Raw genomic sequence first — 57,671 nt, 5'->3', positions numbered from 1 at the left:
ACTGTGGTAAGCACCATGAATATGTGGTGATGTTGAATGTCCAACTCCAAGCATTTAAGGTTTTCATCAATATTATTTGCGAACTGTGCTTTTTGAGCTAAATATTCAAGCATTAAAGATATGCTGAAATTTTTTGCGATCCATTTAAGTTATTTGTATAAAAAAATAAGCAACAAGATTATAGTTATTATGAATACGTTCAAAAATAAAATTATTCAAATACTTCAAAATAATATTTTACGAATTATTTATAAAAAATCAAAATAGTAAGATGGTACGCCCAGCGGACACAGTAAATAAGCAACATAGCATTGTTTTTATTAGGTTATATTTTAATAATTTTCTATTATACCCCCCAATATACCCTCAAAAATAAATGTGAGTATGACTCTATTCCTTGATATAGTAATTTTAACACAACTAACAATTAGAACACATGAAGAACGACTGGCTCTACTTCTATATAAAAATATCGGCAAAATGAAATGGAAAAGCCCCCAACCGAAGTAAAGTCGAGGTATGGATTTTGGATGGTAGTTTTATTTTACTTATCTTGAATAGAGGTTAAATAATTCTTTTTAAAAAAGAAGATTTTTCCATTCTGTTGACAAAAACTGCTCATTTTTCTGCTCGATAATACCTGACATAATTAAATTAATGTTTGTCGCAGATAGAACTAATTTAATTGTAGAATCATCAAAAGTGAAAATAAAATTAAATCTCCCATTTCCACAATCTACAAAGTCAATGCCTGTAATGAAGAATTGACCATAACTCAAGTCCTTTATTATACTAAAATTATCAATCAAAGCTTCTTCAAAAACAATTAAACCTTTTTCGAGAGTATATTTTTCACTCTCGAAAGTAGAGAAAATTTGAATATACAAAATTAGATTTAAGTCATACGTTAAAGGATTATTATCAAATAAAACCCCAAACACTCTTGCGTCATGCAATTGATTAATCAGGCTATTGAATTTATTAATCATGGTGTTACTCCACATCCGCCAAATACATGTTTCACTAAGAAACAACGACCATCAGGTCTTTGATTATTTACAGAATAATGCCAATGGATTGGGCTTCCTGTTAATGCCATGCACCCATGAGTGCCTTTTAATGGATCCCCACTATGGTCATAATGTGTCACTTTATTGAATTTAACACCAGCAGGAGGATTGCAGGTGTTGTTTTTATTTTCTTCTAATTCATCTTCAATAGGTTTGGCTTTAGCATCATCTTTTTCAGCTTCCGACAAAATATTATTCGCTGCTGCTAAAACTGCAAATTGGGCATCGAGATTATTATTTTGTGCATTTTCAACAACTTGTTGAACAACAGTTTCGAGAGAGAGGGTTTTTTCTTCAATTATATAAAAATATCGGCAAAAGGAAAGAACTGCAAAAGAAAATGGAAAAGCCCCAACCTAAGCAAGATCGGGGTATGGATTTTGGATTTTAGGTCTTTAATTGAGAGTATATTTCCATGACATCCAAAACGAGCTGTTAATATCTTTCACCAATATTTTAATTTCATTGGAAATCAATGGGTCATGATATATACAGAACAGGAAATATGAGATTACTCGCCCTTCAGTCGAACTAATATCAGTAAGTTTAGTAAACTTTTCATTATCTATACAATACTCTTCATTTAATGGAAATAAGGAATGAAACCATTGCTCTAGACCATTAATTTCTTTTATAAAAACATCTCTGTTTTTAATATAATTCCACATTAAAGATTGAATATAAAATTTATACGAAATAGGTGATAAATAATTAATCCCATATGAATATTTTATTAAATAAAAAATAGGTACAGTTTGCCATTCTGGATAAGGATCAATATATTCAGCTATATTATTAGAGTAAGTATCTAAAAAATCACATTCTAATAAGCTATTTCCATCTTCAAAACTGAAGTTTTTAAGATGTTTCTTTATTAAACTTTCTAATATATATATATATGTCATTTACTTAACTGCCATGTATTTAACACAAACTTCTTGAGCTTGTCGCCACGCCTCTTTAGCTTGATTAAGATGAGTTTGATGAGGAATATCATAACAAGCATTTAATTTATCTCTTGCCACAGCTTCTCTAACATAGTTGTTATATCGAGGTGTCAATTCTTCTATTGTGTGAGTTACTTTACAAGCGCCTAAACCTATATGTGCACTTTTAGCAATTTGAACATCATTTGCCATTTGCTGCTCTAAAGCAGAAGATCCACAAATAAAACATTGACCATATGCATTACGCGACTGACCGTTTGGACATTTCTTAGAATTCCTCTCTAACTCCTCCTCAATAGGTTTGGCTTTTGCCTCATCTTTTTCAGCTTCTAACAAAATATTTGTCGCCGTTGCTAAAACTGCAAATTGGGCATCTAAGTTGTTATTTTCAGCATTCTTAATGACTTTTTGAGCAACGGTTTCGAGAGAGAGGGTTTTTTCTTCCAGTTCAATAGGTTCATTTCTAAGAATTTTAAAACCAACAACATAGTTATTGTAAGTATTGCCCCCCTCACCAACCAGCACTTCAACAAGGCCATAATTCATAGGATGAATACGACAGCCAGTCAAAGTATAATAAGGAAAATAAAATTTATAATCGGCTTGGCAAAGTTGGTTGATGTGGTCATATACAATTCCCGTCTTGGAACTTCTGTAGACACTGATAAGGTCAATTTCATCAGGATTAACTTTATATCTTATCTGATTATTCGCAGGATCAAGAACCCAATCCACAGCACCTAATAATTGTTCGACAGCAAGTGTCAGAGCAAAATCCGCCCCTCCGCCCTTCAATACTTTGGCAACCTGTGAAGCATTCGGTGTGATTAAAACAGATGAAGTAATAGCTCCCTTTAAGCCATCGTATAAAATGGATGCTCCAACAGCAAAAGAGTTAGATAACCTCCACATCCCAAGTGTTGTAGCATTCATTAACGTCGAACTAAGTATTAACAATAAACTTGTCACAAAAAAAATTATTCTTTTAAGCATTAAAAACTTCACTCTTTATTTTGATGTGTCTATAAAATATTCAAAAATCTATTTTAAAAATAATAACATATTTATAACAAAAAATTAGAATCTTTAGTAGATTGTAAATCTTAAAAAATAATCAAACGTTATTTTAAATTCTGTGAGAAATCAAACCATATCCCTGACCTACTTTCAGATCATGAAACGAGAATACAGAATGAAAATTTAATGCAGGCTTATGAAGATATTCAGATGAAATTCGGAAAGGCTAAAATCTCTGTTGGACCTTGCTATTTCAAAGATCGTAAGTGGTCTATGAGTCGAGATATGTTGTCTAAGAATTATTTTACGAAGAATGGAGTGATTAAAGTTAAGTGATTTTTTAGTTGGGATGGGTTTTGTTGCACAAAGGTTTGAAAGGCAGAGCTACCTTATGGGTTAATTTTTACTTCATTATTTATAGCCAATTGTTCATTCAGATTCATTAGTTACTTGCTTCAACCATGGTAATATATACTCCCAAAAATCATCTTTAAAAACAGAATCTTGATCCAAACCCAAATACATTCCTAATTCTATTAATTTATTTGCATCTTTATCATTCAATTCAATATCCTCACTTTTCAACGAAAGTAAGAAGGACTCATAAGACATTTCTATCTCTGCCACATTAAAATAATGTATAACATGATTTTTAGATTCCAAAGATAATTTATCCAAGTACCTACTAATTATCTGAAAATAAATATCTTTATTTAGATTATATTCATTAATATTCATTAATATACCTATTTGTTGACTGGAGTATTTAAGGGATAAAAGGATTGTACTAACTTACCTGCAGTATGGCTCAAGCCTGAAAATATAGAATGTAGCCCTATCCTTCCCCGAAATGAACAAGAATTAGTAATTTGGGGTGTTGTCACCAAAGTTATTAAGAACTTCAAATGAAGCATGAAGAAAAGATATTTGCACTTATTGATATCAATAATTGCTATGTATCGTGTGAATGCTTCTTCAATCCTAAGCTCAATAATGTTCCAGTGATTGTGCTTTCTAATAACGTACTTGTATTTTATAATAAATGGACTCAAAAATTTTCTTTTACAAACAATAAATTCAATAGAAAATCTGAGTCCATTTTTTTTAGAAAAAAAGGACAAGAATCTTCCCTAAAGTCCTTAAAATTATAGATTAAAATAGATTACTAAGAATAATTCCTTCATTTCATTTTCCTTATTTTTCAATTAAAGTTAAATTATTTTCTCAAATGTATTCTTGTTAAAATTGGATATGAACCAATACAGCCATTTGTCCAATCGCTGATCATTATTTGCGCACAAAATCTAAATAATAATGGAACATAAAATTTTTTAAATATATGATGCATTGAGCTATACAGTATTTCATATTACACCATCTTATTTAACAACCATAAAAATCTAACATTTATTTCAGTGCGAATTTTTGTCTTTTACTTTTCTTATTCCATCAACACCTATAGAAATAAATAAAATCCCCAATATAGTTGTGATATTAAAAAATATTATGTAAAACCACAAACCATCCATACCTTTAGTATTTGAATACATATACCCTAAGCTTATTTTATTTTCATCAACATATATAGGAAACCATTGAATTAATATTGTCAAAAAAATAATTATAAAAAAAGAAAGCTTCATTCTTTTGGTATAAAAAAATATCATTAATATTAAAAAAATAATGATATAACAATATTTAAATATGGCATAAATAATGCAGTTAGAAAGCTAAAAACTAAAATAAACCAAAAACCAAAAACCAAAAACCAAAAACCAAAGATATTAATGATAATAATAAAATAATTTTAGCTTTCATATTTATACTCTTACTTAATCAATTTTATAATTACGTCCGGTGGCATAATTTAAAGCTTTTTGAGTTTCACCGAACCAAATATTATTTACCAATGCATTTGAAGCTGGCCCCCATGATTGTAAACCTCCTATTCCTTCACCATAATTATGTATTATGACTTTTCCACCACCTAAATCCTGAACTCCTCGAATAACAATACCAGGATAAAGTGAATGACCTGGTCTGGTAATATCAACTACCCATGGAAAGCCACTATCTCCTAACCTTAAAACAGAATATACATTATCAGGAATATGATGAATAAAAGTTTTTGTTTCAGCGAGATAAGATCTCCAAGTCGTAGCTGGATTTGCTAAATTAAACATTCCTGAGTATGTAGCAGGTTGCGCTAAAGGGCTTTCTCAAATAGCTTTTGTTCTATTGATCAAATCACAAACGTGAATAGTCACAAAGAAACCATGATAGCGCGCTGAACCCCATCATAGTTTCATTTAAAATATTGATGCTTATGGGGAAATTTCAAGTATCTCGCATAAGGTGTATTATGTTGATTTTAGAGAAAATAAATAATAGGTATTCAAAATGTCATTAATAATACCTGTATGGGTTGATTCAGGAGCAATTGAAGTTCTCTGGTACAGCGATTTTAACGATCTTGAAGATTTAATTTCATGGTGGAAAAATCAAAAAAGCATTGATATATATAAATATAAAATAGATTTAGATGCTGCTAAAGCTCTTCTATCTAATGGAATAAAATTTAAAGTTACAACTGATAAAGAATCTGATTTTTTCTATAAAATACAAGATGAAAAACGACTTATCCTGATGATTGATACCGATTACACATCGTACCTATCATTTGGAGGAAAGAAATATTTTCATAAAGGGAAGCTTAATTTTTTAGCTCCCCCCCCATTTAACATAATGGCGCTTATGCGAAATGCTTTCTAAAATTTTATTATTTTTGAATAACTTGTTTATTTTACATAATCCAAAAAAACCGCAAAAAGCCGATATAGAAACATATTGGCTTTTTTTAAGCAAAACTGGTAGCTTTTGCTAATAAAATTGATTGTTTTATATCCAGTTTTGTGAGAAAAAGTAAATTGTCGTTAATGAAAAAATGATTGAAAACATGATCAAAAAAATCAGTGAATATTTACCAATCGCATGTTTTCGATAGACATAGCTAATAGCCAATAAGACTGCTAAAACGATTTGTGTGATTGGCCAGAGTAAGATTGGGAAAAAGATCAAAGCTTCAAAAAAAGTAAAACGAATCATAAGTATGATTTCATAGAGTATTTCTATTGTTATAGCTGATTCCAATTCCAAGAAAAAGCCCAACAGGATGTTGGGCTTTTTTATTACCTATATCTTTTAAATCAGGCTTGGATGGGAATCCAGAATACGAATAAGCGTTGCTGCTGGGCCAGTCGGGTATCTGGGGGCCTTGTGCCCAGTTCTGTAGTGTTCTTGCACTGATATGCAAAGGTAAATCCAATACATTATTATCCATGAAGTTGCTTCTTCACTAACTGGCGTAGAATTGCAATTTCTTTAAAGGAAATCAACAAAGAATTATTAATCGAATAGTGAAAATGTATGGAAAATGGACTAAGAGAATATGAGTTTTCTGAATTTAAGTTGGTACTTTTTAGCAAATTGGATAAAACAGATATCTCTGAGCAAAATATTGATTTTAATATAGTTAAAGGTAATTCAGCATATGCTGGTACAGCAGTGACTTTAAAAAATATAGAGTTTCTGATGCATAAGTTTAAGAATTCTGGAGAATGTAATGGTGGAAAATATTATTGGCAACATAATATGATTATATTATCGGAAATGTCGCTTGATTGTTTATATGAGTCATTACTAGATATTGTAAATGACCCTTCACTTTCTCTTGATGAGATGTTTTATAAAATTACATAAGAAAAATTGAAATATATGATGAAGATAGACAAAGGGGTTCTGTGTTGAATGTTTACTTACTCAATCAAGGTCACCACAGCCGTTGCTTCGGGCTAATGGTCGCTTTATAAAAAATAAAGGCATTTAAAATGATTTTCGCATAACGACCATTATGTTAAATAAATGATCAGAAGACCTGATTCATGGGCCTTTTGCATAATGGCGACTATGTTAAATAGGCTCAAAAATCTTCTTAAATACCAATAACTGTAATTCCATCTTTTTGATTCTCATTATCTTTTAAAAAATTAATTATTTCACTGATCATATTTAAGACTTTAGGTTTAAAAATTAAAAAATTTTCCTCAAAAAACTCAGTCTCCTCTCTGAAGATAAGTTTCAATGTTTTGTCAAATTTATTACTTTTAGCTATAGAACTATGAAAATAGTATAAATCTTTAACAATATCTTCAATGGTTTCAAAACTAATATAGGTATTTCTCCAATGAAAATATTCTTCCTTATTTCTATTAAAAAAATGTTCAACTAAAGAAAATGCAACTTCATCAATTACGATCGAATTTAGACAACTTGCATTTCTATTTTCATCACTAGGAATAATTTGAATATTTAGATATCCAATTAAACCTGAAACAGATTTAACTTTGAAATCAATTTCCATATTAATTCCCTCCTATATTTTTAATTTTCTCTAAAATTAACATAATACACCTTATGCGAAACAGCCCCCTAAAGGGCTTTTTCAAACAATTTTCGTTCTTTAGCGCGACGATTCACTAAACCTTGCACAACCTTGCCTTTGACTTTATTCCATACATCAAACTGAGCAGCTGCACCTTTATAGTCTTGAGCATTCAGCTTTTTGAGCAATGTGGAATTTGCAAAGGCATTCACACCAATGTTGTAGGTTAAAGAAACGAGCGCATCATACTGGTTCTGATTAAGTGGTACTTTGACTTTATTCACAGCAGCTTCAAAGCTTTTCAGATCGGAAGCCATATATGCTTTGGCTTGTTCAATGGTACAAGTATCGCCTTTTTTGACTTTGACACAGTTACGAATAATTGTGCCGTAACCGATAGTCCAGATACTTGCGCTATCAAGGTATGCTTTGAGTTCTAAACCCTCATAACTACAAATCGCATCGATACCTGCCTTGCTTGTCACTTGGGGAAGTTTAGCAAAACTCTGGATATGAAATTCAGGCTGTGCTTTGAGTCGAGCCAAAACCGTTGCAACACCCACGAAACAACCGACAACCTCCTTCCAATTTTCAGGAATTAAATTCTTGGCATCTTGAGGAATCAAATTCCATACTGTTATAAAGTGCTCGGAGAATAAACTCAGGGCGAAAAAAATGGCGCTTAATGCGCCAACTTGTACTGTTTTAAGTTTGTATGACTGTTTCCAGTTATCTATTAATTTCATTTAAATATCACCTGCTTTGTTTTTAACGACTTTACGCAATTGCGCTTCAATAAACTGACTACCCAATGTTCCAAGGAAAGCTCCTAGTCCAAGCACACCGAGCATGCTTAAATCTGAAATCCAAATTAAAACGGCTCCTGCGCCAAGTGTTGCGAATCCATTTAAAATAGAACGACCAACAACCACACGCCACGTGAGTTTTTCTGTGCTTACAAGTACCTTAGCCATGGCAATTACAACCCCCATGAAGATTAATTGAAGTGCTACTTTTTCATGCTCTTGCATGTACCCCCCTATTTTTGGCAATAAAAAAGCACCCAAAGGTGCTTAACTTCAAGTAATAAATACTAATTTTTTTCAACCAACTCACCTTTCAAAATCAACCAATTCAATTGCGAAAGCTGGCGATCCACCTGTAATACATTCTGATTCTCATCAAAATGTATTGTTACTGCTAAGAATTCTGGGCACTCAACAATGTTGTGTATAGCACCTGTTTCCATATCGTAAACCGCAAAATATGCCATTATTTTCTCATTGTCATTGCGTGGATATAACGCTGTGAAACACTGATATCGCCACCTGAAGCTGCTCTAAGTTGAAGTTGAAATGTTCCTGAAATCAAAGTTGAATCATGTCTGGATAAATTAAGTGTTCCTGCACCTCGAGCACTTCCCTTGATATTTACGCTATGAGAATGGATTCCATCCAATCCCATTGTTGCAGAAGCTGAAACACTAACATTATGTGAATGTCCAGATACGGTACCTGATGATCCACTCAAGCTATGGTTATGATTACCTGCATTTTGCGTTGACCCTCCACCTGAAATGTTATGACTATGATTCCCATCACTTCCCGTATTGCCGCTAAGTGAATGACTATGCCCACCAGCATCACTTGTGCTGCCTGAGGCATTGATTAATATTGAATGCTGATGCTGCCCACTATTCGACGAAGTCACACCAACTGCAGCATAATCAGTAAAATAAATCTCTAAATCCTCAAAGACTACATTGCCATTTTTTAGTACACGACAAAGTATCTGTTGACTTGAAGTATAATTAAGAAAACTAAATACAGCACCAAACGTCAAAATTGTATGCCCCATGTCACTGGTCACATTTAATGTCTGAACAGTTGTGTAGGTAGAATTAACTGTCACTGCTGCTTCAGCAAATGCAGAAACAGGTACTGTCACAGCATTGTCTTTGATCTTCAGCGTATCTACTGCAAGGTTTGCAATTTTCCCCTCTGTCACTGCTAAATTATCAATTTTTGCTGTAGTCACGGCCAAAGAATCAATCTTGGCCGTCTTAACTGATAAATCAACAATATGAGATGTATTCACTGATTGGTAATCAATCATTGCCGCTTTCAGGTAAGCTGAAACAGGGAAAACCGTACCTGTGACTGGATCAGTAAATGGTGTTGAACGAAAAATAAAGGGGTAATAACCTGCGCTACCACCACTACCAATCGCAAGCGAATCAAAGTTAAAGATGAATTTCCCTTCAACACCATCATTCGCCCCACCCCAACCAACAACTTTTCCATTCACATCAAGTTTTGTGTATTTCTGAGCATACAAACCATTAACGGATTGTGTAACTTCTTGAACAGCTGCTTTATTACCATTCAGCCCTGTCTGCACTGTATCTGTTCGAATAGCTTGAGCGAAATCCGCTTCAATACGTGCTGATTGCTCAGACCAAACACCTGCATAACCGCCAGAATTACCAATCAAATCAGACACCGAACCAATTAAAGGTGGATTCACTTGAGCGTAAATGCCTTCAATTTTAATGGCCTGAACCTGTTGTGCATCCACCAGTAAATCTACATCTTCAACAACGGCTGCTACCTTCTGATCATTACTCAACTTATAAATCGTTAATTCATTTAAAACTTGATTATCACCCGCAATACGCTCATTGCGTTCTTGTGTAATTCCATTTTCAACGTTTTGAACGGATTGAATAATGTCTGCAATATCACCATCCATCTCACCGATGCGATCAATCTTGCCCTGTAAATCTTTGTGTATCAGCTGTAGTTTCAACAGCAGCTAAATGAGCAGAAACAATTGCTAAAGCAAAAGCCATAGCTTGTTGCATTAAAAATGCCGCTTTAAATGAAGCTGATTGCTCCCCATTAGAATCTTTTACAGCTTGAGTGATTTGAGACCAAGTGTTTTGCGCTTGCCCTAGTAAACTGCCCCATATCTGCAATTGCTCTTGATGCTGAGATTTTGCCAAATCCTGTTCAAGTAAAGTATATTTTTCATTCAAAGCTAACTTGCTTTGTCTAAAAGACTCTTCTGCTTGAAGCAATAACTGTTTACGAGTGGCATCATCAGTAATGGTTTTATCTTCATTGATGTTATTTACATTTTTATCGTAATCATCACCAAATGAATTAAGATCCCTCCCGTACTGATTTTGAAGCGCCCAAGTACCATAACCGCCGCCCATGCTAGCTTTGGCTTGCATATCCAATACTTCAGCTTGTAACTCTGTCAAAGGCTGACTGAAAGCCATCTGGTATTCAGCAATTTTAAGCTTTTGGGTTTTACGATACTCATCAATCTCATACTTTGATAAAGCATCAATTCCATTCATTACAAGTTGTTTTTGATCTTTACTGAACTCTTTAGAAGCATTGGTCGCAGCACGATTGATTTCAGCCTCTTTATTAATTCGCTCTTCACCAACCCATTTCCAACCATTAACTTGTTGATCAAGCTGAAGCTTTGCTAGATAAGATTCATCTGAATATCTAAGGTTGATTTGATCAATCAGTTGGGCTTGTCCAAGCCTTTCAGCTTCGGCAATCTCAGCCAAACGATCTTTATTGCGAATAACATCGGCATTAGAGTATTTTGCATTAAGCTGGTCAATTTCTTCCAAAGTTTTTTGCGCATATTTGGCTTGATCATCCATGCTTAAATCAAAGTCTTTAGATGATCCTGAATATCCATTAGCGCCTGCAATATAGCCTTTTACGTTTGCAACATATTGACGATTCACAGATCCTATATTATTTCCGGCTGCAACATTACCTTCACCCGCATGATATGCAGAAATAGCCTTATCCCAATCTCCAAATTTCTTATACAAAAGCTGTAGGTATTGTCCAGCCGCATCAGCAGATTTCCCAAGGTCAAAAACATCATTACCGAATAACTTGAATCTTTTGGCTGTAGAGTCTAAAAATTGGAATCCACCCTTGGTTGTACCGTATTTTGTTTGAGGCCCTACAGCATTTACATTTCCACGAGATTCTTGCATGTGAATACCAGAAAGAAGTCCTGATGGAATTCCATACTTACCTTCAATACCGTTAAAATTGTATTTAGAAGCATTTGCTTGAACTTTGGCATTCACCTGGAGTGCTTTTTGCTGCTTCTCTAACTCCTTTGTTTGATCTTTTTTAGACTGAGTAATATCGTTTTCAAGATTTTTTAGCTCCTGCTGTTTACTAAAATTCTTTTGAAATATACCCCACTGCTCAACTGATAATTTTTGAGTCTTTGATAGTTTATTTTCATCATAAAACTCTGCTAAGGCTTTACCCATCTCTAAACCATGATTTTTTATATTGATTCGTGAAAAATCAATATCTAGGTTTTTTTGAGCATAACTCTTATCAAGTGCACTAAGTTTTTCTTGTGCCAAGCGCTTAGCATCAATTGACTCAGCCTCATCCTTATTTGCTTTAACTGCTGAACTGGTTTGCTTTGTGAGCGCATCTTGTGCTGTTTTAACCTTTTCATATTCAGTTTTAGACTTTGCTTGTGCAGTTGTTAGATCATCAATTTTTTGTTTATGATTACCTTGAACTCCCGACAGCCCATTGATAGCAGTAGCAAAATCAGATGCACTTAAGCTACCTTTACGGTACTCCTTAAATAAAGCATTAACTTCTTTTGCGGTACTTTCAGATACAGAACCTGAATCTTCAAGCCAACCAATAAAAGCATTTAGATCAGAAAATGAAACCGTGTAGGCAGTGGATAAATCTCTAACTTGCTTTTCAAGCTCACGCATTGTCGTACGCTTTTGAAGATCATCAAGTTTGGAGTACTCAGCAACCAGTTCACTCACAGTACCTTTCTGTAAATCTAGTGTAGAGGTTGTATCTTTTGTACTATCCCTCAGTATTAGATAATACGCTGCAACACCCGCAACCGCTATATCTAAGCCTACAGGCCCAGTCAAAATTCCAAGCAGACCACGACCAACACCCATCCCTGCTGCCGCCGCCGCTGTCGATCTTGTCCTAGCAGCCGCCAAAGTAGTTTCTGCAATCGTTAATTCCGCAGTTACTTGAGTTTCTACTTGACGAAGACCTGCCATACGAGTTGTCGATTGAATTCGACCAATGTCACTAATCTGCCCTTTAATCCTCTGAATCTCTAATGCTTTTTCCGCAGATATTGCAGCAAGAGTGGTTTGTGTATGAATAACTTTCGCTTCTGCCGCTGCCAAGGCTGTTGCGGCTGCCGCTTTTTCGGAATTAATAGCTGCATACTGAATGATGGTTTGATCAACAAGCTGCTTTGCTTTTACATAACCTGCTGCAGTACTCATTGCTAACGCAGAAATATAAGTACCGACTAGATATGCGCCACTAATCATCAAGCCATTAACTACTACCTCAAGATTTTCAGCAAGTATGCTAATAGCTCCTGATAAGCCAGCTGCCGCACCACTTCCACTACCAGCCTCACCAACAAACTCAGTCACGGCGTTAGAAAGCTGAGTGAAAGACTGACCGATCGTGAAATTGGTTTTACCAAAATCATTTTCAATAGACCCTGACATTTTTTGAATTGCTTCAATCATTTTGTCGGTGGTTAACAAGCCTTGAGATGACATTTCTTTCAATTCAGCGCGAGTTACACCCAAACCTTTCGCAAAAACATCCAAAAGGTAGCCTGCATTTTCAGACATAGAGACAAATTCATCACCATTTAAAGATGACTTATCAAATGACTGCCCAAGCTGATACAAAGCAGCACTTGCGGCTTGAGCGCTTGATCCTGAGTTACTAATTGATTTGGAAATTGATTCGGTAACTTTCGCAACCTGAGTCTGACTTAATCCTAGTTTTTCGCTGTTATATTGGATTTTTTGATAAATTGCCGCTGTACCACCCCATGCTGAACCTGAGCGTTGAGCAATATCAAAGGTGCTTTTCATTGCTATGTTTAGCTCTTTTTGAGTATCAGTAACCAAGCGTAGACGGTTGTTAAGGTTAGTCCAATCATTCATCTTCGCAATGGCACCACCAACCGTAACAACCCCCATCATGTAGACTGCAAGGTTTCTTGCTGCTACAGACATTGAATTCATTGATGTGGTTGCGTGATTACCTGTCCGCTCAATACTTTGTAGTTCTCGATCTAAAGCACGTGCATTTCTAAGCGCTTGTTCTGAGCTAATCTCAATAATAAGCGTACTGCGTTGTTCTGCCATATCACTTTCCTACGGGCATAAAAAAAGCGCCTACAGGCGCGACAGATATAAAAAAACTGACCTCTATTGGGTCGGTTTTATTTAAGCACTTCTAAAATTTTGGCTATTGATTCAAGTATTGGAGCTAGTTGCCATGTCCCCACAACTAAAAACACTATGATGTATGTCCATATTCTTAGCGCCTTGCTTTCTGACAATTTATTCATCACTTTATCAACCTACATCTTTAGGTTAAAATTCATAAATGTTCTTTTACTTAAGTCTGTGTTTTGGATTGGAAAAAAAAAGCCAATGATTACGAGTCACGGGCTTTTTGCTTTATTCGGGTAATAAAAAAGCCAACAATGTAGTTAGCTTATGTTTAGTGGATTTAAAGTTCTATTCGTACCAATTGTATATAACTGATATACGTCTTTCTCTTATGCGTGTAGCTCTAAATCTCAGATTTAAAAAAACCATATGTATCTGGCGTTAAAAGAATCAAAATACCAATAACAGATTGTAATTAAATTTTTAGATAACGGTACCGCACATATCGGTTGTTCCAGTTGGATATGCTTGTGTATATTTAGAGTGATCAGTTATAAATTCTACTGAAAATTCCTTATTTAAATCAGCTGAATCAATATTTTGATAGATGGTACTGTTCAAAACACCTATGTTTTTTGCTTTACTTGGTAGTGTATATACATATCCTTGGTTTTGCCCATTGACAATTAAACCGATTTGATTCGAAGTCTGATTAAAGTAAAACCCAATTTTTTGCATTTGCGATGCGTTTACTACTTGAAATCCAGTAAGATTAACTTGAGGTGAACCAGAGCTTGCCAATATAAATTGATACCCATGAGTAGCTCCAGGACCACTATTTCCATATATAATTGAGAACGAAAATAGCCCACCATTATCAAGATCGCCAGTCACCCCTACTGGAAAAGTAGATAAAACTCCTTCATTACTTAACTGATTTGGTACTTTCATACTGAATTCAATTGCAACATTTCCACTTATAGGTAAAATTTTATCTCCAATAGGTAAACTCGTGACATTTTTTGTTGTAATTTGATTTTTTGTTCCAGTGTTTAAATTTAACATGCTTAAAATTTTATCATCCGTTTTTAATGACTTAGATGTGTTATTATTGTTATTAGCAAGCAATTGTGTTGCAAATTGGCTACTCATAGCAATATTCATCCTATAATCACCAGCTGAACCTGATGGCAATCCTACTAATAAATTCAAACCAACTTTTTGATTTGAGTTTTGCGGAAATAAGGTGATATTCGGTGCGTTATAACCAAGTGCCGCCTGTACTTGACTTAATGAGGCATCAAAATTATAAGTACAAGCACTCCAACCGCTCATACTCACTAATCCTGTTAATAATCCGATAGCTATTTTTTTCATTATCAACTTCCTTTTTTTATGAAGTTTTACTATAAGGTCTAAAACAGAAATAATAAAATTTTCCCGATAAAAAACCACCCTTTCGGATGGTCTTAATTACTTTCTATTAAGACAGATACCATTCAATGCTATGTGGTGTTTGATTCCCTACATGCTTAAGTGTAAGACCGTATCCAATAGCTTTACGATTCAATAAGTTTGCATGACATACAGCTTCCGATGCCAAGCCACTTAAATGCCCTGCATAGTTGCTCTGTACTACGCGTAATGCGGGATAAACTTCATCCTTAATATACTTTGCAAGAATTGGTACATACCACATTAAGAATTGAACATTCTGGTCATGAAGTACTGTGTGAATGTTTGACTCTGCATCACTCTTCTTTTCAGCATTACTATATAAAGCAATCAAATGATGAACATACTCCACGGCGACAGGGATAGCATCGTAAGGAATTTCTTCAATACTCTTAGTTCCAAAACGCTGATTAATTAATTTCCAAGCATCACTAGAGTTTAGGTGCTTAGTCTTAGCTACAAGCATGGCGTGAGCATCATGTAATGGTGTGCGTTCTGATTTGTGGGTTTTGGCTACTGGTGTGCCAACTTCTTTATCAAGAATGTCGAGTACCCATTTACGGAATTGCTTAGCAATTTCTGTTTTAGAAAACATGGCGATTAGATGGCAACCGCGAAGGGAGAAAATGCGGATCGTCTTAGTTAAATTTTTGCTTTTCTTCGAGACACTCAAATTGAGGGTCAAGGTCATTGATGAATTAAACTCATCCTGATTACGCTCATAAACCTGAGTCACTGCATCCGATTTTGCATAACCAAGAGCCTTAGCCTATTCGGTTGCAGTCAACCAAATTTGACCTTTCTGCTGAACAGGTGTGAAATTTACTTCATTGAAACTTAATGCTAAACTACTCATGTTGTTTACTTCCTTAGTGATGACATTTAAAGCCCCTTGATCCGCCAAGATTGTTAGGGGTTTTTTATTGTCTGTAATAATCATGCTTTCGCACTCTCTTGGTTTAATAAAAGTTCAACTGCCTTATTGATTAAATAATTCATTGAGCGCTCATCTTTTGCAGCCTTATCTTTTAATTGCTTATGCAATTCAGGAGGAATACGAATTGCGACTTGAGTGTCTGTTCTTGCCATTTTCAGCTCCATATAAAGCACGGTGATCATATTAAAGCACAGTGCTTTATTGATGTAAAGCACTGTGATGCAATACTATCTAATATATATTGGTTATAAGGATTCATCATGGCTCGCAATGACCCCCAAATGAACCTACGCGTTCCGATGGAACTAAAAGAAAAAATTGAAAAGGCAGCTTTAGATAATGGTAGAACCATAACAGCAGAAGCTGTTTACCGTCTTGAAGAAAGTTTTAAAGGTCAATGTTTTTCAGATCTAGATCAAATTCCTTTAGAGGAATTTTTAGTTCATATTGCTAAAAAGTTTAATAATTCTGGTTTTCACTTAACTATTGAAGAAATTAATAAAAATAACAATTGAGATTTTTAATGACTACAGAACTTATTATTGGTGCAAATACAGTATTACCCCTAACAACAATTACACTTAATATTCAAGTATTTGGTGCTGAGTTGTCAGATTTAGATTTTAGTGCTTACATCCTATCAAACCAAACTCAAAAAGTACGTGGTGATGATGATATGATTTTTTATGGACAACCTCATAATCAAGCACAAACTGTGGTTCTCTCCAATACAAATATAAATACAATGTCAATAACTCTAAAACTCCCACATATTTCATCAGATACTGGAAGGGTTGCAATTTGTGCAACTATGACAAATAAAGACCATAATTTTTCTAATATTAGACATTTACAATTAAAAATAGCTGATAGTTGTCAAACAGTAGCGACCGCTAAAATAACAGGTCAAAATCGAAATGAGGTTGCACTTATTCTTGCTGAAGTTTATCGACATCAGCAAGCATGGAAATTTCGCTTAGTAGCACAGGGTTTTAATGGTGGTCTAAAACCTCTGGCTGAGTACTTTGGTGTTGACATAGCTGATGAACCACCACCTCTTCCTGAAACACCAAATACAACTGAACATCAATCGAATAGCAGTGCTTTCGACTCACCTTCAATCATAAAAAATACACTTAGAGATCTTTTTTCATCTCCTTTAAAAATGATTGAAAAACATAAGAAACAAAAGGAATTCCTCTCTCAATTTAATCAACTCCTATTAAGAGGAAGATTAACAAATCAAAATATGCAATGGCTAGATGAATTTTGCAGAGAAAATGAACTTGATAAAATTCATTTATTTAGACAATCAGATACTTTAATTAATAATTTTCTTCACTACACACTGGCTAACATAATTGCTGATAGCTTTGTAAGTAAAGAGGAGTCTGACTACATAAATCATTTATGTGATTACCTAAAACCTAGTCACATAATTATTTCTGAAATCAATATAACAATTAAGCGTATTAATAATATTGCAAAAATTAAAAAAGGCTCTGTAACCCCAATTCAAACCAATGAAATAGTTATTAAAAATTCTGAATTAGTGTTTTTTCATCAAAGAGAAGTCTTGTTTACAATTGAGCGGAAAAATGCAAATAACAATGAACGCTATCGTGGTGACTTATTTATCACAAGTGAAAGAATTATTTATAAATCAGATAAACCTAAAAATATATTAATATCTAATATTATTTCATATGAAAGTAATAAAAATATGATTTTTATTACAGCTAAAACAGCGAGTAATTCAGGTGAATTTTATATTGGCAAAGATGTTGATCTTGTCGAGGCTCATATCGAGCAATCAGTAAAACGTTTCCATCGTCAACTTGATCTACGTCAATCTACAAATAATACCAGGCACATAACACAAGAAGTTCGCAATACTGTTTGGCAGCGTTGCAATGGGCAGTGTGTAGAATGTAAATCCACATCATACTTAGAGTTTGACCATATAATCCCATTTTCAAAGGGTGGCTCCAACTCTGAAGTTAATGTCCAACTTTTATGTAGAGCATGCAATCTAAGTAAAAGTAATAATATTTAAAAAAGCACCCTAGGGTGCTTTTATTTACTGTTTTATTAATCACTAATCCAATCGCTTTAAGGCGCTTTCACAGTATGGCGATGCATTTTTTAGCAACGGGTCGGGAGTAAAGTTAAAGGTCGCACCCATATAATAATTGGCTTTTAGTGTTAGCTTGTCATTTGTTTTAGATATTACTTTTAATTTGAGATTATTTTGGTTGTAAATAACATCACCTACTACCTTTATTTTATCCAATATGTCTTTACCATTGTAGCTTTGACACATAAGACCTGTTCCATCGCTATTAAATTTGATCGTCACTAACCAAGGACCGCCACTGCCTGACCAAGATCCCGATAAATCTGTAGACTTGGGCTTTATTGCGCTAAATTGACCGCTCAATAGATCATTATTCATAGCACATCCACTTAAAACCACCCCAAATCCTAAAGTCGCAGCAATTAACACATTTTTCATATTAAACCCCTCAATATTTGCTCATAAAATAACAAATAAATAAGGGGTAGTCTAAGAATTACGCTGACTTAAAAACTTCCCATCCAATGCAAATATGCATGAAACAAAAAGTTCTTTTTCAACATCACAACCATAAATATCAAAATATGACTGAATATCCCGAAGTGATAGCTCTTGATAAAAGCCCCACCATGAGGGAAGGCAATAAACTTTCTAGCTTTAGAAATGATATTAAAAGCTTTAATAAGATATGTAGCAGTAAAGCTTTTTTCTAATCGCTCTAGTGGTTTAATCCCTAATTTTTTATAGATGTCTTCTGCTTTTCTGCCGACCACTTGAGGTTTCTTTGCTCATAGTGCTTAAGGACTTTCCCACTTCATCTTCAACTGCTTTCATTGCTATACGCTTCAATTCGCTTGCTTTAGTGATGGCAAATACGACAATTTCATTTGAATATTTAGTGCTGGTACAAAGCAACTCAGCATTTTTAGGACTATATTCAAATGGATTATCTTTGGTTTCTATACCATTCCAACCAGTAATTAGATGTGAAACTGAACGATTAAATGCAAGACTAGATTTTACTGCCGAATCATCGGTAACTTGTTTCATCCCTTGCAGTTCTTGCTCTGCCTGAATATTGTTTAATTCAAGTGCACGGTTAAATGCTGGCTTTCTTGTATCAGCAATACGTAACTTCACACCATCTTTAAAATCAAACCATTCTTGTGAAAATTCTGCTACTTCTTGCTGTTGAATTTCAATTTTCATTTTACTATCCAAAAATAGACCGCCCGAAGGCGATTAAGATTAAGGTCCAACAACAGTAGGTATACGTGTCAAAGTAGGTGCGACATCAGCAACGGCAAAAGTAAACTGTGTAGATAAAATGTCGCTAATCGCCCCACTTGGTAATGGTGCTGAGATAGTGAGTTTAGGCAATATCAGTTTATATTTATTACCTACATTGTCTTTCAACGTGTATTCAAGCCCAATAGGTTCATTCAGGAATTGTTTTTCATAAAGCTCAGCAGTATTTTTAGACCAAGCTAAAGTAAATGTTCCTGTGCCTTTCATTACCGTTTCGAGGATTGCACCGATATTGTTTTCAAAGTCTAAGCACTTCTGCAGCTGCATCGCATTATCAATCGTCAGATCGATCTGAGTGGCACACATCCCTGCCTTTTTCTCACCATCAATTAATACATCACCCGCAGAAGTGGTAGTAAATTGAACCGTATCAGCAGTCGGTGTAACCGTACCAGTAGGATGGACTTCATAAGCTATGCGACCCATTCCCATAATAGAGAATACAGAAGTAACGATGCCATCTTCAGGGATAGTGAGCTTCCACTGATTAATATGACAACCTTTAAATACATGGTAATTATCGACATCGGTAAAACCACGAACAATTGAAAACGTTTTACGTGTTGTTCCACCAAAGGTTAAAACATTATTCACCCATTGATTGAATGCAATACCTTCAAGTAAGTCATCTTGAATACCTTAGGCAAACTCAGTCTCAATATCTCCTTGAAACTCTGCACTTGTGACCAATGCACCTGCGGCTATACGAGTATCTTTAATCGTTTGGGATTCTGTGGTTTTAGGTGAAGCATCCATCCCATTTTTTGAGAATGCTAATGTCTGCCATGTTGTGGCTACGACTCCAGGTGTTGCCTCAATACCGTAGCTTGAACCTTGTTTTGCACCGGAACTCATGGTGTTCTCCTGAATCATGCTCAAAAAGAAACACTAGCAGGCAAGCTGAACATGAAACTTGCTTTTTGGGGATCAGCCTAGCCAGTGATAAAACAAAAAAAGGCATAAAAAAAACTGATATGTGTTGATAAAAACGGAGGCTTTCGCTTGGGAGGATTCTAGACAGCCAACCTGTAAAAGTCCTCTGCCATTTGATTTGGTGTCTTAAAATCCAATCCCTTTTGGATTCTTTGCTGATTATAAAATAGCTCTATGTATTTTGTAATATCTGCTTTCGCTTTTTCCCTCGTTTCATAAGTACGATGGTGTATAAGTTCATTCTTTAATATGCCCCAGAAGCTTTCAATTGGTGCATTATCAAAGCAGTCTCCACACTTACTCATTGAACCTTGAAAATCATATTTTTCAATCATATTTCGATATACATGACTGCAATATTGACTGCCTCTGTCTGAGTGAACAATTAAGCCTTGTGGCGGTTTTTGATTCCGAATAGCCATTTTAAGAGCATCACAGACCAACTGTGCTGTCATACGTTCATTTAGACTATAGCCAACAACCTGCTTTGTATAAAGATCTTTTGAAGCAGCCAGATATAGCCATCCTTCGTTTGTCTAAATGTAGGTAATGTCACTTACCCACGCGTGGTTTGGAGTGCTCATGTTAAATTTTTGCTCTAATAAGTTTTTGTAGACGGGACGGTTGTGATCACTGTTTGTTGTTCTTTTAAAGCGCTTATGGCGCTTGCAAAAGAGTTTATTGACCTTCTTTATTGTACGTACTGCATATTGGCTAATTTGAATACCTTGAGCGTGTAAATGCTTACTCAGGCGAATATAGCCATAGCTTTCATTGGTCTCCTGATGTGCTATTTTCACCATGATGGTCTGCTGATTTCTTCGAATTTGTTTTTGGCTTAAGCCACTTTTCAACCACTCATAAAATCTTGATACTGAAACTTTTAACAGCTTCGCCATCATGGTGATTGGGTATGTATCTTTATACTGTTTCATGCAGGCGTACCTCACTGACTTTCTTTGGCAAAGTACGCTGTTGCTTTTTTTAAGAATTCTCTTTCCAATTCCGCAGTTTTAAGTTGCTGTTTCAGCTTCTTATTTTCTTCGAGCAGAGCAGCAAGTTCAGGGGAATATTGTTGTGTTCCAACTAATGTTCCAGATTTAGCTTTGCTGTACCAATTGGAAAGCGTTTGCATGAATATGCCAAGCTGTCTTGCTGTTTCCGAAACATTGCCTTTATTTTCTTCAATCTGTTTTATAGCTTCAGCTTTGAATTCCGCTGTATAAAACTTTGGTTTTTTGCTCATGGTAAACTCCTGATGAGTACGTTTAGTTTACCAAGTGAAAGCTTCCGTTTTTATCAGCACACATCAGAGAATGTCTAGATGCTTTTAATATAAAGGGTTTTGAGACGAATTGAAACAAGGAGGAACAGCAAGATGGTACGCCCAGCGGGACTCGAACCCACTCCACAGGCTTCGGAAACCTGTACTCTATCCAGTTAAGCTATAGGCGCATAAAAGAAACTCGGCACATCATATCAAAAAAAAGTCCGAGGTAAAGCATTTATAAAACAACTGATTGAATTGATGCCTAGTCTTTGAACAACGTTCCGTATTTGCAACAGATAATTCCGTGTATTACGCTTGGTTTATTTATCTATATCGCTCACAATACACACTCTTCAAACCACGTGAGAATTTCATGACTGATGCTTTAGTGTTAAGAGATTTATCAAAAACTTATCAAAATGGGTTTCAAGCGCTCAAAGGAATTAATTTAACCGTTCCAGAAGGCGAGTTTTATGCACTTTTAGGTCCAAATGGTGCAGGAAAATCAACTACGATCAGTATTATCAGCTCTTTGACACGTAAAACATCTGGCACTGTTGAAATTTTTGGCCATGATCTAGATTCGCATCCATCCCATGCCAAGCAATGTTTGGGTGTCGTTCCGCAAGAGTTCAACTTTGGTCAATTCGAAAAAATCTTTGATATTCTGGTTACACAAGCTGGCTATTACGGTATTCCCAAAAAAATAGCCGAACAACGTGCAGAGCACTATTTAGAAAAATTAGGCTTATGGGAAAAACGAAATACTCAAGGGCGTATGCTTTCTGGTGGTATGAAACGTCGCTTGATGATCGCACGTGCCATGATGCATGAACCTAAGTTATTGATTTTAGATGAACCTACTGCAGGCGTAGATATCGAATTACGTCGTTCAATGTGGGATTTTTTAACTGAAATGAATGAAAATGGCACATCGATCATTTTAACGACACATTACCTCGAAGAAGCCGAAATGTTGTGCCGTCAAATTGCGATTATTGACCGTGGTGTGATTAAAGAAGATACCTCAATGAAGGCATTCTTGAATCAACTGAATGAAGAATCTTTTATTTTCGATTTAGAACAGCCTATTGAACCGATTCACATCGAAATTATTGGTGTGAAATTTAATTTGATCGATCCCGTCACCTTAGAAGTAACCATGGATAGAGCACATTCTTTAAATGATTTATTTCAACTCTTAGAAGCTCAAGGAATTCGCGCACGTAGTATGCGTAATAAATCGAATCGTCTCGAAGAACTGTTTGTGAAAATGGTTGAAAAAAACCTTGAGGAAAAAGCGCAATGAATTTTACCCAACTCAAAGTTGCGCTCTATACGCTCGTCCTTAAAGAAATCCGCCGTTTTATGCGAATTTGGCCTCAAACATTACTACCACCTGCAATTACAATGAGTTTGTATTTCGTGATTTTTGGCAACCTAGTGGGGTCACGTATTGGTCAAATGGGCGGCTTTAGCTATATGCAATACATCGTGCCTGGTCTTATCATGATGGCGGTGATTACCAATAGTTATGCCAACGTGTCTTCTAGTTTCTTTAGTGCTAAATTTCAGAAAAGTATTGAAGAACTCATTATGAGCCCTGTTCCATTACATATGGTGCTATGGGGTTATGTGATTGGGGGGATATGTCGCGGTGTCTTAGTGGGTATTATTGTGACGGCAATGAGTCTATTTTTTACAGATTTAGCTATTCATAATATTTTTGTTACTATATATACCGTAATTATTACCTCATTATTATTTTCATTGGGTGGATTTATTAATGCGGTTTATGCAAAATCATTTGATGATATTTCAATCATCCCCACTTTTGTTTTAACACCATTAACCTATTTAGGTGGTGTATTTTACTCAATTAGTGCTTTAAGCCCATTTTGGCAAAATCTCTCTTTAATTAACCCGATTGTATATATGGTCAATGCATTCCGTTTTGGAATTTTAGGTCATAGCGATGTTAATGTTTCACTATCATTGGTTGTGGTAACACTTTGCTGTGGTCTGCTGTATGTCATTGCCTACTATCTACTCTCTCGTGGTTCAGGAATGCGTGAATAATGTCTGTTGAACTCTCTTTATTAGGTAAAGAAACTGATTACCCAAGTACATATCAACCTGAAATTCTTTTCCCTATTTCACGTGCTCAAGCACGTGAACAATATGCCGACATAGAAGGCATCTATAAAGGAAAAGATTGGTGGCATGTTTTTGAAATTTCTTGGCTCAATGCGAAAGGTATTCCTCAGGTTGCAATTGGGCGAATCGCTATACCTGCGACATCTCCAAATTTACTTGAATCAAAATCATTAAAACTCTACTTTAATAGTATGAACTTTACCCAGTTTGATTCTCCGCAAGCATTTATCGATGTTGTAGAAAAAGACTTATCAAATGCGGCTCAAGCTGCTGTAACTTTGAGCTTATTCCAAGTTGATAATCTAGATATTTCCAAGCCACAAGGAATTTGTATCGATGATCAACAACCTGACCACTTAGTCAATCATCCTGATGCATCACTTTTAGCATTTGATACTGAGCATACTGATTCTGAAAAAAGTGATGAAATACAAATATATTCTCACTTATTAAGAAGTAATTGCCCCGTGACAGGTCAGCCCGATTGGGGAACAGTTTTTATTCGTTACCACGGTAAAAAACCTTGTTATCGCAGTGTTTTAGCTTATATTATCTCTTATCGTCAGCATAACGGTTTCCACGAACAATGTGTGGAGCAAATTTTTGCCGATATTTGGCAAAATTTAAAACCTGAAAAACTGATGGTTTACGCAACGTACACGCGTCGAGGGGGATTGGATATTAACCCTTGTCGTGTGTCGGATGAAACATGGATGCCAAGCCCGATTCGATTGGCGCGACAATAAAACATTGAGGTTTTTAGCATGCCCTTTTTTGGTTTTGTTCCTTCTGAAGAGTTATTAAAAAATATTCAGGCGGGAATTGAGAAAAAAAATTCCAACGAACCACTGTACCCTTTACGTGACCAAACTGCTTTACTCATTAATGATGAAATTATTAACTCATTATTAGTAGAACTGGTGCGTCGCTTCCCTGCAAGTGATAAACGAGATACTGCGGAAAAACTAGCAGGTTATGTAAAATCAACCGTTGCTGTTTTATTGAAACAGCTATTGAGTAAAGCTGAGAATGACGTTGTCCGTCAATCTGTCGATTTTTCTGAACACAGCCTATTCACAGACCCACAAGGTCAATTACGAGTAGGTACAACGCTTGATGCAGACTTAATTGCCCACTTAAAAGGTAGTTTTGATGCGATTGTGGCTGGTGAAATTGTCGATCGTAAGGTTTTATCGGGTTATTTCAAACAATTTGCAGATGCGACCATCAACCATTTTATGCGTGATTTTAATAAAACGCTTGATTTGGGTATGATTAAACGTAAAGCATCTGATATTGGTGCATCAGCTGTGACAAAAGCGGTGCATATTGCAATTGATAAATTGATTCCAAGTCTAAATAACGAAGAAATCAAAGCTGTTGCTGAATATTACAATACCTTGTTTTATCCTTAATACAGCAATGTAGATTTTGGATTGATATTCATAAGTAAATCATGCTCTTTTATAAGGGCATTTTTTATACCTAAAAATTAAGTCATTGATGACTATATATCACTATTTAAACAACGCTACGCTACAGCCCCACCTTATATACAAATCATGACCTAAAAACTTAAACTCATGCCAATGACCTTTAAAATAAATATGTCAAAGTTAAATCTATTCTGCTGTTATAGAAGCACAGCGCTTTAAAACAACAATATTAGACATTTACATAAGCCCTTAACTTTCCTGAAAAGAGAAAACTATAAGGACTAAAAGTGGTACAAAATCTATTGATTAGGAGCTTTCGCTATGTTGGACACAATATCAAGCAACAGCAAAAAATATCAGCAACGCATACAATCTGCCATTCAGATTCGTAAAACCCGTTTTAACCCTAAAAAAGTTCAACGGCAATATACAGATGCAACGCTGATGTCACATTTTCTCACTGCGCTGTCACTGACCTTTCCCCAAGGCGAACGCTTCTTTGTCGAAACTGTACGAAATGTCCGAGATCAAATCTCGCAGCCACAATTACAGGCTGATATTGCAGGATTCATTGGTCAGGAAGCACATCATGCACAAGCACATGAAATGTTTAATCAAGCCATTCAGTCTGAACATTACCATCTAAAAAACTTTGATGATGCTTTTGTAAAGGAAATGAAGCGTCTAAGAACATTGTCTCAACGCCGCCAACTTGCCGCTACAGTCGCACTTGAGCATTTTACTGCGCTCATGGCAGGTTATATGCTGAAGTATCCCGAATTCATGTTTAAAGGCTTAACACCCAATATGATGCAATTGTGGCTTTGGCATGCGGTAGAAGAAATTGAACATAAGCACGTTGCTTTTGAGGTTTATCAGAGTATTTTTAATAATGTAGCGCAGCGTCGTCGCAGTATGCGTACGATCACCGTTGGATTTATTTCTGGCACGACATTAATGACTGCAAATTTACTGTGGCAGGATCGTAAAAATAGCCTTTACCAACCAAAAGCTTTGTTAAAGAATGCCAAAGTACTGTTTGGCTTTGGACAGATGATGCTACGTTTATTACCAGAATATCTTGCTTTTTATCGTGCCGATTTTCATCCTGCACAGATTGATCAGCAGCAACTACTTGAAAGAGGCAGACAATTGCTCAATCCTAGCTAAATGGTCAATGATTCACTCAGTTCATTTAAAGAAGTTTTTTCAAATTTTAACTTTTTGTGACCTTATTTTTTTATCAAAAAAGATAAAATCATTGAAAATATAAATCAGTAAAAAATGTTCATTTAAGAAAAGACATTTTGACTGCTTTTTAAAGCAGTTAATAAACTTATACTATTTAAAATCATACCCTTACATTATTTCCCGATCCTCTCTTATTTTAAGAAAACTTTTAGAAAATACCTATATATAATCATCATCAAAAATCATAGCTTTTCTTCCACAATTTTTTGTATAAATAGTCTACTTTTTATGGTTTGAAAATAATTTTATCTACATATTTCTATTGTTGCCTTTAGGTAAGCTCTAGCCGATACGATTGCCTTAACTTACGGTTGTGCTAGTCTGCCGTGTATATCTCTACTCCCCCTAAAAATAAACAATGGCACCTAGTTCTCAGTATAAATTCCTACGTCATGCACCTCGTGACGGTATCAGCACGGCGATGCTCCCATCCCGATGGCAAAAGCTGCATATTGACCCCTGGCTCAGTTTGTTTTTAATCCTCAATGCCATACTAGGATTAACCGTTCTTTATAGTGCCTCTGCACAAAATGTGGGACTGGTTTCAAAACAAGCCATGAGTTTTGGCATTGGTTTTTTAGTGATGTGTGGCTTAGCACAAATTCCACCTAAAATTTATCAAGCTTTTGCCGCCAATTTTTATATCTTTGGACTGGTCTGTTTAGTTGCCGTCAAAATTTTTGGTGAAGTGCGTATGGGTGCACAGCGTTGGATTGATATTCCCGGTTTTGGCAGCGTACAACCCAGTGAATTTATGAAAATTGGCATGCCTTTAATGATCGCCTGGTTTTTATCACGTAATCCGCTTCCCCCGAGTTTTAAAAATATCTTTTTTTCACTGCTGTTAATTGGTATCCCTTTTATTCTCATTGCCGAGCAGCCGGATTTAGGAACGTCATTACTCATTTTAGCCAGCGGTATTTTTGTACTTTTCTTGAGTGGGCTTTCTTGGACAATGATTTTGGCAGCTATAGGGGCAGCAGCCGTGATTATTCCAGTTGCGTGGACATTTTTACTGCATGACTATCAACGGCAACGTGTACTGACCTTAATTAACCCTGAAGCAGATGCACTAGGAACAGGTTGGAATATTATCCAGTCTAAAACAGCCATTGGTTCTGGTGGATTTTCAGGCAAAGGCTTCTTAGAAGGCACACAATCGCATTTACACTTCTTACCCGAAGGTCACACCGACTTTATTATTGCTGCTTTTTCTGAAGAATTTGGATTAATTGGAATCATTCTGCTCATTACCATCTATTTCTGTATTATCTTTAGAACATTCCAAATAAGTTTACAATGCTTCCATAATTTTGGTCGTTTGGTTGCAGGTACATTTGCTTTGTCATTTTTTGTTTATGTATTTGTAAATGCAGGCATGGTCAGTGGTATTTTACCTGTAGTTGGTGTTCCCTTACCTTTTATGAGTTATGGTGGCACTGCAATTATTACTTTAATGGCTACATTTGGCATTGTGATGTCGATTCATACGCATCGCTAATTTCATCATAAATAATTAGGAAATATAACCTATGTTTAGTCTTGGGCTTTTACAGAAAGTTAGAAATATCACTTTTTGTGCGGCTGCTTTCTCTATTACTAGTTTTTGCCAAGCCAATGATTTTGCAAATCATCCTGAATATAACAATTTTAAAGCAAAAACCATGCAAACCTATGGTTTAAGTGCTGAACAAGTTGATTGGGCAATGAATGGTTCCCGAAATTTGCCCAATATTATCAACATTATGGACAGACCTGGGGAAAGTAAACCTTGGTATCAATATAAAACCAATTTTTTAGCTGAAGGCACAATCCAACGCGGTGTGCGCTTTAAAAACCAATATGCCGATACACTTAATCGTGCTGAACAGCAATTTGGCGTACCACAAGAAATTATTTTAGGTATTTTAGGTGTCGAAACGGGTTATGGTGCAAATAAAGGCTCATTTATCACCCGTGATGCACTAGCAACACTCGGTTTTGGTTACCCACGCCGTGCACAATACTTTCAAGATGAACTAGCTGCGCTCATCGCATGGTCATATAAAGATGGTGTTCCGACAAATTCAGTGGTCGGTTCCTATGCAGGGGCTGTCGGCTACCCACAATTTATGCCAAGTAATATTCCTAAATTTGGTGTGGACTATGATGGAAATGGTCATGTCGATCTACGCAATTCAGCTGTAGATGCCATCGGTTCTATTGCCAATTATTTAGCTCAACATGGTTGGCAGCGAAATCGCCCGATTGCATTTTTAGCACGCTATACAGGCAATAATCCTGAAGCGGTTATCGCCAAAGATTTAACTCAACCTGTACCTTATGGCTCTGTTAAAAATTTAGGCATTACACCGCTTAATCCTATTGTAAAAATCGATGACCTAGATTTGGTGAATATCATTCAATTACAAGACGATTACGGTCCTATTTACTACATCACTTACCCTAATTTCCAAGTGATTACCACCTATAATAAAAGCCGTATGTATGCGACAGCTTTATGGCTTTTAGGCACTGAAATTGTGAGCCGCTAATTCATTAGATTTACCAAATGTGACCAAAGTCAAGAAAATATTTCATAAAATTGGTCACATTTTCTACATTTTAAATATTTAGTTACAATATTGATTATTTTTTAATCAATTACTGTAAGTATTTGTCCTTTTTGTAACTGTTTTATAAATATTACTAGACACATTTCATCATGCTTGAATATCATCCTTTTCGTTAAATGCAGTTGCACAAGTGAATTTACAGACCTCTATGGTTAACTTTCAGCGACTTAGAAAGTTAAATTTGAGGTTCCAAGGAGTTAAACGATGCATGCTTCACTAAAATATATGATTGCCCTGACCATGGGTTTAAGTATGACGCAAGCGAACTCAGAAATGGTTCAGTCATCTTACTTAAACAATGATTCAGATAGTTCGAGTCTCGCTTCTCGTGTGATTAGCAAAGATTCAACAAATTTTAATTCTCACTTTTCAAACTTAAATAGTTTGTCAATTACTGAAAGTTCTGGCGACAAAGTACGTCGTCAAACAATTGCGGCTAAAATTCAAGTTCCTGACGATGAGCCTTCAGTAATTGATAAACTTAACCAAGTGGCTTCAAACACAGTTCGCAAATTTAGCCAAACTGGTGTTGCTTCTTGGTACGGTCGCCAATTCCACGGTCGTAAAACAGCGAGTGGCGATACATTCGATATGAATGAATTAACTGCTGCTCACCGGAGCCTTCCATTAAACTGCTTTATTCGTGTAACGAATAAAGATAATGGTAAAAGTGTGGTTGTAAAAGTAAACGATCGTGGCCCATTCCATGGTAATCGTGTACTAGACCTTTCTTATGGTGCTGCTAAACGCTTAGGTATTACAAATTCAGGAACGGGACGTGTTAGCATTGAACGCGTTGATGGTCCAAACTCGTAAGTTCACTGCTTGCATTTAACAAAAGCCACTTGAAGTGGCTTTTTTAATGCCTGAAGGATTTGAATATAATCCGTTAATGATAAATTTGAATAACGTGAATAAATCATAACGCCCTCTTCTCATTTAGATATTTCGGTATACAATCGAATAAAGTGCCTCGTACAGGATGTATGAGCGCACTCGGGTCTGTTGACATTGAATAAACAAAATAAAAATATGAGTAAATCATGGAAGAACGCTTCGACTTGCTACAAGAAAATCACCATGCTATTTCAAAAGCAAAAAAAGCCATTGCAATAGGTTTTGCAACACAAGGGATTGGCTATGCGACAGTCATGACTGCACTCCCTACAATCAAAAATCGTTTTAAGCTGTCTGATGATCAACTATCGATCATTATCCTTGGTGTTTGTATTGCTGCTGCACTTGGATCAATCATGGCAGATCGGATTGCAGTCAAACTTGGCTCACGAATTGCCATCATCATCGGTTTTATTTTTGAAGCTATTGGCATGTTATGTGCTACCTTGGGTAACCAAACCTATGTGATGGTGATCAGTTTTCTTATTTATGGACTTGGCTTAGGCTGTTTAGATGCCGCATTAAATATGCAAGCCGTGATGGTAGAACAAAAATTAGGGAAAAGTGCCTTAGCCGGCTTCTTTGCCTGCTATACCGCTGCCGCATTTATCGGTGCGCTAATCATGTCTGCAACCGTTTCTACGCAACTGGGGGCGACTGCTGCTTTGTGTATTGCGGTGTGCATGGCGCTAATGGCTTCACAGGTCTCTCGATTATGGTTATTTCATAGCAAAGAGACTGCCGCATTAAACCCTCAAACAAAGCAACCAATTCCAAAAAAACAACTTTGGACATTTGGATTCATTATTTTCATCGCTTTTACGGTAGATTCTGCAATCAGCACATGGAGTTCAATTTATCTCAAAGATGTTCTGGCAAGTTCTGCAACTGTCGCTCCGTTGGGTTACGCCGCTTATCAAGTTGGTATTTTGATGACTCGTTTAAGTTTAGATTATATTCTAAAATTTAAAACAACGTCTTGGTTAGCTGTTATCACGATATTGATTGGTGCAGTAGGTTGTGCGCTTGCAGGGATAGGACATTCTTTAACTGTGGTTATTACTGGATTTGCACTTGCAGGTGTTGCTGTCGGTGCTTTAGTCCCACTCACATTCTCCGCAGCGGGTAAATTGGATGAAAATAGACGTGACGAAATTATTGCTCGTGTGAATATTTTTAACTATGGTGGTGCTGTTGCGGGTGCAGTTGTGGTCGGCTTACTTGCAACGCCAATAGGTTATGGCCCTTCATTCATCACTTTGGCTTTATCCCTATTATGTATTTTATATTTTCGAAGAAAATTTGTGTAATCATTTCCAATAGTAGCGTGATTATCGTCACGCTTAATGCTGATTTTTTGAGTTCTCATAAATTAATCTAAATCTTGTTCCTATACAAAAATAAGCAACTCTGTTAGCTTAAATATTGCATACCTATATTTCATAATAATTTCTGTGGCTTTAATTCCAATTTTTGGGAGATAAAAATGTTTCCAGCCTCACCAACCAAGCTATCTCAATTTATCTTACCCGTATTCCTTATTGCCAATTTAACCGCATTAACAAGCTGTGCCACATTATCCAAACCACAGCAAACAAATGCGCCTACTGAAACAACTCAATCTAATATGCTTATTCATGGTGGTTCAATTATCACCATGCAAGGTATGACTCCTCAATATGTAGAAGCATTGGTCGTTGAAAATGGTCGTATTCAATTTGCGGGAGATTTAAAACAAGCACAAAAATTTAAGAATAAAAATACACAACTCATAGATTTGCAAAAGCGCATCTTACTCCCTGGTTTTATCGATGCACACAGTCATTTAAATAGCGTAGGTTTACAACAAACGGTCGCTAATTTATATCCTGAACCAGATGGTGATGTTTCTGATATTCCATCGTTAATTCATGCTTTATCCAAATGGCAACAGCAAAATCAGGCTTTCATTCAAGCCACACAAGGTTGGATTATTGGTAATGGTTATGATGACGCCCAACTAAAAGAAAAACGTCATCCAACTGCTACCGATCTAGATCAAGTTTCAACAACACAGCCAATTATTGTTTTACATCAATCTGGGCATCTAGCTTCTGTGAATCACAAAGCATTAGAGCTTTTAAAGATAAATAAAAATACGCCGAATCCAACTGGTGGTATTATTCGTCGCAAAAAGAATTCACAAGAGCCAGATGGTGTTCTAGAAGAAGCTGCCGTTTTCTCAGCAATGGCAACAGCATTTAGCAAAGTCCCGCCTGAAATTATGCAGAATATGGCAAAAACAGCTTTAAAAACATATATTAAAAATGGCTATACCACTGTCCAAGAAGGTCGTGCAGATGCAGGTACATCGGAATTGTGGCGCAGCTTCGCTAATATTGGGCAGTTAGATATTGATGTCGTAGTTTATCCTGACTTGATGAATGAACAAGCGTACATGCTTAAATATGGTTCAAGCTTGCAATATCAAAACCATTTTCGAATTGGTGGTGTGAAAATAAGCTTAGATGGTTCTCCACAAGGAAAAACTGCTTGGTTAACAAAACCCTATTTAATTCCACCTGAAGGACAAACCAAAGATTATCGTGGTTACCCTGCTTATCCTGACCAAAAAATGGTTCAAAATGCCATTAATCTTGCTTATGAAAAGCATTGGCAAATTCTGGCGCATGCCAATGGCGATGCAGCGATAGACCAATACTTAGAAACCATTGCCGTTGCCAATCAAAAATTTGGTCTATTAGACCGTCGTAATGTCATTATCCATGCACAGACCATACGTGAAGATCAACTCGATCGTGCTAAAGATTTGGGCTTAATTCCATCTTTCTTTTCATTGCACACTTATTATTGGGGCGATTGGCATAAACATGAAACTTTAGGTCCTGAACGTGCTAATCGAATTTCTCCTACTGCTTCTGCTTTAAAACGTAATATGATTTTTACTGAACATCATGATGCACCTGTCATTCCACCTAAAAATATGATGGTGATTGATGCAACCGTCAATCGTACCACCCGTTCTGGAGATGTATTAGGTGAGGATCAAAAAGTCAGTCCTTATATTGCATTAAAATCAGTGACAGACTGGGCTGCATATCAATACTTTGAAGATAAAGATAAAGGCACTTTAGAAAAAGGCAAATTGGCAGATTTTGTCGTTTTAGATCATGACCCTTTAAAAGTACCGTCACAAAAGATTAAAGATATTAAAATTTTAGCAACTTACAAAGAAGGTCGGTTGATTTATCAAAGTCCTCAATAAGGACTAGTAGGGATAGGACATGCTCTATTTGAAATTTTTAATCATACTATTGAGCCTAAGTGGTTTTGCTTATGGAGATATCTCCATTTTCAAACCCACTTTTCCCGATATGAAGAATAACAAAGCTCCCAGTCAGCAGCATCAAATTGAAAAGCTGCCTGCTGCGATACTCAGCAATCAAGTTTCCATTGATGCCTATATTGCAGCAATTCCCAGTCCTTTTGATGACACAGGGTTTTATAAAGACTATTCAGCTTGTAATAATGACAATCTTCAACAAGTCAAATGTCAGTTCAATTATAAATTATCTGCGACCGAAGCAAAAAATTTCAAAATCATCCTATTACCAGGTATCGGGGCAGCACTCATGCCAAAGACATGGCAAATTATTCATATAGATATGGGACCATCAGGAATCGCTTCTACAGTACTTGCTAGTCCAAACAAAGATGAAGCAATCACCATTTATAATTCTTCCGCTTGTGTGGGCTGTGCGATGCATAACGCAAGTTTATATTTCCCCAAGGTAAGAAAACTCAGTTTAGACAATGAATTTGGTGCCATTGAAGATAAAAATCACCTGTTAAACATTGTCAAAGCCAATAAGAATAAAGTTTATTTTAGTTATCAAATTCCCAACTCCCCCAACAAAACACATGGGATCGCCTATTATGCAGATGAAAGTGATGGCAATGATGTCACCAATTTTCAGGAAATCAAAGTCACACTTAAACCAGAACACCAAACCTGGGCACGTGATATTTTAAATTTCTATCAAGCGACACATTAAAAATATAAGACACCTATCTGCTTTTAGCATTATTTAAAGCTTAGATTTTGACCCAAATCCAATTCTGATTTATATTGTTTTCAGCAAAAATTATAATATAGCCAACCGCAACGCATGGAGAGCCAAATGAAAACCATTACCGAATGGTTTGATGAATATAGTGAAAGTCATCAAAACCAAACCAATAAAGCAATTCACTGGGCATGTGTCCCAGCGATTTTATTTGCCATTATTGGTATACTTGCTCATTTTAGTGCATTGCTCACAGCACTGCTGATCGTGCTAACTTTGGTTTTCTACACTCGCTTAGATATTGTTCTTGCCGTTGCAATGACCGCTTTAATTGCTGTCATGGCTTGGTTGATTTATCTACTTCCAGTCGGTGTTGGCTTCTATATTGGCATATTCGTTTTGGCTTGGATTGGACAATTTTACGGTCATAAAGTGGAAGGTAAAAAACCATCATTTTTTAAAGACCTCCAATTCCTCCTCATTGGCCCTGTATGGTGCATGGATGCATACCTAAGTAAAGCACTACCAAAATGGAAAACTCGCCAGAAATTGGCTTTTTAGCGTAAATAAACGTGGGTTAAATTTCAAAAAGAGATTTACCCCCTACTTTTTCAGTTTAAGAAATAAAATAGAGCATAAAAGCACAATAAACTCAGCCCTAGATTCAGTAGAATTTTCCTTGAAATAATGGCTAAAACAACACAAATAATGGCTGTTAAAAAATATGCATCTAAAGGCAAACTTCTCCATTGACCGCCATTAAAAAATACAATAGGAGCACAAATTGCTGTGAGTAAACATGGTGCTGAATACTGCAACATATTTTCAACCACGATGGGAAGCTTCAAAGCAACTTTTGGCTCTAAGAAAAAATAACGGTTTATAAATACGATAGCAGCCAAAGTGAGTAATAAAGCCCAAGTCATTTTTTTGCCCTACCTTCCTTTACCCCAATTACATTCGCAACACATATTGCACAAAACATTCCAAGTACTCCAGACAATACAATCCCACCTTCAAGTTGAAAATATTTAAAAGTGCAGGCTGAAATAAGCGTCGCCATCACACCAATCAGCGTCGAAGAGTTTTTAATCATGGGTACAATAATCAAAATAAAAACTGCAACAATTGAAAAATCTAAATGTAAACTTTCTAAATTTGGAATGGCTTGCGCCAATAAAATCCCGATTAGACTAAACAGACACCAAGCTAAATAAAAACATACGCCCGCACCCAATAAATAGGCAAATGTTCGCTGTTTACTCTTCGCAATGCCAACGGCAAATAATTCATCTGTTAGTAAAAAACCAATCAATAATCGCTGTTTTAATGGAAATTGGCTCACCTCTTTACGGAAGTTGAGTGCATAAATTATATGCTGACTAGTCAGAAAGAAAACTGTAATCACAATCGTGAATATTGAAGCATTCGACATCACTAAGCCGAGACTAACCAATTGTGCTGCACCTGCAAAAAAGATCGCAGACATGGCAAACGCTTGAGCAAAACTTAAACCAGCATTGACTGCCATTGAACCTGCAAGAATTCCCCAAGGTAAAACTGCAATGGATAGCGGTAAAATGTCCATAACGCCTTGGAAGAATGCTTTTTTATTGAATGTTGAATTTGCAGTTGTTTCTGAAGAATATGAATCAAAACGACCACTCATTTTCAAAACCTAAAACTGAGAATAAAATGAGTATCTTAAAAATAAAGGATGATAGCTTGAATAAAATTGCTATTTGGATAATTGATTGTAAATTTTGATATTTAAACTATAAATTTAAAGTACTTAAGTATTGTGAAGGCGTTACACCCATCGCTTTTTTGAAATGGCGATTAAAATGACTTTGATCTGAAAAGCCACAATTTTGTGCAGTCATAGCAATATTATTCCCCTGCTTTAACAATTGCTGAGCTTTACGTAAGCGAATTTGTACCAACCAACTATGTGGTGGTAAACCCGTATATTTTTTAAATTCACGTAAAAAATGCCAAGGGCTCAGTCCAACATGTGTCGCCAAATCTGTCAATGAATAGTCATGTTCTGGAAAGCTGCTTAATAAATCTTTGACTATTTCAACTTTATGCTGCGCTTCTGGTAATTCCGCAGGTGTTAATTTAGCTCGTCCATAACGACTAATTAAGCGCGCCAAAGTCGATAAATACATGCTCTCCTTCAATAGAGCATTTTCTTTTTGTTCTAATAAATCAAAGAGTAACAATAGCTGCTGCGCCAAACCTACATCATGCACGACAGCATGTGGAAACCACGGCACACTATTTTTAACCGTAAAAAAATCTTGCCCTGCATCTAAAAGCATTTCAGGCGTTGGATAAATCGCGCGATATTTCCAACCAGATTCCACCGCAGATGAACCTGTGTGAATTTCATCTGCATTAACTAAAATAATGTCGCCCTTCGGTGCTGTATGTAGCTGTCCTGTTCGGAAAAAACTTTGTGCGCCATCTTCAATCACACCAATGCAATAACCTTCATGCACATGCTTTGAAAATTGTTTTTGGTGATATTGTGCTTTTAACAACTCTAATCCACCCAACTCTTTCAGGTGAAAATAACTTGCCCACTCCTGCATTTCTTCGATTCAGACTTATGATAGTATTTTAAAATAACATGATAAAAAAAAACGTATAGAACAAAATTGCTATACGAGTGCTTAATTTTTAAAAATATTTAAAATTAACTGTAGGTTTTACCATTATGTTTTAGCCAACCATCTTCATGTCTTTTTTGCGGATCGTGATGCGTCCAATGAATAACTCCACCTTGATTGCTATATTCATATTCACCAAAAAATTCAACGGTATCACCTTTTTTTAAATTATCGATTCGTGGCGAAAGATCGATATTATGAGCGACCAATACCGTGAGTCCATTATCCAAAGCAAGAATAAATTTTTGATGACGTGAACCTTCATTATCATCACGTAATAGCGCTTTAACCTGACCAACAGACTGAACTTGAACATTACTCAATTTTGAGTCAAATGCTTTACGAATAACCTCAAGCCCATGCCTATTTTGGCTACTTTTTCCAGATTCTATCTGTGAATGATGTGATGGTTGGTCGAGTTGTGTATTAGGCTGATTATTTGAATAATTTTGATTTTCTGAATATTTTGATTCAGTATGATTATTCTGTTGTGTTGAATATTGCGTTTTTTCTTGTTGAGTCGATTCATTTCTAGCTTGATTTAAATCACTGCCAAAATAAGCTGCCACTAATACTGCAATTGCAGCACCAATACCCAATTGAGTTTTATTTGCCATAAAGTTTGATTCTAACCAATATTAATTGTGAAATTATAAAAGAATAATAATCTAAATTTAGATTAAATAATTCTTCTTATTTTGTTTAATTTTTACTTTAGCTAAATGAGTGCCCATAAAAAAACCCCTCAAAAATGAGGAGTTTTTAAACTTTACTGAAACAGTAAAATTATTGTGCAGCAGCAGCTTGAGCAGCAGCAACTTCATCAGCAAAGCTCATTTCAGCTTTCTTCTCAATACCTTCACCTACTTCGAAGCGAACGAATTGAACAACTGTAGTTGCAGTTGCTTTCAAGATTTCAGCTACTTTCTTATCGTTGTCAATAACGTACATTTGACGCTCAAGAACAACTTCGTTCAAGTATTTTTCAACTGAACCAGTAACCATTTTTTCAACGATGTTCGCTGGCTTACCAGATTCAATCGCTTTTGCTTCTGCAATTTCTTTCTCTTTAGCGATAAGATCAGCAGAAACATCTTCAGCTGTAACAGCAACAGGATTGAATGCAGCAACGTGCATTGCAATACCTTTACCAGTTTCAGCAGAACCAGTGTAAGAAACAACAACACCAATTTTTAAACCGTGTTTATAAACTGCAAGGTTTTCACCTTCAACAATTGCAGCACGACGAACTTGGATGTTTTCACCGATTTTTTGAACAAGTGCAATACGCGCTTCTTCAACAGTAGAACCATCTTCAAGTTTAAGTTCAGCAATTTTAGCAGCATCAGTTTCATTTACAGCAAGTGCAGCAGCAGCAACTTTTGCAGAGAAATTAGCAAAGTTTTCATCTTTAGCAACGAAGTCAGTTTGACAGTTAACTTCTAAAAGAAGAGCTTTGTTACCTTCTTGTGCAATTGTGATTGCGCCATCAGCAGCAATATTACCCGCTTTTTTAGCGGCTTTTGCTTGACCTGATTTACGAAGGTTATCAATTGCTAGCTCAACATCACCATTTGATTCTGTTAACGCTTTTTTGCATTCCATCATTGCTAGACCAGTACGGTCACGTAATTCTTTTACCATGCTAGCAGTAACTGTAGTCATGTTGTTCTCCTAAAAACGGTAGAATATGAATCTGTTCAACAAAAACGGCCCAAAGGTTTCTCTGGGCCGTTTTGCTTTATCAACGCTCAATTTGTCATCATTTTAAATCACAAAAATGACAAGCTTGCGTCAAAACGCATTAAGCCTGAGGAGCTTCTTTCGCAGCTTCTTCGCCTTTAGCTTGAGCATTTGCTTGAGTTTGAGCGTATTCTTTACCAGCAAGAATCGCATCAGCCATAGCAGAAGCATAAAGAGTTACAGCACGGATCGCATCGTCATTACCAGGAATAACGAAATCTACGTTATCTGGGTTAGAGTTTGTATCAACGATACCGATTACTGGAATACCAAGGTTTTTAGCTTCTTTAATAGCAATTGCTTCGTGATCAACGTCAATGATGAACAATGCGTCAGGTAAACCGCCCATGTTCTTAACACCACCTAAAGAACGTTCAAGTTTATCCATCTCACGAGTACGCTCTAAAGCTTCACGTTTAGTAAGCTTAAGGAAAGTACCGTCTTGAGATTGAGTTTGAAGATCTTTCAAACGGTTGATAGATTGACGAAGAGTTTTCCAGTTCGTCAACATACCACCTAACCAACGGTGATCTACATACGGTTGACCCGCACGTTGAGCTTGTTCACGAATGATGTTAGAAGCAGCACGTTTTGTACCAACGAACAATACTTTGTTCTTTTTGCTTGCTAGATTGTTAACAAAATTCAAAGCATCATTTAACGCAGGAACAGTATGTTCAAGGTTGATGATGTGAATGCGGTTACGCGCACCAAAAATGTATTGACGCATTTTTGGGTTCCAGAAACGTGTTTGGTGACCAAAGTGCGCGCCAGCTTGAAGAAGGTCGCGCATGCTTACGTTGTAATCTGCCATTTTCTTTACCTTAAAAGTTTGGGTTAGGCCTCCATATGTCCGCATTCTCCACCCTTTCAGGCACCCAGAGTAATGTGACGACATATGTGCGGATTTTGTAATTTCCCAGCTTATCAATATTTCCAACAACAATTCATGAAGAAAGTCGCAGAAAGCATTTGATAAATTGGGCCGCTATTTATACCATAGTCATATACAAATTTCCAAAAGTTTTTAAAGATCATGAACAGTACTTATGAAGCACCGCGTCGATTAATCAAAACCGCAGACGAAATTGAAAAAATGCGCGTTGCAGGTCGATTGGCTGCAGAAGTTTTGGATATGATCAAACCGCATATCAAACCAGGTGTAAGCACACTTGAATTGGATACGATTTGTCATGACTATATTGTCAATAAGCAAGAAGCGATTCCTGCATGTTTAGGTTATGGTGCTGCCCCTGGTCGCGCTGCATTCCAACATGTTATTTGTACTTCGGTGAACCATGTGGTGTGTCACGGCATTCCATCTGCAAGTAAAATTCTAAAAAAAGGTGACATTCTCAATATCGATGTGACTGTGATTAAAGATGATTATCACGGCGATACCAACATGATGTATATCGTGGGTGGTGAAACATCCATTCTGGGAGATCGCTTGTGCAAAGTTGCTCAAGAAGCGATGTATCGTGGCATGGAAACCGTAAAACCAGGTTCAACCATTGGTGATATTGGTGCAGCGATTCAAAAATATGTCGAGTCTGAGCGTTTTAGTGTTGTTCGTGAATATTGTGGTCACGGTATTGGAACTGTATTCCATGACGAACCGCAAGTGCTTCATTATGGTCAGTCAAATACAGGGATGGTCCTTGAAGAAGGCATGACTTTTACCATTGAACCTATGGTGAACGCAGGTGTATGGCAAACGCGTTTAATGGGCGATAAATGGACTGTGGTAACTAAAGACCATAGTTTATCTGCACAATACGAACATACACTGCTTGTGACTAAAAATGGTGTAGAGGTGCTGACAGCTCGCCCTGAAGAAGACTTATCTCGCTTCCAAAAATAAGTTTGTCATTGACCCAAATGATGCTTTGCTTTGATTTAAAAGGTCATAACGATATGACCTTTTTTATTATCAAAAACCTAGAATAACAAGTAAATAAATGATTTTATTTAATTTTAGAATAAATTTGCTATCTTTTTACAATGTAATTTAATCGTAACTTCATTACATAGATATCTATATTTTTAAACCAATCATAAGTAAAACTTGAAAATAACAACATTCCTCAATAAAAAAGCGTTGTAATCACAACATTAATTTTGAGCAAAAGCTTCTAATAATACACACCATAAAAATGAGTATCAATTTCGGACATGGAGTCCATTTTATGAATAAAGCCTTACTTTATGTCGTGAGCGCATGCACGACTTTTCCGATGATCACGTATGCTGACTCACCCTATTTTAGCTTTAAAGATGGTGATGGCTTTAAACGTTTTTCTGTTTCTGCAGGTTGGCTACATGCAATGCCACAGGGTAATGCTAATCCGATTAATGTTAACACTGCCGTTGCTGAAGGAACACAATCTAAAGTAGGAGATATTTCTAAAAAGGCAGTTTTAGATGCAGCAGTTAAAGAATCCAATCCTTTACTTTATGGCGCAATCGGCCTTTTGGGTGACACAATTCCTGGCGCTTTAACGGGCACAGCCACAGTCAATGGTCTATCCAGTTGGACCTCTGAAGGCACTGGTCTAACAGCAAAAGATGTTGATACTTTTGGTCTGATGGGAAACTACTACTTCACTGATAATCTTTCATTAGAGTTTAAAGCAGGCATTCCACCTAAAGTTGAGATTGAAGGCAAAGGCCAAATCTATGCACCATTGACAGGTAAAGACTCTACGCCACTTGGTAGTATTGACTTAAAAAAAGATATTGCGATTACTGATTTAACAAAACATTCAAAAGCAGCATCTGCAACTGCATGGTTGCCAGCGGCAGAACTACATTATCAATTTGGTAAATCTGGTGTAAATAAACTTCGGCCTTATGTTGGTGTAGGTGTCATGTATGCACATTTTACTCACCTAAAAGTCGATAATGGCGTAAAAGACGATCTGATTGCAGCAGGTCACATGATCCAGAACGTATTAGATGGACAGGCTGGAGCAGCACTAGATGGCAAAAAATCATCTGCAAATCCTGTAGTTAAAGTAGAAGCAGATGATGCTTGGGCACCTATGGCAACACTGGGTGCAACGTATGATTTTAATGATCGCTGGTTTGGAGTAGGCTCTGTCACTTATGCACCAATGAGTAGTGATGCCACCATTACCATTTCAGACTCAAATACCAACAAGCAACTTGTCACAGCCAAAACCAAAATTGATATTGATCCTCTGATTACTTATGTCGGTGTTGGTTATCGTTTCTAAAAGCTAAATTTATTTTCATTAAAATGTGCTGACTGATCACTAAAATTTATCGATTGATAAATTTTTATTCTATCGCTAAGTCCCATTGAATCATCTACAATTCTCATATGATGATTCAATGGATTGCTTATGTCAGTGTTACAAGACGACACCCGTTTTTCTAAACCGCTTATTTATATGCTCATTGGCAGTGCTTTTATCCTGGCGTTGTCTTTAGGTGTACGCCATGGTTTTGGGCTTTATCTTGTTCCAATCAGCCATGAATTCGGTTGGAGTCATCAAGTTTTTAGTCTAGCAATTGCGATGCAAAACTTGTTATGGGGTGCAGTGCAACCCTTTACAGGCGCTCTAGCAGACAAATATGGAAGCAAAAAAATCGTTGCGATCGGTGGTGTACTTTACGTCATCGGTTTACTGCTCATGTCAGTCAGTTCCAATATTTTATTACTCGATTTTAGCGTGAGTTTAATTATTGGTTTAGCCCTTTCAGCAACATCATTCTCTGTATTACTCTCAGCTGTAGGACGAGCAGCACATCCAAGTAAACGCAGTATGGCAATGGGTATTGCCAGTGCCGCAGGTTCATTTGGGCAATTCATCATGCTGCCAACCACACTATTACTCATTAAAAACTTTGGTTGGTCTTCGGCATTGGTCATTACAGCCATTTTAGTGGCTTTAATTGTGCCATTGGCTTGGATGCTAAAAGCACCAATGTATGTTGCGCCAAATGCAGTAAAACAAGCGGCTCAACCCAACTTAAGTTTTAAACAAATATTAAAAATTGCATTTAACCATAAACCTTTTCTATGGTTAGCTTTTGGCTTTTTAGTCTGTGGATTCCAAGTGGTCTTCCTCGGTATTCACTTGCCTGGCTATTTAACCGATCATGGTTTTGATGTTTCTACAGGAACGATTTTTCTCGCACTGGTCGGATTATTCAATATTGTAGGAACTTACACTGCGGGCTGGCTGGGCGATAAATATTCAAAACCACATTTATTGATGGGCTTATATGGCTTACGTGGCGTCGCAATCGTTGCATTTCTAATGCTGCCTTTGAGTGTTTGGACGGTATATGCTTTTGGTATAGTTATGGGAATATTGTGGTTATCCACTGTTCCACTCACCAACGGTATTGTCGCAAATATGTTTGGAGTCAAATATCTGACCATGCTCAGTGGAATCGTCTTCTTCACTCATCAAATTGGTTCTTTTTTTGGTGGATGGCTTGGCGGTTTAAACCATGATATAACTGGAAACTACAACATCATTTGGGCATTATCCATTGTGCTCAGTGTCTTTGGCGTTATTGTGCATTTCTTTGTCAATGAGGAGGCCATTGTAGATGACTAACGAATGGTCTGCATTCTCATGGTTAAAAATAGGTATTTATATGGGGCTGATTATTATTTTCAGCCTTGCAGTACTCCTTTGGGTTAATACCCCTGATTTATTTGAATATTTTAATATGGCATTTTGTGCGCACTAAAAATACTGTGATACAAAAATACAGTATCGAAGTGCTAATCTCTGCATTATCTTCAACACTGCAAACAAACAGTTTTGTATTTCTTATTCAGACTTCACCTTGAAATATCATCTAAATCTAATAACTTAAATTTCTCAATTCAACGACCTAAAAATGGCGAATAGCAGATAACTTTCCCAAACTCATCATCGCAAATTCACCTGAAGTATCAATCGTCGTAAAACATTGATACGCTGATAATTTACAATTGAATGCTGTTCTGCTATTTCTAAAGTACAACTGAATACTTTAAATTAATGATGATGAATTTAACTTTATACCACCTAAAACAATCACGTTCACAACGAACTCTATGGTTATTAGAAGAGTTAAATTTGTCTTATGATTTAAAAATTTATCAGCAACATATTCTAGAGAATGAAGATGATGAATTAAAACAGTTTAATCCCGCTGCTAAATTTCCAACGCTTGTTTTACATGATGATATCAATACAATACCAATTGTATTAACAGAAAGCTCAGCCATAGCAGAATATTGCAGCCATCTCACTCAATTGCTGGGTATTCAAAAATTAAGTCATCATGAAATAATTGATTATTACTTTTGGAAAAATTTTGCAGATTCAAGTTTCATGCCGAATCTAGCACTTAAGCAAATTTTTACGAAAATAGTCCTTCATACACCATTTCCAATACGCATTTTGACTCGCTCGATTAAGCGCGGTTTTGATCATGTTTTTTTAAACCAAAGCCTAGAACAGCAATTACAAATGATCGATTCACAATTACAAAACTATTTGTGGATTACAGGAGAACATTTCACAATTGCAGATATTTTATTATGGTTCCCATTAAAAGCTTGCATTGAACTCGATCGGAAATATCAACAACATCCTGAAATTCAACGTTATATTTCACAAATAGAAAGCAGACCAGCCTTTAAAACTGCATTAATCAAAGGACAATGGTCTGCTCAAACATTTCAAGAGTATTGGTCTGGTGCAAACTAAAACCAACATAATCAATTAAAACGCTGATTTATATAGTTCATCAAGCCGATTTACGGGAATTAACACGCCCTTGAATCACTGCTTTTACATTATTTTTTGCATAATTAAAGAATACTTTCAAAGGTGAAAGTTTAGGATTTGGCTTTTTGCCTTCACCAATCGCTCTAAATTGTGCCGCATACCATAAGATTTCCATAATCGCCATTTTATCAACAAATGGAATACCCGTTTTAATCTGCTCAACGGCATAGCGCACATCACGACCAGCAATCAAACTATTGGTCACATCGGTTTCTACCGCTAAAGGACGTGCAATGCCAATAAACTCACATGCACCACTATCTAAAGCTGCATTCATACCTTGAGCAGTACGGAAACCACCCGTTACCATTAAATGACACTTCACTTCTTTACGAATTTTCTCTGCAAAATCTAAGAAATATGCTTCACGTGCAATGCTGCTTTCTTTACGTTTATCGGCTTTAGCCCCTGCCATTGCTGGTGCTTCATAAGTACCACCTGAAACTTCAATCAGGTCAATACCTGCGGCATCAATGGCTTTAAAAACTTGGACAACTTCTTCTTCGCTAATACCACCGCGTTGGAAATCTGCCGAATTAAGTTTGACGGACACAATAAAGTTTTCAGAAGTTTTTGCACGAACGGCTTTATAACTTTCCAAAAGGAAACGCATACGATTTTCAATCGAACCGCCCCATTGATCTTGACGTTTGTTGGTCAATGGCGATAAAAATTGACTAATCAAATACCCATGTGCACCATGCAACTGTACACCTTCAAAACCTGCCTTTTCACAAATACGTGCAGATTCTGCAAAACGTTGGATAATATCTAAGATTTCATCTTCTTGTAGTGCACGTGGCGTACCAAAAGTTGTTGCCAACAATGGACTAAATGGAACAGCAGAAGCAGAAACAGTTTCTTTATTCAGACCTTTCGGGCATTGACGACCTGGATGTGACAATTGAACCAATTGCACCATGCCGTATTTTTTACCGACATTTGCCCATTCTTTTAATGTGTCTAAATCACGCTCTGTTTCAATCGCCACCACGCCAGGTTCATTCTTGGCAGCGATATTAACCATCACATTACCAGTGATTGCACAACCTAGACCACCCTTTGCCCAAGCTTCGTATAAGCCTAAAAGTACATGATTAGGTTGACCTGCATGATTTGCCAAAGCTTCGCTCATTGCGCCTTTGATAATGCGGTTTTTAAATGTTGTATTTTTAATTTGAATCGATTGTGCAAGATGGCTCATGGTCAAGTCTCTTATAAGCTAGAGTATTTACTCTAAATAAATTTTATCACAGGTCAAGCGTAAATCTGACAATTTAATTTGTCAAGTTTACAAGAATCTACACGCTAATATTGACTCGCCGCAATTAACTTTTTGGTGTAATCATTCTGAGGTTGATCAAACAAGGCTTTGGTGTCTTGAAACTCGATCAACTCGGCATCTTTCAATACCAAAATTTTCTGACAAAGTGCTTTGACGACTTGCAAGTCATGACTAATAAATAAATAACTGATTTGATAATCTGCTTGTAATTGTCGTAATAATTTGATGATCGCACGTTGTGTTGTACGGTCTAATGCTGACGTTGGCTCATCTAAAATGATTAATTTTGGCCGTAAAACCAATGCTCGAGCCAATGCTACTCGTTGTCGTTGTCCACCCGATAATTCATGCGGATAACGCTGTTTAAAATCGATGGGTAATTCTACTTTTAATAAAGCTTCATCAATTCGACTGCTAATTTCCGCTTTACTCAGTTTTTGTAAACCTAAGCCTTCGCCAATGATTTGCTCAATGGTCATACGTGCATTCAAGCTACTAAATGGATCCTGAAAAACCATTTGAAAATCTTTACGCAAAGGACGTAATTGCCTTTCTGTTAAACGATTTAAATTTTGATTCAGCAGTACAATATTCCCCGTACTTTCAATCAAACGTGCAATTGCCAAAGCCAAAGAGGTTTTCCCTGAACCACTTTCGCCCACAATTCCAATGGACTCAGCACGATTTAAGCTTAAATCTAACGGTTTAACCGCAACAAAATAATCTTTAACCCGATTCAACAAACCTTTCTTAATTGGAAACTTCACCCCAACACGATGTAGAGATAACACCAAACTACTTTGTTCTGGTAATGGATTCGCTTCGCCAAAATCATGGTCTAATAAATGTTTGGTATAATCCGCTTGAGGATTCTGAAAAATTTCTTTGACATCGCCTTTTTCAACGACCAAACCTCTATTCATCACAATCACTTGATCTGAATATTTACGTACTAAATTTAAATCATGACTAATCAGCACCATCGCCATTTTATGATTAAGAATAAGCAGTTGCAGTAAATTTAACACTTGAGCTTGTAAAGTAACATCCAACGCTGTTGTCGGTTCATCTGCAATAATAATTTCAGGTTCCAAAGCCAATGCAGCAGCAATCATCACGCGCTGACGTTGCCCACCCGACAACTCATGTGGATAACGATCTAACTTATCTTCAGGTTCAGAAATTCCGACATCACATAACAAATCATAAACACGCTTTCTAACTCTTTCCTTAGAAATCCCTTGTAAAAGCAAAGGTTCTCCAATGATTTTTTCTACCCGATGCAGTGGATTTAATGCAGTCATCGGCTCTTGGAAAATCATGGCAATTCTTTTTCCACGAATACTTCTAAGTGTTGGCTCATCCATGTGCAATAAATCTTGCTCATGATAAAGCGCTTGCCCTGTTGTTTTTAAATTGTCAGGCAATAAACCCAAAATAGCTAAACTGCTAATAGATTTACCTGAGCCACTTTCACCCACAATGGCAACCGTTTTACCCGCATGTAAATCAAAATTTAGATTTTCGACCAAATTTTGCTGATTATTCTTTATGGTTAAATGACGAACCGAAAGTAATAATTGTGGATCATTTTTGGCGTCTTGGATCGAATGCATCACGTGTCGCCTCCCCAATATAAATCAATAAAGATAAAACCAAAGCTAAGGTAAAGAATCCCGATAATGCTAACCAAGGTGCATTTAAATTATTTTTCCCTTGTAGCAATAATTCACCTAACGAAGCCGCATCTGGAGGTAAGCCATAACCTAAAAAATCGAGTGCGGTTAATGCCGTGATATTTGCCGTGAGCATAAACGGTAATTGAGACAAACTTGAACTCATTGCATTGGGTAAAATATGTCTAAACATAATGGTAGTATCACGTACACCCAATGAACGTGCTGCACGTACATAATCTAAATTACGTGCTCTTAAGAATTCCGCACGAACTAAACCCACCAATGCAGGCCAACCAAACAACAACATGATCAGAAATAACCAATAAACGCTTGGGGTAAACATGCTGACTAAAATCATCACCATAAATAAAGTCGGTAAGCCCCCCCAAACTTCTAAAATACGCTGACCAATTAAATCGACCCAACCACCATAGTAGCCCTGAATCGCGCCAACTATAATGCCTAAAAATGATGAAAAAAGCGTAAGTGCCAATCCAAACAGTAACGAAACACGCAAACCGTAAATAATACGTGCTAAAACATCACGTCCTTGGTCATCTGTACCCATCCAGTTTTGCATTGTAGGAGATGATGGAACTGGCACTGTTAAATCTAAATTCGGTGTTTGGAATGAATATCTCAATACAGGCCAAAGCGCCCAACCTTTATTTTCAATTAACTGTTGTACCGCAGGATCACGATAATCTGCTTCAGTTTCAAATACACCGCCAAAGGTTGTTTCAGGATAAGTCTTAAAAACAGGTGTGTAATAGCTATCGTTATATTTCACCAATAATGGCTTATCATTGGCAATAAATTCTGCGCCCAATGACAGAATAAAAATAATAATGAATAAAATAAAACAACAAAAACCGAGACGATTATTTTTGAATCTTTGAGTACGAGCCTGCATCATCGGTGACATTATTTCGCACCTCTCGAATCAAAGTTAATACGTGGGTCAATGATTTGATATAACACATCACTCACCAAGCGCAACACTAAACCCAACAGGGTAAATAAAAATAATGTGCCAAAAATCACGGGATAATCACGTTGTTGAATGGCTTCAAATCCAAGTAAACCTAAACCATCTAAGTTAAAAATAATTTCTATAAATAGATTACCGACAAAGAATATTCCGATCAATGCTTCGGGTAATCCTGCAATAACAATCAACATCGCATTGCGAAAAACATGCTTATATAAGACACGGTTTTCAGTCAAACCTTTGGCACGTGCCGCCAGTACATATTGCTTACTCAATTCTTCCATAAAGGAAAATTTGGTTAGATAGGTTAATCCTGCAAAACCACCTAAAACGATGGAAATTAAAGGCAAAGTCATGTGCCAAAAATAATCTTTTATTTTCCCAAAGACAGTCAAACTTTGAAAATCATCCGAAACTAAACCCTGTAAAGGAAACCATTGAAAATAAGATCCACCTGCAAAAAAAACAATCAATAACACGGCGAATACAAATGAAGGAACCGCATAACCTACGGCTAATAACAAAGAGGTTGATTTATCAAAGAGCATGCCATGTTGTTTGGCTTTTTTAATTCCCAATGGAATAGAGACCAAATAAATTAACAAGGTACTCCACAAACCCAATGAAATTGTAACTGGCATTTTTTCCCACAATAATTGAGTTACAGGTTTATCTTTAAAAAAACTGGTTCCAAAATCAAAGGACAAATAACCTTTAAGCATTAACCAAAAGCGTTCAGGTGCCGGCTTATCAAAACCATACTGCGCTTTGATTTTCTCAACCATTTCATCGCTCAGCCCTCGCGCACCTTGGTATTGACTTGCATTTGCAGATGCAGAGGCAACTTCTGTTCCGCCCGCTATACGCCCAGAACCCTGAAAGTTTTCTGCCTGTTGAATCGCTTGCTCAACAGGTCCACCCGGCGCTATCTGGATCACCACAAAGTTAATCAATAAAATGAAAAACAAGGTGGGAATGATTAGCAAAAGTCTTTTAAGTATATATGTGCCCATTGAAACAACGTTCCTTGTGACCTCAGGGTTAGGATCTATTTATATCGTTATATATTATAAAAAGAAATTATCTATTTTTTAAATAACGATCTACTTTTTGAGCTTGATCTGGATCAGACCACCAATAATCAAGCCCCAGTGATAATTTGGGTTTTATCGCAGGTTGCTTATACATATTCCAATAAGCATACCAACTTTTATCATTACCATAGGTCAAAATCTGATAATAACCAGCTCTTAACACACGATCCAAAGCTCGGGTGCGTATCACCAATTGTTCACGATTTGGCGCACGAATGACTTGTTGCACCAGTTGATCAACCACAGGGTTTTTAATACCTGAATAGTTATAATTACCGACTTCATCCGCAGCTTTACTGCTCCACATCTGGGCTTGTTCATTACCTGGTGTTAATGATTGCGGCATAACCTGCGTGGTCATATGATAATCTGAGCGACGCATTCTCTCAATATACTGAGGTACATCTACTTGACGAATATTCACGCTGATGCCCAATTTTTTTAAATTGCGTACATAAGGCATCAATGTTCTCTGTAAACCATCTTGATGAATTAAAAATTCAATTTGGATGGGTTTACCTTGTTTATCTAACAGTTGTGCATTTTTAAATGAATACCCTGCTTTTAATAAAATTGCACGTGAAGCCAATAAATTATTGCGGTTAAATCCACTCGCATCAGAGACAGGATATTTCCAATTCGACAGGGTTGCTTGGCGTTGCAAAGGATTTAATTGATTCAGATAAGGTTTTAAAATAGCCAATTCGTGAGCACGTGGCACACCCACTGCTGCTAATTCACTATTCTGAAAATGGCTTTGTAGACGAATATATTGTCCATAAAACAATGCTTTATTTAACCATTCAAAATCATAAGCATAGGTTAAAGCTTGACGAAAATAGATATCATTAAACGGTGCTTGACGTGTATTAAAAATAAAGCTTTGCGTAGGTGCAGGTGTTTCTACTTTTGAAATATATTTTTTTACCATACCTGCTTTGACTGCAGGAAAATCGTAGTCAGTCACCCAAACACGCGCTCTCTTTTCCTCATGCAAGGTATATTGACCAGACTTAAAACCTTCAAAGGCAATGTCTAAATTCCGATAATAAACATACTTCAATCGATCAAAATTATAACGTCCACGGTTTACAAGTAAATCTTTTCCCCAATAATTCGGATTACGCTTATAGCTAATGCTTCTACCTGCATCAATCCGATCTATTAAATAAGGACCTGAACCTAAAATGGGTTGCATGGTGACTTTGCTATAATCTTTATTTTTCCAGTCTGCTTTGGAATAAATCGAGATACTGGACAATATCAGCGGCATTTCTGAATTATTGTCCGATTTAAACGTCATTTTTACTTCATATTTAGATAAAACTTCTGTTTTCTCTAAATCAGACAAATACATTTGAAAACCTGGATTGGCTTTGGCTTGAATGATATCAAATGAAAATTTCACATCTTCTGCGGTAACAGGTGACCCATCACTAAAACGTGCTTTAGGATTTAAATGAAAAATAACAAATTTTGTTTTTTCAGGATCATACGTTACTTTTTCTGCCAAGAGTGGATACATCACACTCGGCTCATCCAGTGAGCTATCCATCAATGTATCAAACAGGTAATTCACCCCATCGGTTGAACTCCCCTTGCCATTCATACTATTCAGATTATCAAATGTACCATTACTGGCAGTCGCCACATAGCCACCTTTCGGTGCTTTAGGATTGGCATAAGGCAATGCCTGAGCATTTGCGTATTTTGGTGTGGTATGAACAGCAAGATACGAGGTGGTTTGCATGACCGCCTGAACATTCATACTTAAAATATTCAACCCCAATACCAGTGCAACCACACTGGTATTCGCAAAGCTCAGTTGCATTAACCCATATTCCTTATTTGAATCAACAATGAATTTTATAAATTTGGAACTTTAATCACTGTACCAATTTGCAGTTGCACATTGGATTTCATATCATTCATTTCAGCGAGTTCACTGGTACCTATACCATATTTACTGGCTAAACGAATCAATGAATCTCCGCTTTTCACTTTATATTCAGAAATTGTTTTAGGAATACGCAGGCTTTGACCTCGTTGCAAACCTGCACGTGGGTTCAAATCATTCAACTCTGCTAATTCTTGAACAGATAATCCGATACGACTCGCAATTGCATTTAAAGACTCGCCCGATTTCACTGAATAGCTTTCAGTATTTTTAGTCGAAACTTTAGCACTCGGTTTCGAAGATGTTTTTAAATCTTCTTTTTCTTTAGATAGCGTGGATTTACTGGGTAATTCCCCATCAATTTTGATGCGCTGTCCAACTTGCAATTCTTCATTGCGAGTAAACCCATTCAATTGATTTAAGAAAGATACCTGTAATTTATATTTACGCGCAATCGTCGCTAAACTCTCACCAGATTTTACGATATGCGTATCTTTACTCGATGGTTCTGATCTCTCAACACTTTTTAAGTTTGACTTCTCTTTTGCCGCTGGTTCTGCTGTACCAGACAATTTCAGTTTTTGGCCAACAAATAAACCTGCTTGAGTATTTAAACCGTTCAAATCTGCAATTTGACTCACTTGCAAATTATACTTATTGGCAACTGCGGTTAAGCTATCGCCAGATTGAACAGTATAACTATCGGGTGTTGTGCTTCCAGCAGGCACTTTGATGATTTGCCCCACCATTAACCCTTTAGAAGAGCTGATTTTATTCATCTCTGCCAAGTCGTTTAAAGTGATTTTAGATTGAGTTGCAATATTGGATAATGTGTCACCACTTTGAACTTTATAGTTCTCAGTTTTATAAGCACTTTCTGCATTCACATTCTTGAATTTAGTTTGATCGACAACTTTAGATTCAAGTTTAGTCTCTTGGTCACTCGCTTCATGTAATGGCACATTAATTTTTTGCCCGACATATAAACTACTTGCTATATCTAAGCCTGATGTTAAATCTGCCAATTCATGTACAGAAAGTGCATAACGATCAGCAATCACTTTTAAGTATTCACCACGTTTGACTAAATAAGTTTTAGTTTTGATCTTAGCAACTGGTTTAGAAGTATCAGCACGAACAACAGTTTTATTAATTTCAGATAATTTATCATCTGAACTGTCTTTTAATTTAAGCTTTTGCCCAACAAGTAAATTACTACTCGTATTCAAATTGTTATAGTTCGCCAATTGCGAAACAGATAGATCAAACTGATTTGCCACACTGGTCAAGCTATCGTTCGGTTTCACCACATAATTAAGAGGTGATGCATCTACCGATTTTTTTGCTGCTGTTGGCGCATCAATCTGTGGTTTAGCATCATATAAATATAATGTTGCACCTACAAATAAAGTACCACTTGGATCAACTTGGTTCCATTTGGCAATATCACGCCAATTGACGCCATTTTTCAATGCAATCGTGGCTAAGGTATCACCTGAGAGTACAGTATAAGTACTACGTTTGCCTTTTGGCGCTTCAACTACAATTTCACTATCGGTCTTTTTAAAACTCTTATCTTGATTCAATTTCGCTTCTTGTGAGTTTGCAGAAGTAGAATCAGCCAAACCTTTCGGATAAGCGAAGCCTACAGTGTTCTCTTTACCTTGCACAGCAGCTACAGATTGACTGGTTTGAATTGCAGTTAATCTAATCTTACCGTCATACGGGTCTAGAACTTCAGTCCCTTGTGGCGCAATCGCTTTGATTTCTTTAACCACTTCTTCTTTTTCAGCTTGAGTCGCCTGAGGCTCTAAAACCTGCTTAACCGTTGCCTTTTCGCCTTCCGCTTTTACCGCAGCTAATATTCTGGCTTTTTCTTGTGCAGAAATTGGAGGTTCAATCGCAATAGGTTTTACATTTGCGGCAGCCGTCACCGCTACAGGTATACGTGGCGCACTAGGTACATCTGCATTGGCTGCAAATCTTGCTAAAGCATCAGAACCTTGAGGGGTATTTTTCAAAACATTTAACGGGCTTACAGAATTTGAAGCTGCTTTAATTGTCGTATTATTGGTCGTTAACGCTGGTGGCGTCGTTTTTGCAGGACTGATGGTTTGTGTCACTGTCGCAGTTACTGGAGATGGTGACAATACTGTTGTTGCCGTTGTAGGGCCATTATTATTGCTTGCCCACAAACCGCTATCATAACTTGGCTTTAATGCTCTTAATTTAGCATCAATCGTTGGGCTTAAATCTGCTGGAATCAAAAAGCGTAATGGGCTACTGGCATCGATGGATTCACCACGATGCCCCGGATTTAACGCATAAAGTTCCGCACGGCTTAAATTGGTAATAGAAGCAATTTGATTCAATTGCACCCCTGCTGGAACAGAGATTTCTCTAAAATGTGGACGGTTCGCAATAGGCGGTAACGAAACACCATACTTAGATGGACTTTTAATAATTTGAGCAACAGCCAAGAAACGCGGAACATAGTTCATGGTTTCTTGCGGTAAACGTAAAGACCAATAATCTGTAGGTAAACCCGCAGCTTGGTTACGGTTAATCGCTTGTTGAATACGCCCCGGCCCAGCATTATATGCTGCAAGTGCCAATTCCCACGAACCAAATTGATTATATAAACTACCTAAAAACTCATAAGCTGCCCGTGTTGATTCTACGACATCACGACGACCATCATACAAACTGGTTTGTCGTAATCCATAAATACGACCTGTACTTGGAATAAATTGCCACATACCTGCCGCTGCAGCACTACTGGTCGCAGCAGGATCATAAGAACTTTCAATAATAGGTAATAAAGCTAATTCTGTAGGTAAACCACGACGTTCAGCTTCTTTAACGGTGTGATAAAGATAACGAGATGCTCGTGCACTTAAACGGTCTATATATGGTTGACGAGATACGAACCAACTACGTTGTGCATCGATACGAGGATCCCAATGATCCTCATTCATTTTAAAACCAACAGACATACGCTTCCAAACGTCTCCGTGTTTTAAAATGAGTAAGCGGTCGCCTTCTACTGCACGCATATCCGTTGCAGAGAGTAAATCTTCTAAGGAATCTAAACTATTTGCATCTAGCATGCCTGTAGATTTTGCAATTTGCACTTTTGAATTTGTTGGCGTTGTGGAACAGCCTGTCGTCAAACCCAACGCCGCTAATGCAGATGTTAATAATGATAGCTTAAAGAAAACAGATGCAGTAGGTTGCCACACCATCGTGGTAGGTTTAAACATAAAGGTTCCGAACAACATTTAGTAAATTATTTTATCCATGCCATTTTAGTAGAGCAAAGGACTCATACAAGGCAAAATTTGAATGCAAATTGCATACAATTGTTACAAGAAATTAAAAAAATCTCAGTTCATGCGTTGAAAACGCTGATTTGCGTATACAATAAATTCTTAAACCGCTATGTTCAACACTTTATTCACTTTCATTGGTTATTACTATGTCGCAAACAATCACTCTTTATGTCGATGGTGCATGTAAAGGCAATCCAGGCCCAGGTGGCTGGGGTGCTTATATCATCACAGAATCAGCAGAACATAAATTGTGTGGTGGCGAATTAGAAACAACCAATAATCGTATGGAACTGTCTGCGGCAATTGAAGGTATTTCATTTTGCCCAACCGATGCAAAATTGGTGATGTGGACAGATTCAATCTATGTCAAACGTGGTATTACCGAATGGATCACGGGTTGGAAAAAGAAAAACTGGAAAGATGTTAAAAATCCAGATCTTTGGCAAAAACTGGATAAAACGTGCCAAGGGCGTGAAATTGAATGGAATTGGATTAAAGGACATTCAGGACATGCAGGCAATGAAATGGCAGATCAACTGGCTAATTTAGGCACTGAAAAAACCATCGCTGCAAAAAAACCAACACCTGCAACTTTAGTGTCTTCAGACTTAATCTCCAACTCAACTCAACATCCAAACGAGCAAAACCATATGACCGATGATAAAAAAAAAATTGAAAAGGATTGGTTATTAGATGACCCTTTTGGTTTTGATTTAGTCGAGGATGATGATGCAGAAACGAATGATGTCGCATTTGACGAAGCTATTGCAAATAACGAAAGTGTGATGAATGAAGCTAAAATACAAAACTCGACAATTCAAACACCTATAAATCATCCATTTATTGTCACAACCCCTGCCACAATAGATATTCAGGGTCCGAGACAATTTATTCTAGATACAGAGACAACTGGTTTTTATTTTCAGGATACAGATCGAATTGTGGAGATTGGCGCGATTGAAATGATCAATCGTAAACTCACAGGTCGCTCAATCCATATTTATATTAATCCAGAAAAACCAGTTGGAGATTCTGAAGCAATTCATGGTATCACCGATGAATTTCTAAAAGATAAACCAAAATATTCAGAAATCGCACAAGTCTTATTCGACTATTTAAAAGACAGTGAAATCATTGCCCATAACGCAAACTTCGACATGAACTTCTTAAATATGGAGTTTAAACGTGCGGGCTTACCAGCACTGTCTGAAGTCTGCGAAGTGACTGATACTTTAGCCATGGCTAAAAGTAAGCACCCTGGGCAAAAGAACTCCTTAGATGCTTTAGTTCGTCGTTATGAAATTGTGCAACGTGACCGTACTTTCCACGGCGCATTGCTCGATGCTGAAATTTTAGCGGATGTTTATCTCACCATGACAGGTGGGCAAGTATCCTTTGACATGGATGCGCTTTCTGCACATACTGACGGTGCTGTGGGAAGTTCATTACGACAAAAAATTGAAATTGAAGTTCCAGTCATTCTACCTTCTGACGATGAATTAGAAGCGCATGAGAACTGGATCAAACAATTTCAGGAAAAACATGGGGAAGCCTGCATTTTTTCAAAATAAAAAATGAGTATAAAGGCTATTTTTGTCTGTAAAGATTACATTCTTCAGCTATATTAAACTTAGAAAAATTAGCCTCATTATGAGGCTAAAAAACAGAACATTTTGATACCCAGGATAGGTGCAGATCAATGTCTTACCAGACCTCAATACATTTTGATCCGACAGCATTACTTATTATTAAAAAAGAAGTCGATAATTCAATACTACAGGTAGAATCTGCTGTCAGTAGCTTAGTTGAAGATCAAACTTTACCTTTCGGTATAGATGATGCGTTAATTCAATTTGAACAGTGTGCGCATGTGCTCATGCTGATTGATATGCCGCAAGTCGCTCGAGTTGCAGAATTATCAGCCGTGCTCATGCGTAAAATTATGCAACATCCGCGTGAAATTAATACGCCAGAAGTGATTGCATTGAGCGAAGGCACAACCATGCTCAAACGTTATATTGAGTTTAGTTGCTTACGTGAAGTCAAAGTCCCACAATTTTTGCAAGATACTTTAAATCGTTTGGAACTGGTTTTAGGACTAGAACTCACCACCGAAGGTCAATCGATTGTTCCTCTTTTAGACTGCGTAACACCAGAGTTTAATCTACCGCAATCACCTGAACTAGAAAAATCGGCTTATGTGCATAAACTCTATAAATTATGCCTGCATAAACTGCTCAAACAGCAAGAAACTGATCTTGATTTACAAGGTATTAAATTAGTTGGCGCTTATTTAGCGAATTTCGCTAAAGCGCAACCGAGTGCACAATACTGGGCTTTGGTTTCAGTGGCGTTAAATCAGATTGAAAATATCATTCTGAATGATGCACGTCTGAGAACACTTGTAGGAATCGAAAGTAATATCTCTTCATTCTTTAAAGACCTACAAGGTTTCCAAGCATCACTTTTAGACTCTGCGGATGTTTTAAGTATTTGTATCAGCCAAGATGATGATATTTCACAACACATTCGAGACCAAATCAATGTGGGCGAAGATATTTTAACGGATACGCAATTACAAATTTTTAGCCGTCATTTATTTGGCCCAGACTTTGATACCATTCATACGGTTAGCCAATTAATCACCAATGAAATGACACAGATCCGTAATGATATTGAGTTCAATTATCAAAATATGACGGATGAAAAAACTCAAGAGCTAAAAACCAAACTGGTCGACCTTGCGCATGTGTTTAAAGTATTGAATTTGAATGAAGCTTATATCGAAATAAAACAACAAGCTGAACTTCTTTCACAAGAAAATATGCTGAAAGATGAAAATTATGCACAACAATTGATGAACAGCATTTTATCTGCAATGAACTCAATTGGTATTTTAGAGCGTAATTACACATCGAATCGTTTACAGTTAAAAGTCAATAATTTACAAATCTCGCTAGATCGTTTAGATGAAGCGCATGTTGCATTATTGGCAGAAACGAAGACAACTGTAGACCTG

General features: G+C 36.6%; 53 protein-coding genes, 1 tRNA gene and 7 pseudogenes (1 of these 61 only partly in view). 27 read left to right on the top strand and 34 right to left on the bottom strand.

From position 1 onward, the window contains the following. Positions 1–578 precede the first annotated feature (578 nt). The 4 genes from ACG94X_RS06675 to ACG94X_RS06660 form a co-directional block, all read right to left on the bottom strand. Positions 579–989, bottom strand: a complete 411-nt coding sequence (locus ACG94X_RS06675; RefSeq protein ID WP_419382957.1) for a hypothetical protein — start codon at positions 987–989, stop codon at positions 579–581. After that, complete coding sequence (locus ACG94X_RS06670; RefSeq protein WP_419382956.1) at positions 986–1,258, bottom strand: hypothetical protein; 273 nt, start codon at positions 1,256–1,258, stop codon at positions 986–988. Before ACG94X_RS06670 ends, ACG94X_RS06675 begins: the two co-directional genes overlap by 4 nt. 207 nt (positions 1,259–1,465) lie before the next feature. Continuing rightward, complete coding sequence (locus ACG94X_RS06665) at positions 1,466–1,975, bottom strand: DUF6714 family protein (protein ID WP_419382955.1); 510 nt, start codon at positions 1,973–1,975, stop codon at positions 1,466–1,468. After that, on the bottom strand, positions 1,976–2,950 hold the full coding sequence (locus ACG94X_RS06660) for a hypothetical protein (protein WP_419382954.1): 975 nt from the start codon (positions 2,948–2,950) through the stop codon (positions 1,976–1,978). 270 nt (positions 2,951–3,220) lie between these two features. Here ACG94X_RS06660 and ACG94X_RS06655 point away from each other — a divergent pair, with 270 nt between their 5' ends. After that, entirely contained in the window at positions 3,221–3,370 is a 150-nt protein-coding gene (locus tag ACG94X_RS06655; protein ID WP_419382953.1) for a DUF4113 domain-containing protein, read from the top strand. A 93-nt stretch (positions 3,371–3,463) separates the two neighbouring features. Here ACG94X_RS06655 and ACG94X_RS06650 read toward each other — a convergent pair whose 3' ends face one another. Further along, positions 3,464–3,772, bottom strand: coding sequence for a hypothetical protein (locus tag ACG94X_RS06650; RefSeq protein WP_419382159.1), 309 nt, complete (start codon positions 3,770–3,772; stop codon positions 3,464–3,466). 42 nt (positions 3,773–3,814) lie between these two features. Between ACG94X_RS06650 and ACG94X_RS06645 the strand changes: the two are divergent. Together ACG94X_RS06645 and ACG94X_RS06640 are read left to right on the top strand one after the other, a co-directional pair. Then, positions 3,815–3,943, top strand: a pseudogene (locus ACG94X_RS06645) (LexA family protein); the annotation flags it as partial. Next, a pseudogene (locus tag ACG94X_RS06640) lies at positions 3,940–4,056 on the top strand (hypothetical protein); the annotation flags it as partial. The pseudogenes ACG94X_RS06645 and ACG94X_RS06640, both read left to right, overlap by 4 nt. A gap of 810 nt (positions 4,057–4,866) precedes the next feature. Here ACG94X_RS06640 and ACG94X_RS06635 read toward each other — a convergent pair. Next, positions 4,867–5,217 carry a hypothetical protein gene (locus tag ACG94X_RS06635; RefSeq protein WP_419382952.1) on the bottom strand — a complete coding sequence of 117 codons (351 nt, stop codon included), beginning with the start codon at positions 5,215–5,217 and terminating at the stop codon, positions 4,867–4,869. Between the two features lie 217 nt (positions 5,218–5,434). Here ACG94X_RS06635 and ACG94X_RS06630 point away from each other — a divergent pair, with 217 nt between their 5' ends. Continuing rightward, the gene (locus tag ACG94X_RS06630) at positions 5,435–5,806 is read left to right on the top strand and encodes a hypothetical protein (protein ID WP_419382951.1); all 372 of its coding nucleotides are present in this window, start codon (positions 5,435–5,437) and stop codon (positions 5,804–5,806) included. Between the two features lie 429 nt (positions 5,807–6,235). Here ACG94X_RS06630 and ACG94X_RS06625 read toward each other — a convergent pair. After that, a pseudogene (locus ACG94X_RS06625) lies at positions 6,236–6,347 on the bottom strand (helix-turn-helix domain-containing protein); the annotation flags it as partial. 113 nt (positions 6,348–6,460) lie between these two features. On the opposite strand from ACG94X_RS06625, the gene ACG94X_RS06620 reads away from it, so the two are divergent. After that, on the top strand, positions 6,461–6,793 hold the full coding sequence (locus tag ACG94X_RS06620) for a hypothetical protein (protein ID WP_419382950.1): 333 nt from the start codon (positions 6,461–6,463) through the stop codon (positions 6,791–6,793). Between the two features lie 232 nt (positions 6,794–7,025). Here the strand turns inward: ACG94X_RS06620 and ACG94X_RS06615 are convergent, their stop codons facing one another. From ACG94X_RS06615 to ACG94X_RS06575, 10 genes and pseudogenes are all read right to left on the bottom strand, one after another. Then, positions 7,026–7,454, bottom strand: a complete 429-nt coding sequence (locus ACG94X_RS06615; protein WP_419382949.1) for a hypothetical protein — start codon at positions 7,452–7,454, stop codon at positions 7,026–7,028. Positions 7,455–7,522: 68 nt separating this feature from the next. After that, the gene (locus tag ACG94X_RS06610; RefSeq protein WP_419383029.1) at positions 7,523–7,987 is read right to left on the bottom strand and encodes a lysozyme; all 465 of its coding nucleotides are present in this window, start codon (positions 7,985–7,987) and stop codon (positions 7,523–7,525) included. Between the two features lie 24 nt (positions 7,988–8,011). Then, positions 8,012–8,221, bottom strand: a pseudogene (locus ACG94X_RS16965) (DUF7940 domain-containing protein); the annotation flags it as partial. After that, positions 8,222–8,506 carry a phage holin family protein gene (locus tag ACG94X_RS06605; RefSeq protein ID WP_419382948.1) on the bottom strand — a complete coding sequence of 95 codons (285 nt, stop codon included), beginning with the start codon at positions 8,504–8,506 and terminating at the stop codon, positions 8,222–8,224. A 62-nt stretch (positions 8,507–8,568) separates the two neighbouring features. Beyond that, a complete protein-coding gene (locus ACG94X_RS06600) occupies positions 8,569–8,748 on the bottom strand; it encodes a hypothetical protein (RefSeq protein WP_419382947.1) in 180 nt (59 codons plus the stop codon). Further along, positions 8,748–10,283, bottom strand: coding sequence for a hypothetical protein (locus tag ACG94X_RS06595; protein WP_419382946.1), 1,536 nt, complete (start codon positions 10,281–10,283; stop codon positions 8,748–8,750). The genes ACG94X_RS06600 and ACG94X_RS06595 overlap by 1 nt, the downstream gene beginning before the upstream one ends. Continuing rightward, positions 10,240–13,701 carry a tape measure protein gene (locus ACG94X_RS06590; RefSeq protein ID WP_419382945.1) on the bottom strand — a complete coding sequence of 1,154 codons (3,462 nt, stop codon included), beginning with the start codon at positions 13,699–13,701 and terminating at the stop codon, positions 10,240–10,242. Before ACG94X_RS06590 ends, ACG94X_RS06595 begins: the two co-directional genes overlap by 44 nt. A 513-nt stretch (positions 13,702–14,214) precedes the next feature. Then, positions 14,215–15,108, bottom strand: coding sequence for a DUF4882 family protein (locus ACG94X_RS06585; RefSeq protein ID WP_419382944.1), 894 nt, complete (start codon positions 15,106–15,108; stop codon positions 14,215–14,217). Positions 15,109–15,214: 106 nt separating this feature from the next. Beyond that, positions 15,215–16,042 (bottom strand): annotated as a pseudogene (locus ACG94X_RS06580) (BRO-N domain-containing protein). Positions 16,043–16,122: 80 nt separating this feature from the next. Next, on the bottom strand, positions 16,123–16,275 hold the full coding sequence (locus tag ACG94X_RS06575; RefSeq protein WP_419382943.1) for a toxin-antitoxin system HicB family antitoxin: 153 nt from the start codon (positions 16,273–16,275) through the stop codon (positions 16,123–16,125). 108 nt (positions 16,276–16,383) lie between these two features. On the opposite strand from ACG94X_RS06575, the gene ACG94X_RS06570 reads away from it, so the two are divergent. Together ACG94X_RS06570 and ACG94X_RS06565 are read left to right on the top strand one after the other, a co-directional pair. Continuing rightward, positions 16,384–16,638, top strand: coding sequence for an Arc family DNA-binding protein (locus tag ACG94X_RS06570; RefSeq protein WP_419382942.1), 255 nt, complete (start codon positions 16,384–16,386; stop codon positions 16,636–16,638). A gap of 8 nt (positions 16,639–16,646) precedes the next feature. Continuing rightward, positions 16,647–18,179: a TerD family protein gene (locus ACG94X_RS06565; protein ID WP_419382941.1), complete on the top strand. Its 1,533-nt coding sequence runs from the start codon at positions 16,647–16,649 to the stop codon at positions 18,177–18,179. Between the two features lie 42 nt (positions 18,180–18,221). Here the strand turns inward: ACG94X_RS06565 and ACG94X_RS06560 are convergent, their stop codons facing one another. Then, positions 18,222–18,638, bottom strand: coding sequence for a J517_1871 family lipoprotein (locus ACG94X_RS06560; protein WP_419382940.1), 417 nt, complete (start codon positions 18,636–18,638; stop codon positions 18,222–18,224). A gap of 98 nt (positions 18,639–18,736) precedes the next feature. Here ACG94X_RS06560 and ACG94X_RS06555 point away from each other — a divergent pair, with 98 nt between their 5' ends. Beyond that, the gene (locus ACG94X_RS06555; RefSeq protein WP_419382939.1) at positions 18,737–18,913 is read left to right on the top strand and encodes a hypothetical protein; all 177 of its coding nucleotides are present in this window, start codon (positions 18,737–18,739) and stop codon (positions 18,911–18,913) included. A gap of 28 nt (positions 18,914–18,941) precedes the next feature. On the opposite strand, the gene ACG94X_RS06550 is transcribed toward ACG94X_RS06555, so the two are convergent. From ACG94X_RS06550 to ACG94X_RS06535, 4 genes and pseudogenes are all read right to left on the bottom strand, one after another. Then, positions 18,942–19,409, bottom strand: a complete 468-nt coding sequence (locus tag ACG94X_RS06550) for a phage-derived protein YdaY family protein (protein ID WP_419382938.1) — start codon at positions 19,407–19,409, stop codon at positions 18,942–18,944. A 39-nt stretch (positions 19,410–19,448) separates the two neighbouring features. Further along, positions 19,449–20,363 (bottom strand): annotated as a pseudogene (locus ACG94X_RS06545) (phage tail tube protein). Positions 20,364–20,521: 158 nt separating this feature from the next. After that, a pseudogene (locus ACG94X_RS06540) lies at positions 20,522–21,687 on the bottom strand (IS3 family transposase). Positions 21,688–21,820: 133 nt separating this feature from the next. Beyond that, positions 21,821–21,896: transfer RNA gene (locus ACG94X_RS06535), tRNA-Arg, on the bottom strand. A 188-nt stretch (positions 21,897–22,084) separates the two neighbouring features. Between ACG94X_RS06535 and ACG94X_RS06530 the strand changes: the two genes are divergently transcribed. The 12 genes from ACG94X_RS06530 (at position 22,085) to ACG94X_RS06475 (ending at position 34,695) form a co-directional block, all read left to right on the top strand. After that, the gene (locus ACG94X_RS06530; protein WP_419382937.1) at positions 22,085–23,020 is read left to right on the top strand and encodes an ABC transporter ATP-binding protein; all 936 of its coding nucleotides are present in this window, start codon (positions 22,085–22,087) and stop codon (positions 23,018–23,020) included. Further along, the gene (locus tag ACG94X_RS06525) at positions 23,017–23,790 is read left to right on the top strand and encodes an ABC transporter permease (RefSeq protein ID WP_419382936.1); all 774 of its coding nucleotides are present in this window, start codon (positions 23,017–23,019) and stop codon (positions 23,788–23,790) included. Before ACG94X_RS06530 ends, ACG94X_RS06525 begins: the two co-directional genes overlap by 4 nt. Then, on the top strand, positions 23,790–24,614 hold the full coding sequence (queF, locus tag ACG94X_RS06520; protein WP_419382935.1) for an NADPH-dependent 7-cyano-7-deazaguanine reductase QueF: 825 nt from the start codon (positions 23,790–23,792) through the stop codon (positions 24,612–24,614). The genes ACG94X_RS06525 and queF overlap by 1 nt, the downstream gene beginning before the upstream one ends. 18 nt (positions 24,615–24,632) lie before the next feature. Continuing rightward, positions 24,633–25,283, top strand: coding sequence for a hypothetical protein (locus ACG94X_RS06515; RefSeq protein ID WP_419382934.1), 651 nt, complete (start codon positions 24,633–24,635; stop codon positions 25,281–25,283). A gap of 342 nt (positions 25,284–25,625) precedes the next feature. Continuing rightward, positions 25,626–26,474, top strand: coding sequence for a metal-dependent hydrolase (locus ACG94X_RS06510; RefSeq protein ID WP_419382933.1), 849 nt, complete (start codon positions 25,626–25,628; stop codon positions 26,472–26,474). A 439-nt stretch (positions 26,475–26,913) separates the two neighbouring features. Then, positions 26,914–28,056 carry a rod shape-determining protein RodA gene (gene rodA / locus ACG94X_RS06505; protein ID WP_419382932.1) on the top strand — a complete coding sequence of 381 codons (1,143 nt, stop codon included), beginning with the start codon at positions 26,914–26,916 and terminating at the stop codon, positions 28,054–28,056. A 31-nt stretch (positions 28,057–28,087) separates the two neighbouring features. Further along, positions 28,088–29,089, top strand: coding sequence for a lytic murein transglycosylase B (gene mltB, locus ACG94X_RS06500; RefSeq protein WP_419382931.1), 1,002 nt, complete (start codon positions 28,088–28,090; stop codon positions 29,087–29,089). Between the two features lie 285 nt (positions 29,090–29,374). Further along, positions 29,375–29,986, top strand: a complete 612-nt coding sequence (locus ACG94X_RS06495; RefSeq protein WP_419382930.1) for a septal ring lytic transglycosylase RlpA family protein — start codon at positions 29,375–29,377, stop codon at positions 29,984–29,986. Positions 29,987–30,213: 227 nt separating this feature from the next. Further along, positions 30,214–31,377, top strand: coding sequence for an MFS transporter (locus ACG94X_RS06490; protein ID WP_419382929.1), 1,164 nt, complete (start codon positions 30,214–30,216; stop codon positions 31,375–31,377). A 176-nt stretch (positions 31,378–31,553) separates the two neighbouring features. Beyond that, positions 31,554–33,332 (top strand): amidohydrolase, encoded by a 1,779-nt coding sequence (locus tag ACG94X_RS06485; protein WP_419382928.1) that lies wholly within the window; start codon positions 31,554–31,556, stop codon positions 33,330–33,332. Between the two features lie 19 nt (positions 33,333–33,351). Then, positions 33,352–34,122 carry a DUF4850 domain-containing protein gene (locus tag ACG94X_RS06480; RefSeq protein WP_419382927.1) on the top strand — a complete coding sequence of 257 codons (771 nt, stop codon included), beginning with the start codon at positions 33,352–33,354 and terminating at the stop codon, positions 34,120–34,122. A gap of 126 nt (positions 34,123–34,248) precedes the next feature. Further along, positions 34,249–34,695, top strand: coding sequence for an Mpo1 family 2-hydroxy fatty acid dioxygenase (locus ACG94X_RS06475; protein ID WP_419382926.1), 447 nt, complete (start codon positions 34,249–34,251; stop codon positions 34,693–34,695). Positions 34,696–34,745: 50 nt separating this feature from the next. On the opposite strand, the gene ACG94X_RS06470 is transcribed toward ACG94X_RS06475, so the two are convergent. From ACG94X_RS06470 to rpsB, 6 genes are all read right to left on the bottom strand, one after another. Continuing rightward, on the bottom strand, positions 34,746–35,060 hold the full coding sequence (locus ACG94X_RS06470) for a branched-chain amino acid transport AzlD family protein (RefSeq protein ID WP_419382925.1): 315 nt from the start codon (positions 35,058–35,060) through the stop codon (positions 34,746–34,748). After that, positions 35,057–35,803, bottom strand: coding sequence for an AzlC family ABC transporter permease (locus ACG94X_RS06465; RefSeq protein WP_419382924.1), 747 nt, complete (start codon positions 35,801–35,803; stop codon positions 35,057–35,059). Before ACG94X_RS06465 ends, ACG94X_RS06470 begins: the two co-directional genes overlap by 4 nt. Before the next feature lie 106 nt (positions 35,804–35,909). Further along, complete coding sequence (locus ACG94X_RS06460; protein WP_419382923.1) at positions 35,910–36,731, bottom strand: AraC family transcriptional regulator; 822 nt, start codon at positions 36,729–36,731, stop codon at positions 35,910–35,912. A 104-nt stretch (positions 36,732–36,835) separates the two neighbouring features. Then, positions 36,836–37,426 carry a DUF3465 domain-containing protein gene (locus ACG94X_RS06455; protein ID WP_419382922.1) on the bottom strand — a complete coding sequence of 197 codons (591 nt, stop codon included), beginning with the start codon at positions 37,424–37,426 and terminating at the stop codon, positions 36,836–36,838. A gap of 169 nt (positions 37,427–37,595) precedes the next feature. Next, positions 37,596–38,474 carry a translation elongation factor Ts gene (tsf, locus tag ACG94X_RS06450; protein WP_419382921.1) on the bottom strand — a complete coding sequence of 293 codons (879 nt, stop codon included), beginning with the start codon at positions 38,472–38,474 and terminating at the stop codon, positions 37,596–37,598. A gap of 139 nt (positions 38,475–38,613) precedes the next feature. Continuing rightward, on the bottom strand, positions 38,614–39,366 hold the full coding sequence (gene rpsB, locus ACG94X_RS06445; RefSeq protein ID WP_419382920.1) for a 30S ribosomal protein S2: 753 nt from the start codon (positions 39,364–39,366) through the stop codon (positions 38,614–38,616). Positions 39,367–39,588: 222 nt separating this feature from the next. On the opposite strand from rpsB, the gene map reads away from it, so the two are divergent. The 5 genes from map to ACG94X_RS06420 all read left to right on the top strand — a co-directional run bounded on the left by map (position 39,589) and on the right by ACG94X_RS06420 (position 44,293). Continuing rightward, a complete protein-coding gene (gene map, locus ACG94X_RS06440) occupies positions 39,589–40,416 on the top strand; it encodes a type I methionyl aminopeptidase (protein ID WP_419382919.1) in 828 nt (275 codons plus the stop codon). A 325-nt stretch (positions 40,417–40,741) separates the two neighbouring features. Continuing rightward, complete coding sequence (locus ACG94X_RS06435; protein WP_419382918.1) at positions 40,742–41,791, top strand: OmpW/AlkL family protein; 1,050 nt, start codon at positions 40,742–40,744, stop codon at positions 41,789–41,791. A 129-nt stretch (positions 41,792–41,920) separates the two neighbouring features. Then, entirely contained in the window at positions 41,921–43,147 is a 1,227-nt protein-coding gene (locus tag ACG94X_RS06430; protein ID WP_419382917.1) for an MFS transporter, read from the top strand. Next, on the top strand, positions 43,140–43,283 hold the full coding sequence (locus tag ACG94X_RS06425) for a hypothetical protein (RefSeq protein WP_419382916.1): 144 nt from the start codon (positions 43,140–43,142) through the stop codon (positions 43,281–43,283). Before ACG94X_RS06430 ends, ACG94X_RS06425 begins: the two co-directional genes overlap by 8 nt. 296 nt (positions 43,284–43,579) lie before the next feature. Continuing rightward, the gene (locus ACG94X_RS06420; protein ID WP_419382915.1) at positions 43,580–44,293 is read left to right on the top strand and encodes a glutathione S-transferase family protein; all 714 of its coding nucleotides are present in this window, start codon (positions 43,580–43,582) and stop codon (positions 44,291–44,293) included. 40 nt (positions 44,294–44,333) lie between these two features. Here ACG94X_RS06420 and ACG94X_RS06415 read toward each other — a convergent pair whose 3' ends face one another. The 6 genes from ACG94X_RS06415 to ACG94X_RS06390 all read right to left on the bottom strand — a co-directional run bounded on the left by ACG94X_RS06415 (position 44,334) and on the right by ACG94X_RS06390 (position 54,583). After that, positions 44,334–45,578: an NADH:flavin oxidoreductase/NADH oxidase family protein gene (locus ACG94X_RS06415; RefSeq protein ID WP_419382914.1), complete on the bottom strand. Its 1,245-nt coding sequence runs from the start codon at positions 45,576–45,578 to the stop codon at positions 44,334–44,336. Between the two features lie 104 nt (positions 45,579–45,682). After that, complete coding sequence (locus tag ACG94X_RS06410) at positions 45,683–47,275, bottom strand: ABC transporter ATP-binding protein (protein ID WP_419383028.1); 1,593 nt, start codon at positions 47,273–47,275, stop codon at positions 45,683–45,685. Next, positions 47,247–48,263: an ABC transporter permease gene (locus ACG94X_RS06405; RefSeq protein ID WP_419382913.1), complete on the bottom strand. Its 1,017-nt coding sequence runs from the start codon at positions 48,261–48,263 to the stop codon at positions 47,247–47,249. The genes ACG94X_RS06410 and ACG94X_RS06405 overlap by 29 nt, the downstream gene beginning before the upstream one ends. Then, positions 48,263–49,342 (bottom strand): microcin C ABC transporter permease YejB, encoded by a 1,080-nt coding sequence (locus ACG94X_RS06400; protein ID WP_419382912.1) that lies wholly within the window; start codon positions 49,340–49,342, stop codon positions 48,263–48,265. Before ACG94X_RS06400 ends, ACG94X_RS06405 begins: the two co-directional genes overlap by 1 nt. A 67-nt stretch (positions 49,343–49,409) precedes the next feature. Further along, a complete protein-coding gene (locus tag ACG94X_RS06395) occupies positions 49,410–51,254 on the bottom strand; it encodes an extracellular solute-binding protein (RefSeq protein ID WP_419382911.1) in 1,845 nt (614 codons plus the stop codon). A 35-nt stretch (positions 51,255–51,289) separates the two neighbouring features. Further along, entirely contained in the window at positions 51,290–54,583 is a 3,294-nt protein-coding gene (locus tag ACG94X_RS06390; protein WP_419382910.1) for a LysM peptidoglycan-binding domain-containing protein, read from the bottom strand. Between the two features lie 215 nt (positions 54,584–54,798). Here ACG94X_RS06390 and dnaQ point away from each other — a divergent pair, with 215 nt between their 5' ends. Then, the gene (dnaQ, locus tag ACG94X_RS06385) at positions 54,799–56,223 is read left to right on the top strand and encodes a DNA polymerase III subunit epsilon (protein WP_419382909.1); all 1,425 of its coding nucleotides are present in this window, start codon (positions 54,799–54,801) and stop codon (positions 56,221–56,223) included. A gap of 128 nt (positions 56,224–56,351) precedes the next feature. Beyond that, on the top strand, positions 56,352–57,671 hold the 5' portion of the coding sequence (locus ACG94X_RS06380; protein WP_419382908.1) for a chemotaxis protein. The gene runs 324 nt beyond the window's last position; 1,320 of the gene's 1,644 nt are visible here — the first part of the coding sequence; its start codon is at positions 56,352–56,354; the stop codon falls past the right edge of the window.

The organism is Acinetobacter psychrotolerans (genome assembly GCF_048552595.1).
Lineage (GTDB): Bacteria > Pseudomonadota > Gammaproteobacteria > Pseudomonadales > Moraxellaceae > Acinetobacter.
Note: the sequence above shows the minus strand (reverse complement) of the source record. Positions and strands in the feature narration are given on the sequence as shown.

Bases quoted from the DNA above. Each gene is read 5' to 3' on its own strand.
- ACG94X_RS06675 (WP_419382957.1), bottom strand. From the start codon at position 989: ATGATTAATAAATTCAATAGCCTGATTAATCAATTGCATGACGCAAGA.
- ACG94X_RS06665 (WP_419382955.1), bottom strand. From the start codon at position 1,975: ATGACATATATATATATATTAGAAAGTTTAATAAAGAAACATCTTAAA.
- ACG94X_RS06660 (WP_419382954.1), bottom strand. From the start codon at position 2,950: ATGAATGCTACAACACTTGGGATGTGGAGGTTATCTAACTCTTTTGCT.
- ACG94X_RS06655 (WP_419382953.1), top strand. From the start codon at position 3,221: ATGCAGGCTTATGAAGATATTCAGATGAAATTCGGAAAGGCTAAAATC.
- ACG94X_RS06650 (WP_419382159.1), bottom strand. From the start codon at position 3,772: ATGAATATTAATGAATATAATCTAAATAAAGATATTTATTTTCAGATA.
- ACG94X_RS06635 (WP_419382952.1), bottom strand. From the start codon at position 5,217: ATGTTTAATTTAGCAAATCCAGCTACGACTTGGAGATCTTATCTCGCT.
- ACG94X_RS06630 (WP_419382951.1), top strand. From the start codon at position 5,435: ATGTCATTAATAATACCTGTATGGGTTGATTCAGGAGCAATTGAAGTT.
- ACG94X_RS06620 (WP_419382950.1), top strand. From the start codon at position 6,461: ATGGAAAATGGACTAAGAGAATATGAGTTTTCTGAATTTAAGTTGGTA.
- ACG94X_RS06615 (WP_419382949.1), bottom strand. From the start codon at position 7,454: ATGGAAATTGATTTCAAAGTTAAATCTGTTTCAGGTTTAATTGGATAT.
- ACG94X_RS06605 (WP_419382948.1), bottom strand. From the start codon at position 8,506: ATGCAAGAGCATGAAAAAGTAGCACTTCAATTAATCTTCATGGGGGTT.
- ACG94X_RS06600 (WP_419382947.1), bottom strand. From the start codon at position 8,748: ATGGCATATTTTGCGGTTTACGATATGGAAACAGGTGCTATACACAAC.
- ACG94X_RS06590 (WP_419382945.1), bottom strand. From the start codon at position 13,701: ATGGCAGAACAACGCAGTACGCTTATTATTGAGATTAGCTCAGAACAA.
- ACG94X_RS06585 (WP_419382944.1), bottom strand. From the start codon at position 15,108: ATGAAAAAAATAGCTATCGGATTATTAACAGGATTAGTGAGTATGAGC.
- ACG94X_RS06575 (WP_419382943.1), bottom strand. From the start codon at position 16,275: ATGGCAAGAACAGACACTCAAGTCGCAATTCGTATTCCTCCTGAATTG.
- ACG94X_RS06570 (WP_419382942.1), top strand. From the start codon at position 16,384: ATGGCTCGCAATGACCCCCAAATGAACCTACGCGTTCCGATGGAACTA.
- ACG94X_RS06565 (WP_419382941.1), top strand. From the start codon at position 16,647: ATGACTACAGAACTTATTATTGGTGCAAATACAGTATTACCCCTAACA.
- ACG94X_RS06560 (WP_419382940.1), bottom strand. From the start codon at position 18,638: ATGAAAAATGTGTTAATTGCTGCGACTTTAGGATTTGGGGTGGTTTTA.
- ACG94X_RS06555 (WP_419382939.1), top strand. From the start codon at position 18,737: ATGAAACAAAAAGTTCTTTTTCAACATCACAACCATAAATATCAAAAT.
- ACG94X_RS06550 (WP_419382938.1), bottom strand. From the start codon at position 19,409: ATGAAAATTGAAATTCAACAGCAAGAAGTAGCAGAATTTTCACAAGAA.
- ACG94X_RS06530 (WP_419382937.1), top strand. From the start codon at position 22,085: ATGACTGATGCTTTAGTGTTAAGAGATTTATCAAAAACTTATCAAAAT.
- ACG94X_RS06525 (WP_419382936.1), top strand. From the start codon at position 23,017: ATGAATTTTACCCAACTCAAAGTTGCGCTCTATACGCTCGTCCTTAAA.
- queF (WP_419382935.1), top strand. From the start codon at position 23,790: ATGTCTGTTGAACTCTCTTTATTAGGTAAAGAAACTGATTACCCAAGT.
- ACG94X_RS06515 (WP_419382934.1), top strand. From the start codon at position 24,633: ATGCCCTTTTTTGGTTTTGTTCCTTCTGAAGAGTTATTAAAAAATATT.
- ACG94X_RS06510 (WP_419382933.1), top strand. From the start codon at position 25,626: ATGTTGGACACAATATCAAGCAACAGCAAAAAATATCAGCAACGCATA.
- rodA (WP_419382932.1), top strand. From the start codon at position 26,914: ATGGCACCTAGTTCTCAGTATAAATTCCTACGTCATGCACCTCGTGAC.
- mltB (WP_419382931.1), top strand. From the start codon at position 28,088: ATGTTTAGTCTTGGGCTTTTACAGAAAGTTAGAAATATCACTTTTTGT.
- ACG94X_RS06495 (WP_419382930.1), top strand. From the start codon at position 29,375: ATGCATGCTTCACTAAAATATATGATTGCCCTGACCATGGGTTTAAGT.
- ACG94X_RS06490 (WP_419382929.1), top strand. From the start codon at position 30,214: ATGGAAGAACGCTTCGACTTGCTACAAGAAAATCACCATGCTATTTCA.
- ACG94X_RS06485 (WP_419382928.1), top strand. From the start codon at position 31,554: ATGTTTCCAGCCTCACCAACCAAGCTATCTCAATTTATCTTACCCGTA.
- ACG94X_RS06480 (WP_419382927.1), top strand. From the start codon at position 33,352: ATGCTCTATTTGAAATTTTTAATCATACTATTGAGCCTAAGTGGTTTT.
- ACG94X_RS06475 (WP_419382926.1), top strand. From the start codon at position 34,249: ATGAAAACCATTACCGAATGGTTTGATGAATATAGTGAAAGTCATCAA.
- ACG94X_RS06470 (WP_419382925.1), bottom strand. From the start codon at position 35,060: ATGACTTGGGCTTTATTACTCACTTTGGCTGCTATCGTATTTATAAAC.
- ACG94X_RS06465 (WP_419382924.1), bottom strand. From the start codon at position 35,803: ATGAGTGGTCGTTTTGATTCATATTCTTCAGAAACAACTGCAAATTCA.
- ACG94X_RS06460 (WP_419382923.1), bottom strand. From the start codon at position 36,731: ATGCAGGAGTGGGCAAGTTATTTTCACCTGAAAGAGTTGGGTGGATTA.
- ACG94X_RS06455 (WP_419382922.1), bottom strand. From the start codon at position 37,426: ATGGCAAATAAAACTCAATTGGGTATTGGTGCTGCAATTGCAGTATTA.
- tsf (WP_419382921.1), bottom strand. From the start codon at position 38,474: ATGACTACAGTTACTGCTAGCATGGTAAAAGAATTACGTGACCGTACT.
- rpsB (WP_419382920.1), bottom strand. From the start codon at position 39,366: ATGGCAGATTACAACGTAAGCATGCGCGACCTTCTTCAAGCTGGCGCG.
- map (WP_419382919.1), top strand. From the start codon at position 39,589: ATGAACAGTACTTATGAAGCACCGCGTCGATTAATCAAAACCGCAGAC.
- ACG94X_RS06435 (WP_419382918.1), top strand. From the start codon at position 40,742: ATGAATAAAGCCTTACTTTATGTCGTGAGCGCATGCACGACTTTTCCG.
- ACG94X_RS06430 (WP_419382917.1), top strand. From the start codon at position 41,921: ATGTCAGTGTTACAAGACGACACCCGTTTTTCTAAACCGCTTATTTAT.
- ACG94X_RS06425 (WP_419382916.1), top strand. From the start codon at position 43,140: ATGACTAACGAATGGTCTGCATTCTCATGGTTAAAAATAGGTATTTAT.
- ACG94X_RS06420 (WP_419382915.1), top strand. From the start codon at position 43,580: ATGATGATGAATTTAACTTTATACCACCTAAAACAATCACGTTCACAA.
- ACG94X_RS06415 (WP_419382914.1), bottom strand. From the start codon at position 45,578: ATGAGCCATCTTGCACAATCGATTCAAATTAAAAATACAACATTTAAA.
- ACG94X_RS06410 (WP_419383028.1), bottom strand. From the start codon at position 47,275: ATGCATTCGATCCAAGACGCCAAAAATGATCCACAATTATTACTTTCG.
- ACG94X_RS06405 (WP_419382913.1), bottom strand. From the start codon at position 48,263: ATGTCACCGATGATGCAGGCTCGTACTCAAAGATTCAAAAATAATCGT.
- ACG94X_RS06400 (WP_419382912.1), bottom strand. From the start codon at position 49,342: ATGGGCACATATATACTTAAAAGACTTTTGCTAATCATTCCCACCTTG.
- ACG94X_RS06395 (WP_419382911.1), bottom strand. From the start codon at position 51,254: ATGCAACTGAGCTTTGCGAATACCAGTGTGGTTGCACTGGTATTGGGG.
- ACG94X_RS06390 (WP_419382910.1), bottom strand. From the start codon at position 54,583: ATGTTTAAACCTACCACGATGGTGTGGCAACCTACTGCATCTGTTTTC.
- dnaQ (WP_419382909.1), top strand. From the start codon at position 54,799: ATGTCGCAAACAATCACTCTTTATGTCGATGGTGCATGTAAAGGCAAT.